The sequence below is a fragment of the Colwellia sp. MB3u-8 genome (assembly GCF_014076985.1).
Lineage (GTDB): Bacteria > Pseudomonadota > Gammaproteobacteria > Enterobacterales > Alteromonadaceae > Cognaticolwellia.
Genome location: NZ_JACGVA010000069.1, coordinates 115,343 through 160,353 on the forward strand (window position 1 = coordinate 115,343; position 45,011 = coordinate 160,353).

General features: G+C 39.2%; 34 protein-coding genes (1 of these 34 cut by a window edge). 16 read left to right on the forward strand and 18 right to left on the reverse strand.

All coding sequences use genetic code 11. The features are described 5' to 3' along the window. Positions 1-258, reverse strand: the 5' portion of a protein-coding gene (efp, locus tag H4J54_RS14950) for an elongation factor P (protein ID WP_146879317.1). The gene continues 315 nt to the left of window position 1, outside the view; 258 of the gene's 573 nt are visible here — the first part of the coding sequence; the start codon lies at positions 256-258; its stop codon lies off the left edge, out of view. Positions 259-304: 46 nt separating this feature from the next. Here efp and epmB point away from each other — a divergent pair, with 46 nt between their 5' ends. Both epmB and H4J54_RS14960 read left to right on the forward strand, forming a co-directional pair. After that, positions 305-1,333 (forward strand): EF-P beta-lysylation protein EpmB, encoded by a 1,029-nt coding sequence (gene epmB, locus H4J54_RS14955; protein ID WP_310650099.1) that lies wholly within the window; start codon positions 305-307, stop codon positions 1,331-1,333. Between the two features lie 135 nt (positions 1,334-1,468). Beyond that, a complete protein-coding gene (locus H4J54_RS14960) occupies positions 1,469-1,765 on the forward strand; it encodes a hypothetical protein (RefSeq protein WP_182191803.1) in 297 nt (98 codons plus the stop codon). Between the two features lie 194 nt (positions 1,766-1,959). Here H4J54_RS14960 and H4J54_RS14965 read toward each other — a convergent pair whose 3' ends face one another. Next, complete coding sequence (locus tag H4J54_RS14965) at positions 1,960-2,463, reverse strand: DUF3016 domain-containing protein (RefSeq protein ID WP_259366993.1); 504 nt, start codon at positions 2,461-2,463, stop codon at positions 1,960-1,962. 1,365 nt (positions 2,464-3,828) lie between these two features. Between H4J54_RS14965 and H4J54_RS14970 the strand changes: the two genes are divergently transcribed. The 3 genes from H4J54_RS14970 (at position 3,829) to H4J54_RS14980 (ending at position 9,549) form a co-directional block, all read left to right on the forward strand. Continuing rightward, positions 3,829-5,664: a diguanylate cyclase gene (locus H4J54_RS14970; RefSeq protein ID WP_182191804.1), complete on the forward strand. Its 1,836-nt coding sequence runs from the start codon at positions 3,829-3,831 to the stop codon at positions 5,662-5,664. Positions 5,665-7,111: 1,447 nt separating this feature from the next. Continuing rightward, positions 7,112-8,017 carry an ABC transporter ATP-binding protein gene (locus tag H4J54_RS14975; protein WP_182191805.1) on the forward strand — a complete coding sequence of 302 codons (906 nt, stop codon included), beginning with the start codon at positions 7,112-7,114 and terminating at the stop codon, positions 8,015-8,017. Next, on the forward strand, positions 8,017-9,549 hold the full coding sequence (locus tag H4J54_RS14980) for an ABC-2 transporter permease (RefSeq protein ID WP_182191806.1): 1,533 nt from the start codon (positions 8,017-8,019) through the stop codon (positions 9,547-9,549). Before H4J54_RS14975 ends, H4J54_RS14980 begins: the two co-directional genes overlap by 1 nt. Before the next feature lie 235 nt (positions 9,550-9,784). Here H4J54_RS14980 and groL read toward each other — a convergent pair whose 3' ends face one another. The 3 genes from groL to H4J54_RS14995 all read right to left on the reverse strand — a co-directional run bounded on the left by groL (position 9,785) and on the right by H4J54_RS14995 (position 12,442). Further along, entirely contained in the window at positions 9,785-11,434 is a 1,650-nt protein-coding gene (groL, locus tag H4J54_RS14985) for a chaperonin GroEL (RefSeq protein ID WP_182191807.1), read from the reverse strand. Between the two features lie 71 nt (positions 11,435-11,505). Further along, positions 11,506-11,796 (reverse strand): co-chaperone GroES, encoded by a 291-nt coding sequence (locus H4J54_RS14990; RefSeq protein WP_182138150.1) that lies wholly within the window; start codon positions 11,794-11,796, stop codon positions 11,506-11,508. Between the two features lie 118 nt (positions 11,797-11,914). After that, positions 11,915-12,442 (reverse strand): FxsA family protein, encoded by a 528-nt coding sequence (locus H4J54_RS14995; protein ID WP_182191808.1) that lies wholly within the window; start codon positions 12,440-12,442, stop codon positions 11,915-11,917. 446 nt (positions 12,443-12,888) lie between these two features. Between H4J54_RS14995 and cutA the strand changes: the two genes are divergently transcribed. From cutA to H4J54_RS15025, 6 genes are all read left to right on the forward strand, one after another. After that, positions 12,889-12,990, forward strand: a complete 102-nt coding sequence (gene cutA, locus H4J54_RS15000; protein WP_220464177.1) for a divalent cation tolerance protein CutA — start codon at positions 12,889-12,891, stop codon at positions 12,988-12,990. Next, on the forward strand, positions 12,987-14,876 hold the full coding sequence (locus H4J54_RS15005) for a protein-disulfide reductase DsbD (RefSeq protein WP_182191809.1): 1,890 nt from the start codon (positions 12,987-12,989) through the stop codon (positions 14,874-14,876). Before cutA ends, H4J54_RS15005 begins: the two co-directional genes overlap by 4 nt. 541 nt (positions 14,877-15,417) lie before the next feature. Continuing rightward, positions 15,418-15,873, forward strand: a complete 456-nt coding sequence (aroQ, locus tag H4J54_RS15010) for a type II 3-dehydroquinate dehydratase (RefSeq protein WP_182191810.1) — start codon at positions 15,418-15,420, stop codon at positions 15,871-15,873. 85 nt (positions 15,874-15,958) lie between these two features. After that, entirely contained in the window at positions 15,959-16,411 is a 453-nt protein-coding gene (gene accB / locus H4J54_RS15015) for an acetyl-CoA carboxylase biotin carboxyl carrier protein (protein ID WP_182191811.1), read from the forward strand. A gap of 23 nt (positions 16,412-16,434) precedes the next feature. Further along, on the forward strand, positions 16,435-17,781 hold the full coding sequence (gene accC, locus H4J54_RS15020; protein WP_182191812.1) for an acetyl-CoA carboxylase biotin carboxylase subunit: 1,347 nt from the start codon (positions 16,435-16,437) through the stop codon (positions 17,779-17,781). A gap of 123 nt (positions 17,782-17,904) precedes the next feature. Then, positions 17,905-18,096, forward strand: a complete 192-nt coding sequence (locus tag H4J54_RS15025) for an oxidoreductase-like domain-containing protein (RefSeq protein ID WP_182191813.1) — start codon at positions 17,905-17,907, stop codon at positions 18,094-18,096. Positions 18,097-18,161: 65 nt separating this feature from the next. Here the strand turns inward: H4J54_RS15025 and elbB are convergent, their stop codons facing one another. Genes elbB through H4J54_RS15040 form a run of 3 tightly spaced genes read right to left on the reverse strand, consistent with a single transcriptional unit; the run spans position 18,162 to position 21,475 of the window. Beyond that, the gene (gene elbB, locus H4J54_RS15030) at positions 18,162-18,818 is read right to left on the reverse strand and encodes an isoprenoid biosynthesis glyoxalase ElbB (protein WP_310650098.1); all 657 of its coding nucleotides are present in this window, start codon (positions 18,816-18,818) and stop codon (positions 18,162-18,164) included. Further along, on the reverse strand, positions 18,815-20,008 hold the full coding sequence (locus tag H4J54_RS15035) for a multidrug effflux MFS transporter (RefSeq protein ID WP_182191814.1): 1,194 nt from the start codon (positions 20,006-20,008) through the stop codon (positions 18,815-18,817). Before H4J54_RS15035 ends, elbB begins: the two co-directional genes overlap by 4 nt. Before the next feature lie 21 nt (positions 20,009-20,029). Then, positions 20,030-21,475, reverse strand: a complete 1,446-nt coding sequence (locus tag H4J54_RS15040) for a PLP-dependent aminotransferase family protein (protein ID WP_182191815.1) — start codon at positions 21,473-21,475, stop codon at positions 20,030-20,032. 387 nt (positions 21,476-21,862) lie between these two features. On the opposite strand from H4J54_RS15040, the gene H4J54_RS15045 reads away from it, so the two are divergent. Beyond that, positions 21,863-22,825 (forward strand): DMT family transporter, encoded by a 963-nt coding sequence (locus tag H4J54_RS15045; protein WP_182191816.1) that lies wholly within the window; start codon positions 21,863-21,865, stop codon positions 22,823-22,825. Positions 22,826-22,979: 154 nt separating this feature from the next. Here the strand turns inward: H4J54_RS15045 and speB are convergent, their stop codons facing one another. Continuing rightward, positions 22,980-23,795, reverse strand: coding sequence for an agmatinase (gene speB, locus H4J54_RS15050; protein WP_182191817.1), 816 nt, complete (start codon positions 23,793-23,795; stop codon positions 22,980-22,982). Between the two features lie 150 nt (positions 23,796-23,945). After that, positions 23,946-26,381 carry a zinc-dependent metalloprotease gene (locus tag H4J54_RS15055; RefSeq protein ID WP_182191818.1) on the reverse strand — a complete coding sequence of 812 codons (2,436 nt, stop codon included), beginning with the start codon at positions 26,379-26,381 and terminating at the stop codon, positions 23,946-23,948. 413 nt (positions 26,382-26,794) lie between these two features. Between H4J54_RS15055 and H4J54_RS15060 the strand changes: the two genes are divergently transcribed. Then, positions 26,795-27,763, forward strand: coding sequence for a class 1 fructose-bisphosphatase (locus H4J54_RS15060; protein ID WP_182191819.1), 969 nt, complete (start codon positions 26,795-26,797; stop codon positions 27,761-27,763). Positions 27,764-28,139: 376 nt separating this feature from the next. Continuing rightward, the gene (locus H4J54_RS15065; protein ID WP_182191820.1) at positions 28,140-29,066 is read left to right on the forward strand and encodes a manganese-dependent inorganic pyrophosphatase; all 927 of its coding nucleotides are present in this window, start codon (positions 28,140-28,142) and stop codon (positions 29,064-29,066) included. A gap of 150 nt (positions 29,067-29,216) precedes the next feature. Here H4J54_RS15065 and H4J54_RS15070 read toward each other — a convergent pair whose 3' ends face one another. Then, positions 29,217-31,403 carry a prolyl oligopeptidase family serine peptidase gene (locus tag H4J54_RS15070; RefSeq protein ID WP_182191821.1) on the reverse strand — a complete coding sequence of 729 codons (2,187 nt, stop codon included), beginning with the start codon at positions 31,401-31,403 and terminating at the stop codon, positions 29,217-29,219. Between the two features lie 149 nt (positions 31,404-31,552). On the opposite strand from H4J54_RS15070, the gene H4J54_RS15075 reads away from it, so the two are divergent. Continuing rightward, on the forward strand, positions 31,553-32,101 hold the full coding sequence (locus tag H4J54_RS15075; protein ID WP_182191822.1) for a GNAT family N-acetyltransferase: 549 nt from the start codon (positions 31,553-31,555) through the stop codon (positions 32,099-32,101). A gap of 175 nt (positions 32,102-32,276) precedes the next feature. Here the strand turns inward: H4J54_RS15075 and fadA are convergent, their stop codons facing one another. From fadA to H4J54_RS15095, 4 genes are all read right to left on the reverse strand, one after another. Next, positions 32,277-33,440: an acetyl-CoA C-acyltransferase FadA gene (fadA, locus tag H4J54_RS15080; protein WP_182138134.1), complete on the reverse strand. Its 1,164-nt coding sequence runs from the start codon at positions 33,438-33,440 to the stop codon at positions 32,277-32,279. 15 nt (positions 33,441-33,455) lie between these two features. Then, positions 33,456-35,633 (reverse strand): fatty acid oxidation complex subunit alpha FadB, encoded by a 2,178-nt coding sequence (gene fadB, locus H4J54_RS15085; protein WP_182191823.1) that lies wholly within the window; start codon positions 35,631-35,633, stop codon positions 33,456-33,458. Positions 35,634-35,840: 207 nt separating this feature from the next. Beyond that, positions 35,841-36,125: a MazG nucleotide pyrophosphohydrolase domain-containing protein gene (locus H4J54_RS15090; protein ID WP_182191824.1), complete on the reverse strand. Its 285-nt coding sequence runs from the start codon at positions 36,123-36,125 to the stop codon at positions 35,841-35,843. A 390-nt stretch (positions 36,126-36,515) separates the two neighbouring features. After that, positions 36,516-38,741 carry an EAL domain-containing protein gene (locus tag H4J54_RS15095; RefSeq protein ID WP_182191825.1) on the reverse strand — a complete coding sequence of 742 codons (2,226 nt, stop codon included), beginning with the start codon at positions 38,739-38,741 and terminating at the stop codon, positions 36,516-36,518. A 366-nt stretch (positions 38,742-39,107) separates the two neighbouring features. Between H4J54_RS15095 and H4J54_RS15100 the strand changes: the two genes are divergently transcribed. Then, entirely contained in the window at positions 39,108-40,019 is a 912-nt protein-coding gene (locus tag H4J54_RS15100; protein WP_182191826.1) for a TIGR03899 family protein, read from the forward strand. A 114-nt stretch (positions 40,020-40,133) separates the two neighbouring features. Here H4J54_RS15100 and H4J54_RS15105 read toward each other — a convergent pair whose 3' ends face one another. From H4J54_RS15105 to H4J54_RS15115, 3 genes are read right to left on the reverse strand one after another with little or no spacing between them, the layout of a single operon-like run. After that, entirely contained in the window at positions 40,134-40,895 is a 762-nt protein-coding gene (locus H4J54_RS15105) for a phosphoadenylyl-sulfate reductase (protein ID WP_182191827.1), read from the reverse strand. Continuing rightward, the gene (gene cysI, locus H4J54_RS15110; protein WP_182191828.1) at positions 40,888-42,630 is read right to left on the reverse strand and encodes an assimilatory sulfite reductase (NADPH) hemoprotein subunit; all 1,743 of its coding nucleotides are present in this window, start codon (positions 42,628-42,630) and stop codon (positions 40,888-40,890) included. The genes H4J54_RS15105 and cysI overlap by 8 nt, the downstream gene beginning before the upstream one ends. Further along, the gene (locus H4J54_RS15115; protein WP_182191829.1) at positions 42,630-44,441 is read right to left on the reverse strand and encodes an assimilatory sulfite reductase (NADPH) flavoprotein subunit; all 1,812 of its coding nucleotides are present in this window, start codon (positions 44,439-44,441) and stop codon (positions 42,630-42,632) included. The genes cysI and H4J54_RS15115 overlap by 1 nt, the downstream gene beginning before the upstream one ends. Positions 44,442-45,011 lie beyond the last annotated feature (570 nt).

The following is a 45,011-nucleotide window of genomic DNA, read 5'->3' on the forward strand; positions in this document are numbered from 1 at the left end:
ATCCATAAAATGCCAAAACTCACCATCAGCATATAAATAACCTAACTCTGAATCCATCACATCGGCGCCTTCAACACTTTCACCTGATTTATACGTTTTTTCTAATATTTTGCCAGATATTAACTTACGAATTTTAATACGGTTGAATGCTTGCCCTTTACCTGGCTTTACAATTTCATTATCGATAATGTTACAAGGTTCACCATCAATCATTAATTTAAGTCCAGCTTTGAACTGGTTAGTGCTAAAATTAGCCATAATTATTATGCTCGTTCGTTCACGCAGTACACGCAAAGGTTAAAAATTGAATATAGAAATGCCGCAAATAATAACCCAAATCAGCGATAAATTGCACACTTCTTGGCAAAAAGAATTGGCAAATGTTATTACTGACCCAAAAACCTTGTTAGACTTGGTCGAAATTTCACCAGAAAGCTATCAACAGCACTTTGCTGCACGTAAACTATTTCCTGTACGTGTGCCGCGCCCCTTAATGACTCGCATTAAAAAAGGCGATATCAACGACCCTATTCTAAAACAGGTTATGCCATTAGATCTAGAGTTCTCAATAACTGACGGTTATAGCGAAGATCCATTAGAAGAACATGACACCGTTGCCCCCGGATTGCTGCATAAATATAAACATCGCGTACTAATGATGGTGAAAACAGGCTGTGCGATTAACTGTCGCTACTGCTTTCGCCGCCACTTTCCTTATGCCGATAACAGCCCAAATAAGGCAAGATGGCAACAAGCACTTAGCTATATTGAGCAGCATTTAGAAATCAACGAAGTGATTTTTAGCGGTGGCGATCCCTTAATGGCCAGTGACGAGCACTTACAATGGTTAATTACCGAAATTGAAAAAATCCCCCACGTGACACGGTTACGTATTCACACCCGTTTGCCCATCGTTATTCCACAGCGTATAACGCCAGCTTTGGTTAAAACCTTAAGTTTAACAAGACTTAAACCTGTGATCGTTTTTCACGTCAATCATGCCAACGAAATCGACGCTAACGTTTCACAAGCGATTGAACCTTTGCTTGCGGCCAGAATTCCACTCTTTAATCAAAGCGTATTGTTAAAAGGCATTAATGACAACGCCAAAACGCTAGCAGCACTAAGTGAAGGCTTATTTGATGTTGGTATTCAACCTTACTACTTACATTTATTTGATAAAGTACAAGGCGTCGCTCATTTTGATGTCACAGAAGCAGAGGCAAAAAAAATAACTTTGCAGCTATTGGCGATTTTACCTGGCTATTTAATGCCAAAACTTGTCAGAGAAATTGCGGGAGAAGCGAACAAAACACCGATCAATTTAACCTGACCTAACCTTGGCCAAATAAATATCACCATAATTTAATGCTAAAACTTGTTAGAGAAATTATCTTAGAAGCTAACAAAATGCCATTCAATTTGGCATAATAGCGCCATTGAAGACACGAAACGAAGATGAGTTATTATGAGCGAAGCGGTACACAAACAATTAATCGATAATATTTCGATCATTTTAAAGAAATCACTGGCGGCAGACGCCACATTAACTACATTACGTGAAGCCAAACAAGCAGGCTTTGCGGCAATATTCACCCCAGACGCTGGCTTTAAATGTTCAGCAAATACTTTTCAGCCTTACGTTGAAGAAGTAGCCAATGATTTGGTTTTTTGGCAAAAAACCTCTGATCAGCAAACACTGATCGATATTGTAAAAAAAATAGAGCAGTTATTTATGGTGTTGGCAAAGCTTGAACAAAGCTAAATAGCTAACAGTTAAAACCAAAAAACGCAGCTTTACTGCGTTTTTTTATACCTGAAATTTTATCTTTTACTGATAAATTTTCACTTAAAGCTGACAACTCATAGATTTTCGCTGGCACAATGGTTACTGAAAGTGCTAATGAAAAACTCGGATTAGAACGCTCTGATTAGACCGCTCTAATTAGAAAAATCAGGCTATTTAATCATCTCATTTTCAAAGGTCTTTCTAAACCAATCATCAAGCATATCTTTTTCATAACTTAACGATTCATTACGATATCTAAAACTGTTATGCATTAAAAAACCCATATCTTTTAATGAAACCTCTGCGCTTTTAACCACAGTATTATCGGCATTTAATAATTGGTAACTAAACTCCATACGCGGAAAAAAGATATCTTTTATAATACGAATACGTTTCGTACCACCAAAATTAACATCGCCGGCTAAATCTAGATTCGTTATATCAAAAACTAATTTTTGTTGTTCTGGTAGCGCTTCAGCCATTTTAGCAAAATGCTCTTCAAAGGCTTTAAAGGTTCTGTCTTTAAAATGTTGACGATGTTCTTGACCCGCATCAATATCAGAATACTTGTCAGGATTTGTCCACTTAACTTCAACTTGCGCCGCTTGTGCTGTTGCCGCTGATATTAAAACGACAACAAGGCCTAATAAACCTGTCATAAATTTATTCATCATTTCATCCTCTTTATTGCTTTCAGTATAATAATAGACCGTAGAACCTAAGAAAAGTATCGATCTAATTGTTAATGATTGTGTTATACCATTTTAAGCGGGTTTATAACCCTGTACCCGCACCCTATCAATATCATAGGTACGTAGCTAATATTATTTACAGTATCAATAACATTTAGTCTGCAACGCTGACGTGATGACGTGACAGGCACTGTGCGCAACTTAACGATACAGTTAAAAGGCGGTTTAGTGCTTCTAAGTAGCGCTTACTCTTTTTCCAATCAAGTAAGAGTTTATCTAACTCTTTCGTACTCATCTTCAGCTATTTCATCTCTAACTCAGTCAAGTCTGCATTTATAAAATTAATACCTTCTACCTTGAATGCTTCTTTTTCGAGAGCATTAAGTTTAACTGGAGACTTAGCATCCAAGACTCTAATTGCCCAACTGCGAATAGCATTTTTTTCAGGAATATTCTCTTGTGCTTGTTTGCTTGTGTGTCTTGCAACATCCTTATTTAGAATGTTGATGGCTAATGTTACATATTTAGCGTCGACTTTTGTGTTTTCGATCTAAGTTGATATTAGCCAACTGGATATAATTAAGGCAATTGGAAAGCTAGACCTGTTAACCATTGGATTGTTTTTTCATTTTTTTCTAAAAAATTTTTCAAAATAGTTGGTTCCTTTTTAGTTAATGCGTTGTGTCGCGCTGCTATAATCTATGGTTTGCTAGGATTGAGTATGATCGCTCTAGATACACCATATGCTTTGCTTAATCCTAAGGCTAACTTAATACGTATTTCTGCTTGCTGATCTGAGGTGAATTTCAAGCCTGTTTTTTACGACGTTTAACATGGTTTAAGGTAATTTAAAGTAATAACAAAGTGAATAATCTATAGCGAATAAAAATGAAAAAAACCATTCAAAAAACTACCTAGTGAACTTTTTTATTGCGGTAATAAACGAAAAGGCGACAATCCTCTTTGCTTTGTAAACGGCTATTTTATAATTTTTATTTTCTACTGACTATTTTTTTACTTTGCATGTTTGAAAAAAAACGAAGACAAAGAAAGCAAAAAACGGTGTTTTTCAAGACAGTTGTCGCCTAAATTGTTAAACCGCTTCTTTGTTTTGCTCGAGAATAGCTATCAAGTGTCACCGCCCCTTTTTATTCATGGAATTCATATCATTGAAAAATTCAAGAACGATAAGCCCATTCACAACAAGGGATTAGCGTCGATTGAAAAGAATTAACTCCTTTGAATATAAGGATGATATATTTAAGAAATATTTTAATTAAAGTTCATCATTTATTGCAATAAGCTGGTTTATTTATCTTTTTTCATAAAATAAGGAATACTTGCCTGATGCCCTACTATCACAATCCTGCAAAACCAGCCTATCAAACAGTATCATCCCTATTTACACCTTTGCTGGTATTGTTATTTTCCTTGCTGTCTACTAACTTTTGTTTTGCAGAATCAACGGTTAACCTAAAGCAAGTGATGCAGGGAGAAAGCACTGCTTTAAGTATTTATTATTTAGAAGATCCAGAAAAAACGTATAACATTGAGCAATTACAATCCGCCGCCTTATTATCAAGATTTCAACCACTGCCTGATGGAAAAAGTGGTTTTGGTATCAGTTCCTCAGGCTACTGGCTTAAAATTATAGTTAGAAATACTGACGACACTGAGTTGTTATGGTTGCTAGAGGCAGTTCATCTGCAATGGGATCATGTCAAATTATATATTAACGGAGAAAAAAAATTTTACGCCGGAGATCATATCCCCTTTACACAACGTGCTTTTGCATCTGAAAGCAATGTCTTTGAAATAACGACCCCTGCAAAGGCAGAACAACAATTATTGATTCATTTATCTTATGATCAACCCGGCCTGGCTGAAACAAAGATTAGACTATGGACAGTAAAGGAATATAGTCAGTACTATGCAAACCGATATTTTATTATCGGTGCCATGTTCGGTTTAGGTATAATACTGTTTTTTTATAATCTATTTATTGGCTATTCCACTCGCTTGGGCGCATTTTTTTGGTATAGCGCATACCTTATCAGCGCACTGTTCGCTTTATTGACTAACACAGGATTTGGCTATCGCTACCTGTGGTCAACTTCAAACTGGTTTAGCGATTTTTCGCCTGTTTTGTTCATCGCCTTAGTAATGATAATGGCCACTCAGTTTACCCGCTCATTTTTACATACCGCGACTGATTCAGTAACTATCGACAGGCTCTTACAATTAATATTTGTTATAGCTGGACTATCCATTTTTTTCAGCTTGCTAGGGTATCGTCACTATGCCGTTATTTTAGCTCACCTTAGCATGTTGACTTCTATTTTTTTTCCCGTTATCGGTTGGATCATCTATTTAAAAGGCAAGTCATATGCTCGCTTTTATATTTTAGGATGGGGTATTTGGTCTCTGGGTATGACTTTAGCCTTATTACAGGATATCGACATGATTCCAATAACGCTATATTCTGATCTATCCACTGGATTGTGTTTTTCTATTGAAGCAGCTCTGCTTTCCTTTGCCCTTGCAGACCGGTTTAACCAACTCACGAAAGAAAAAGAAAAAATTGAATTAATTCATATTGAGCATCTAGAAAAAGATCAGCAACTACTCGAGCAACTTGTCACCGTACGTACCAAAGAACTGGAGCAAGCAAGAGATCACGCAGAGTTATTAGCACGAACCGATCCCCTAACTAACATGTTAAATCGTCGCGCCTTTTTTGAGTGTGGTTCTATAGAAGTTGAACGTAGTTTACGATATAAATCACCATTGGCTCTAATCATGATTGATCTGGATCACTTCAAGTCTATCAATGATAACTATGGTCATGCAGCAGGTGATAATACTTTGTTATCCGTTGCTAATACATTAAAATCGATCATACGCAATGTGGATATCATTGGACGGATAGGAGGAGAAGAGTTTGCGGTAATCGTACCCCATGCTGATCTGGAACTTGCAACTGAACTAGCACAACGCCTTAGACTAGGCATAGAAGATACAGAAATAATTATTGATGACATGTCGATAAATATCACTGCGTGTTTTGGCGTCACTAGTATCAATGTAAAAAACGAATCATTGGATGAAGCATTAAAACGAGCCGATGAGGCACTTTATATGGCAAAAGATAATGGCCGCAATCGGGTTGAACAAGTTATTTAATGAACCGGCTATGTTCCCATTAACCTTTGCTGAATAATAAACAAACTGTTTTCATTAAGCTTTTTTTGATTATCTAATAATCTGAACCCGCCAAGGTAGTGCTCTAGCTATTTACTCGCCACACCGTGAAAACTCGCAATACTTTACCCTCAATCATGCAAGCGAGATAGTTGAGCCACTTCCCTTTAAGCCGTAAATGAGCTAATGATGTGCCTGTTGTCGCTCTAAAGTTTTTTACAGTGATCGCAGTGGTAGCATTGCGTCACCTTCACCTCCGTGGCGCTTGATTAAACTGCTGTAACAGTGTAGAAATTCTGAATGAGACACAAGATGTTGTTCCAATTGTCTGATTAAAAAACGAATATAATCTTCGCTTTGAATTTGAAAAAAATAAAAGGGGTCGGTGACACTTGAAAATATATTTCATTTGATTTGCCTACTCACTCACTTATTAAATAAGAAATGCAAAAATCCAAATTAGTGCTCTTTACCTAGTAAAAAGTCTTAACTGCCTTGGTTATTTTTCTTAGCTGCCAATTATTATCTTAGCCCTCCGAAAATAGAGCTGCGACCGTCCGGCATGAGCTTAAAGCAGGCATTAGGTTTTACTGGAAAGTAGCTTTCGCTTTGTCCACAATTAACACATAACAAAAATGTTATTAGATATTAATAAACAACTAATAAAAAAGCCCGAACATTGTTATACGGGCTTTCGTTTAAATGAAGAGCTTATGTAATAAAAATCACATAATGCCACCCATACGTGATTTATCCATTTGTTTTTATTATAAATTAAATATGGGAATTTTATTGCCCCCCCCTTTATACCCCTACGAACCAAGTGCTTTAATTAACCATTTGAAATTTGATGAAATGATATTTTTATTTATAACTTCAAAATGTTTCACCTTTTTCCAAAACAGAGCCGCTATTAATACATATTCAATAGAACTAATCACTCATATTCCAAAGACCAATCACAGCCTCTCTTAGGTTACCTTTGTCAGTAGTTGCCACAAAACCGACCTAATTTAGGCATGAATTTATCTTCACAAATAGTCCGCTTTACCACTATTGCTACCGGTCAAAAAGTTACATTGTGATGGCCGTTCAGTAGGCTTTAGTTTGTTTCACCATATGCACTCCTCCAGAAAAAGGACATTTAAAACGGCAACAAAATGGCTAACTACATCGCCTTTACTCTTTTGCTTAAGGTAATAAATTTGAGCGGTTTAGCTAGATTTTAGTTAATTACGGACTTAATTGATTGCTATGAAAAATGAATGTTATTTTGTTCATAACTTTTTTGTTTCACCAATAGTTAGTTAAATTCACCATTTATTTATATTGCTTACGTTGTAGTATTTTTAATCTATTGAATTTAAATGAGTTATTTGTGGCGTTATTTTTGCTCAGTAATTGAATCTTGATTTATAAGGAAAGTACAATGTTATTTGATATTCAATCACTTAGCCATAAATACCAGAGTGGCAAAGATACTAAGTTTGCAATCAAATCACTGTCGCTACAAGTTGAGCCAGGGATTTTGGGATTGTTAGGCCCAAATGGCGCAGGAAAATCTAGCTTGATGCGAATTCTTGCAACGATTACTAAACCAAGCCAAGGAAATATTTTCTGGCAGGGGCAAGATATTATTAAGTCCCCTCAAATATTGAGGAAAGAGTTGGGTTACTTGCCACAATATTTTGGCGTATATGATCAGTTATCAGGCATCGAGTTTTTGCAATACATCGCTAGCTTAAAAGGATTAGATAAATCAATTGCAGATCACACAATTGAAGCTTTACTTCATAAACTCAACCTAACGCACGCTGCACATATGCCATTAAAGGGCTATTCTGGCGGTATGAAACAGCGTATTGGGATTGCACAGGCATTACTTAATGATCCTAAGTTGCTGATTATTGATGAACCAACCGTTGGCCTAGATCCACAAGAGCGTGCTAATTTTCGCCAATTATTATCCGAGTTGGCAGGTAAACGTTGTATTATTTTCTCTACGCATATAGTGGCAGATGTTGAATCAATTGCAGATCGCATTGCGATTATGCACTCAGGGCAATTAATTCAATCAGAATCACCCAGTACACTTCTCGATAAAGTCGCCAATAAATGTTGGCAACTAACGGCCAATTTAAGTGAACTTAAACCTATCCAGCATGAATTTATTGTAAGCCATAGTGTGCGTAAAGAATCTAAGGTTGAACTAAATATTGTTGCTGACTTCTGCCCTGATGCAAGAGCCATTTCAAGAGCACCGTCATTAGAAGATGCTTACCTTTATTTTACCAGCAACCGACAAGCTCAAACTGCCTATGCGAGGGCAAGTTAATGACTCAAGTATGGCAATGCATTACTGCTGATTTCAAACAACGAACCCGCCAACAAAGTTTTGTAGTAACACTTCTGGCGATGTCGGTACTAACATTACTTTTTTTCCCTTCCCCTGATGCCCATTATCAAACACTAGTGATTAATGGTTATCGTGGTATCTACAATAGCGCTTGGCTTGGTATATGCCTAGCGATGTTGAACGTATTGTTCTTACCTATTATCTGTTTTTATTTGGTAAAAAATGCGCTTGAATTAGACCGACAATCAATGACGGCAGAACTCATCGCAGCCACGCCTATTAGTAAATTGACTTTCTTGTTAGCTAAATGGTGCACGAGTGTATTAATTTTAGTTTCTATTGTGCTGGTTATGCTGTTGAGTAGTATTGTGATCCAGCTTTATTATGGAGAAAGTTATCACATAAATCTTTGGGCGTTAACATGGCCACAGATAGTTTTTGTATTGCCCATGCTATTAGCAATTGCCGCTATCGCAATAATGTTTGAGTCAATTAAGTGGCTTAAAGGCGGGTTGGGCAATGTCGTGTATTTTTTCTTATGGATTGGCTCCATTGTTCAAACCATTGAAAGCGTTTCTGGGATCGGCGCATTACTCGACCATTTAGAGGGAGAAGTTGCTGAGCGCTTTCCATTACAGCAAGGTGATACGAATATAGGGGTAAATATTAGTAATGAAGCAAATGAAATAAACACTTTTGTTTGGCAAGGAATAGAGCCGACAATAGCCCACCTATGGGCTGCCCTGCCTTTACTTTTTATTTGTCTTAGTTGTTTAGCATTAGCGTTTATATTTTTTGACCGTTTTAGCAAAAATTCAATACCTGAAAATAAACCGTCTTCATGGTTGAGTTTCACCTTGCAAACTCGAGTGGGAGGCCTACTTGATACTTTTTTTATTGCATTAACCAAGCACTTTGCCTTTACTCGCTTATTACGATTAGAGTTAAAATTAATACTCAAAGGTCATTCAGTGTATTGGTTTATTGGTTTACTGGTGTTAAATATCATTCAGTTGTTTATCAGTCAAAAATTGCTTATTAGCCTTGTTTTACCTATTTCGTGGTTATGGTGTGTTTTGGTGATTTCTCAACTAGGGCAATTAGAAAAACAATTTAATACGTTAGAGTTGGTCACCTACAGTAAACAATCATCTATTTTACAAAGCTTGGCCTGCTATTGTGCGGCATGGATATTATTAGCCTTAGTAAGTATGGGCAGCGTCGTCCGTTTTGCTGGAAGTGCTGAATGGTTATTACTCGTCCAATTGATTATCGCCATTTCATTTACTGTATCACTTGCCTATTTTTGTGGTGCACTCACTGGAACAAAACGTATGTTTGAAGTGCTTTATCCTGCACTTTGGTACATAGGACCCATTCAAACAGCATTATATGTCGATTTTTTTGGTGTTAATAGCCAAGCAAGTTGGCAGGCAGGCGTGCCTTATTATTTTGTAGCTACTTCAATAAGCTTACTAATGTTAACCATTAGGGCTAAAAGCACTCGTTAATCTATGTATATAGTAGGGTCAGTTGCAGATCTCTTTACTTGTATCAGATACGTTGAATTGACCGATTGAACTCACAACTTAAAGCAGGCATTAGGTTTGGCTGGAAAGTAGCTTTCGCTTTATCCACAATTAAGACATAACAAAAGTGTTATTAGATATTGATAAACAGCTAATAAAAAAGCCCGAACATTGCTATTCGGGCTTTCGTTTAAATGAAGAGCTTATGTAATAAAAATTACATCATACCGCCCATTCCACCCATACCACCGCCCATGCCGCCCATATCAGGTGCGCCAGCATCTTTAGTAGGTGCGTCGGTGATCATCGCTTCTGTTGTTAGCATTAAGCCAGCAACTGAGGCAGCGAACTGTAAGGCACTGCGCGTTACTTTAGTTGGGTCAAGAATACCCATTTCTAACATATCGCCGTAAGTACTATTGCTCGCATTGTAACCGTAGTTACCTGTGCCGCCAGTACGTACTTGGTTTAATACTACTGAGGCTTCGTCACCTGAGTTAGTGGCGATTTGACGTAAAGGAGCTGACATTGCACGGATAGCAACGTTGATACCATGAGTTTGGTCTTCATTGCTACCTTCTAAGTCTTTAATAGCATCGGCTGCACGAACTAAGGCAACACCACCACCAGCAACTACGCCTTCTTCTACCGCGGCACGTGTTGCATGTAATGCATCTTCAACACGGGCTTTTTTCTCTTTCATTTCCATTTCTGTTGCTGCACCAATTTTGATAACCGCAACACCGCCAGCTAGTTTAGCTAAACGTTCTTGTAATTTTTCTTTATCGTAGTCAGAAGAAGAATCTTCAATTTGACCGCGAATTTGCGCTACACGTGCTTTAATTTCAGCGTCTTCGCCAATACCATCGATAATAGTCGTATTGTCTTTAGAGATAACTACACGTTTAGCTTGACCTAAATCTTCTAATGTTGCTTTTTCAAGCTCCATACCGATTTCTTCAGAAATCACTGTAGCTTTCGTTAATGTCGCGATGTCTTGTAACATAGCTTTACGACGGTCGCCAAAACCTGGTGCTTTAACAGCAGCCACTTTTACGATACCACGCATATTGTTAACCACTAATGTAGCAAGTGCTTCGCCTTCAACATCTTCAGCAATAATAAGTAATGGCTTACCCGATTTAGCAACACCTTCAAGTGTGCCTAATAATTCACGGATATTAGATATTTTTTTATCAACTAATAAAATGAAAGGGTTTTCTAATTCAACACTGCCACTTTCTTGGTTATTGATAAAGTAAGGAGAAAGGTAACCACGGTCAAACTGCATGCCTTCAACAACGTCTAGTTCGTCAGTTAATGCCTGACCTTCTTCAACGGTAATAACACCTTCAGTGCCAACTTTGTCCATCGCTGTTGCAATGATTTTACCAACAGTTTCGTCAGAGTTAGCAGAAATAGTACCTACTTGCTCAATTGCTTTGTTGTCGCTACATTCTTGAGATAAACCTTTCAGTGCTTCAACGGCAGCAATAACGGCTTTGTCGATACCACGTTTAAGATCCATTGGATTCATGCCCGCTGCAATTGATTTTAAACCTTCGTTTACAATTGCTTGTGCTAAAACAGTGGCTGTAGTTGTTCCGTCGCCTGCTTCATCATTGGCTTTAGAAGCAACTTCTTTCACCATTTGTGCGCCCATGTTTTCGAATTTATCGTCTAATTCGATTTCTTTTGCTACCGATACACCATCTTTAGTGATCGTTGGGCCGCCAAATGATTTGTCTAAAACTACGTTACGACCTTTAGGGCCTAAAGTAACTTTTACTGCATCTGCAAGTACGTTAACGCCTTTAAGCATTTTTGCGCGTGCGTCGTTACCAAATAATATGTCTTTTGCTGCCATTTTCATGATTCCTTGTAAACTGTATTTGTACCAAACTTAATCAGTACAATATAATAGGTAAAAATTAATAATTATTCGACGATGGCTAAAATGTCAGTCTCTGACAATATAAGCACTTCTTCACCATCAATTTTTTCAGTTTTTGTTCCGTAGCCTTCACTGAAGATAACTTGGTCGCCAATTTTTACATCTAAGGCCCGCACGTCACCATTTTCTAGCATTCTGCCTTTGCCTACCGCAATGACTTCACCACGTGTTGACTTTTCGGCAGCACTACCCGTTAATACAATACCGCCAGCAGACTTTGATTCTACTTCTTTACGTTTGATAATCACACGATCGTGTAATGGACGAATACTCATTTTGTTCTCCAGAAAAGTTTTATTTTATAAAAATAATGGACTAAAATTTTGGTGCTATTTGCTTGTAGAAGTAAGATGGGGATTAAATAAAACTTCACAAGTCCCTCTCGATCTTTTTTTAATCTTTGCGCTCAAATTCACCATCCAAAGTTTGACCTTCATGTGGTGGCTGAAGGTTTTCTTGAAACGGGCTTTCGGGTTGTTTGGAAAAATCATCTTGGTTTTGACTCTGGTTTTGGTTCTGGCCATGGCTGTGACTATGAAACTGAAAACCTTGCTGGCTGGTGTTATTACTGGAGATATGCGACATAACGCTACCGGCAATGGTATGACGAACCGCAGGGATCAATAAACTCAAACCCAGAAAGTCAGTCACAAAACCCGGGGTTACCAACAATACGCCCGCTACCAACAGCATTAAAGCCGTAACAATTTCATCTGACGGCATTTGCCCTTGCGCCATTTTTGTTTGTACCGAATTTAAGGTTGAAATGCCTTGTTGTCGGACATATTTTGCCCCCAACCACGCGGTGAATATTACCATGCCAATGGTTGGCCAAACGCCTAAAACAGCGCCAACCTGCATCAAAACAAAAATTTCAATAATCGGAATAATAATAAAAAGTACAAATAAAAGCCGAAACATAGCAGTGCCTAATAATCTTTAATGAAACTAATATGGGGGTTAACAGGTCTTTTTCAAGCGAGCTATCTTTTTAGCTATGCTCAATATCATTAAGTTTTATACAAACCTAGGCTTGATACTTACTGATTGAAAAAGATCAGCGTAAACTGCCCCCTACACTTGTTATTGACTAATGTAGCAAACATGAGTTTTCTGACCGTTTTTTTTCAAGAATTTAGCTTTACTTTTAGCTTCAATATAACAAATATCATGATGTCTATGCATGGTTATAGCGTTAAGGCATTACTGAAACTTGATGGGTAAATATATCGCCGGTTGGCCCAATGTTTAGCGAATATTATATCGCTTTTTCGCCGGTAAGAAAGTGTACATAGTAGAGCAGAAGTGGCACTATTTAACAAAATAAGTGAGCAGGTTTTGATTGACTTAATGAGATAATTAAGCCATTGCACCTATACGAGACTCCTGAAGTTATCGCCTTGAACATCCAGCAAGGTGATCATCAATATTTAAACTGGATCAACGAGTTTTTAAAATATCGGTTATGAAAAAAATTGTTACTGTTTTTTGGTTAATACTTACCAGCTTATGTTTTGCTACAACACCCTTAGCAAATGCCCAAGAGTCAATTTTTAATACGTCTGCATCACTCTTTAGTAATGACAATGAGTTTTTAAAAGTTGATGACGCTTTCATTTTTGACTTTCACCAACAAAAAAACAAATTAGAAGTCAGTTTTAATATTGCTGATGGTTATTATTTGTATCGTCACCAGTTTAAATTTACCAGTGAAAACGCCACTATTGTGCCCGTCAACTTACCTCAAGGTGAGCGCCATAAAGATGAGTTTTTTGGTGTTCAACAAATTTTTACTGGCCAACTCGCTTTTACCATAGATATTACACAAGCTCAAAGTGATGCCAATGTCACTATTCGCTATCAAGGCTGCGCCAAAAAAGGCTTATGTTATCCACCGACCAAGCAAACGGTTGAGGTAAGTGAAGTTAAACAAATAGCAACGTCTACCAACAACGCTAAAAATATTTTGTCTGCACTGGGGTCTAATAGCGAAGATGAAATTAATACACCATCAGCTAGCTCTACAAGCAATACCAATAGTCAAAGTAACCAAATTCAAAGTAATAATGCCAATAGCAGCGAGCAGCACCAATTAGCTGACATGCTAAAAAGTGATAGTGTGTGGTTAACACTCGTGGCATTTTTTGTTGGTGGCTTACTCTTGTCTTTTACACCTTGTGTTTTCCCTATGTACCCAATTTTAACAGGTATTATTGTCGGTCAAGGTGATAAATTATCAACTAAAAGAGCCTTTGCCTTATCTTTTGCTTATGTACAAGGGATGGCGGTTACTTATACTTTACTTGGGATTGTGGTAGCGATTGCCGGTGCACAATTTCAAGCAATGTTTCAGCACCCTATCGTACTTGTTGCCTTAAGTTTATTATTTATTTTCTTAGCACTTTCTATGTTTGGTACCTTTAATCTAGCCCTACCCAGTAGTTGGCAAAACAAGCTAAATCAGCTAAGTAGTAATCAAAAAGGTGGCTCTTATTTTGGTGTGCTCGTGATGGGCGCCATTTCCGGTTTAGTTGCCTCTCCTTGCACCACTGCCCCCTTAACTGGTGCACTGTTATATATTTCCCAATCAGGTGACATATTACTCGGTGCGTCAGCACTTTATGCGCTCAGTTTAGGTATGGGTTTACCCTTACTGGTATTAGGCAGCTCGGGTGGTAAGTTACTACCTAAAGCGGGCAACTGGATGAACGTAATTAAGAATATTTTTGGCTTATTGCTGCTAGCCGTGCCAATATTTTTGCTTGAGCGCTTCTTACCACTGATAGTGATAGATATACTTTGGGTGCTGCTTATTTTAGCCACTGCTGGTTACTTTTATACTGTCAATCAAGCCTCTGCTAAAACCTTTGGTTTTGGTTTACGTAGTATCTTAATCTTTTTAGTTTTCTTTATCGGCGCCAATAAAGCCTACCAACTGGTTTATCCTGTCACCAACAATGTTTTGGTCTCACCACAAACCGAACACCGTGGCTTTGAGCATGTAAAGAATTTAACAGAAATGAATCAAGCGATTGCAACCGCTAATGCACAAGGAAAAACCGTAATGGTTGATCTTTATGCTGACTGGTGTGTCGCATGTAAAGAATTTGAAGAGTACACTTTCTTTGAAGCCAAGGTGCAAAAAGCGCTTGCAGACACAGTATTACTACAAATAGATTTGACCGACACAGGTTCAAAAGACAGTGTTGAGTTAATGTCCAAGTTTGAAATCTTTGGTTTACCATCAATTTTATTCTTTGATTTAACAGGTAATGAATTATCACAACGCAGAGTTACCGGCTTTATGGAAGCTGATGAATTTTCAGCACATGTCGATAAAACATTCAGACCCTAACTTATAAAGATAGCAACAAAAAAGCGCTCCAAGGCGCTTTTTTTTATTGTTGCAATACGAATTTTGCTAATAAACCTGCCATGTAGGAAAATAGCCCACAGCGGGTTAACAAATAACGACCTTGTATCTGCCGTTATATTTAAAATAATATTAATGACTGCTGCTGATGAACTAAAAAACAAAATTACGGTAGCCATTTAAAAAAATAAGCCGTTAATCATTTCATCCTGGTATTTAACAGCAGACCAAAAAACAACAGCTAACTGCTGAATTAATTTTTAAATAAACTTGATAAATCAATAGATTAATTAAAAATAGCACCCTATTTAGTGTGCTGGTTTTATGATAACTGACCTAAAATCAATCATTTAATAGCCACCCCAAGTGATAAGACCAGTATTTTGCTGCTATATTCTGCGAAAACACTATAATAATCGTCAAATGAGATTAATTTACCATTTAAGCCAAATTTAATTTAATCACATAGTTAAATATGACATGATGTTACTATTATATAATAATCAGGGTGTTTTTACCGAAGATGACTACAAAGTTTAACATTTTAGTCCTAAATGGTCCTAACTTAAATATGTTAGGCAAACGTGAGCCTACTATTTATGGTTCGTTATCGTTAACTGATATTATGGCCAATTTAGCTCACATCGCCATTAAGGCTAATGTGCAGTTAAGTCATAAACAGTCAAATGCTGAACATATTTTGCTTGACGAAATTCATGCCAGTTTCGAAAAAATAGACTTTATTATTATAAACCCAGCAGCCTTCACGCATACCAGCGTTGCGCTTAGAGATGCCTTATTATCGGTTAGTATACCTTTTATTGAAGTCCATTTATCAAACGTACATGCGCGTGAGCCGTTCAGACAACATTCCTATTTATCAGATATTGCTATCGGCGTTATTAGCGGTTTAGGCGCTAATGGCTATGAATATGCTTTAGCTGCTGCAACAGATTGGTTAGAAAAAAACAAAAAATAAGCACTTAATAAATAAGCACTTAAATGATGATATTCATTTAAGTTTTACACACATAAATTTAATAATGATATAAAAAGGTATTCCAATGGATATTCGTAAAATTAAAAAATTAATTGAATTGGTTGAAGAGTCAGGTATCAACGAATTAGAAATTTCTGAAGGCGAAGAATCAGTGCGCATTAGCCGTGGTGCCACCATTATGCAAGCAGCTCCTATGATGCATGCAGCGCCAGCTCAAGCACCACTTGCAGCACCTGCACCTGCTCCGGCTGTTGCAGCGGAAGCGGCTGCTCCAGTAATAACCGGACATATTGTGCGCTCTCCAATGGTCGGTACTTTCTATTCAGCAGCTTCGCCTGATGCACCTGCATTCGCTGCTGTTGGTCAGCATGTTAATTCTGGCGATACACTATGCATCCTTGAAGCGATGAAAATGATGAACCAAATTGAAGCTGATAAATCAGGTGTCATCAAACAAATTTTAGCGGTAAACGAAGACGCTATTGAATTTGATCAACCGCTATTCATCATTGAATAAGCCCAACCTTTAAGGGGATTTTCATGTTAGATAAAGTTGTTATCGCCAATCGCGGCGAAATTGCCTTAAGAATATTACGCGCTTGTAAAGAGCTTGGCATTAAAACGGTTGCTGTGCACTCAACGGCCGATAAAAGCCTTAAGCATGTATTGTTAGCGGACGAAACCATTTGTATTGGCAAACCTGCGGCAATGGATAGTTATTTAAATATTCCAGCCATTATTACGGCCGCAGAGGTTACTGACGCTGTAGCGATTCACCCTGGCTATGGTTTCCTTGCTGAAAATGCTGATTTTGCTGAACAAGTAGAAAAATCAGGTTTTGCCTTTATTGGACCTAAGGCGGAAAGTATCCGTTTAATGGGCGATAAAGTTTCAGCCATTAAAGCGATGAAAGCGGCTGGCGTACCTTGTGTACCTGGCTCTGATGGTCCATTGACTGCAGATGTTGAAGCAAATTTAGCGCACGGTAGACGTATTGGCTATCCGGTTATCATCAAAGCCTCTGGTGGTGGTGGTGGTCGCGGTATGCGTGTTGTTCGCCGTGAAGAAGATTTAATTGAGTTTATTCAACTGACTAAATCAGAAGCACGAGCTACCTTCAATAATGACGTAGTTTACATGGAGAAATTCCTAGAAAACCCACGTCATGTTGAAATTCAAATTATGGCTGATGGTCAAGGTGCTGCCATTCATTTAGGTGAGCGTGACTGTTCAATGCAACGTCGTCACCAAAAAGTGGTTGAAGAAGCGCCTGCGCCAGGTATTTCAGCTGAACTTCGGGCAAAAATTGGCCAACGCTGCTGTAATGCCTGTATCGAAATAAACTATCGTGGTGCTGGTACCTTTGAATTCTTATACGAAAACGGCGAATTCTATTTCATTGAAATGAATACCCGTATTCAAGTTGAGCATCCGGTAACTGAAATGGTCACGGGTGTTGATTTGATCAAAGAGCAGCTTCGTGTTGCCGCAGGTCAACCACTATCTTATACGCAAGACGACATTAAAATATCCGGCCATTCAATTGAATGTCGAATTAATGCGGAAGATCCACGCACCTTCGTGCCATCACCAGGAAAGATCACTCGTTTTCATTCTCCAGGTGGCTTAGGTGTACGTTGGGATTCTCATATTTATGCTGATTATTCAGTGCCACCGAATTATGACTCAATGATCGGTAAGTTGATCACTTGGGGTGATAGTCGTGAGGTTGCTATAGCGCGTATGCGTAACGCATTAAGTGAATTAATTATTGATGGTATTAAAACCAATATCGCCTTGCATCAAGACATTCTAAGTGACCAAGGTTTTATTGATGGTGGTGCTAATATTCACTATCTTGAAAAGAAACTGGCTGCATTAGAATAATAGCCAATGACATAATAGATAATACTTAGCGCTATATTTATAGCTTGGTCTAAAAAAGCTCTGCATGCAGAGCTTTTTTTATTTATAATGATTTTTTATTAATAGCAAAAAGAGGTAACCGTTATGACTGAATTACTCGCAAAACCTTTACCCCCCGCTGACGATGACTGCTGTGGCGGTGGTGCATGTAACCCTTGTGTATGGGATTATTACTACGCTGAACGAAAAAAATGGCGTTTACAACAAGTCGTATTAAAAGAACAAGTCGCATTAAAAGCTGCTGAAGCGCATAAAATCCCATCAAATGAAGATTAGCGACTAAAGATACAACCCTCGTTCTACTTAGGCTTTCAATGCAAACACTCGCTTTTCAATGGGCTTTAATCCATCAACTTGATCACTTTTGCCACCAGCTTATTAATACCACTAGCCGCTTCAGTTAACGTTGTTGCCAACATATAGGCCGGTGTAGAAACCAGCTTACGACTAGTATCGACAACGATATCATCAACCGCACAATCTCGGTGCGCTAAGCCCACATCGATTAAGGCTTTTGCAATGCCAACATCATGACCTATGGTTGCTTGAGCATTTTCACCATAAATGAGTGGGATCATCACCGGCGCTATACACATATAGCCTGCTGGCTTATTGGCCTTTACAAATGCTTGGCATACGGCCATTACTTGTTCATTCACTTTAAAGGCTTCAGCGTTAATAGCAAAGTCAGATAAATTTTTTGCCGCGCCAAAACCACCGGGTACGATTAAGGCATCAAACTCATCGATATAAAATTCGGTTAAGTCTTCAACATCACCGCGAGCAATACGCGCAGACTCTACCAGTACATTGCGTTGCTCTTTCGCCATCACTTCACCGGTTAAATGATTAATCACATGATGTTGATTAATATTTGGCGCAAAGCAGCGATATTTAGCGCCCGCTTGTTCAATGGCCAGCAGAGTTAACACTGCCTCATGAATTTCAGAACCGTCGTAGACCCCACAACCTGATAACATTATGGCTATATTTTTCACATTTCCTCCGTAGCTACATTGAGCTTACTTTGTATTAATTGACAGATCACCACGAGATAGACTGCCCCCGCCATTAAAAGGGCAAAGGGTAAGGTACTGCCATTATAAAATATCGCTAAAATAGGACCCGCTAGGGCGCCAATACCAAAACGCAAAGTACCATTTACCGCGGTTGCTGTACCAGCGTGTTCAGCAAACTCTTGTAAAATTAAGGCGTCAGCATTAACCGAAATCATCGATAAACTCCCCATTAACGGCAAAATAGCCACAACATAATAATATAGCGATAAAGAAAATATACTGGCCAGCAATAAACTTGTTACCGCCACAACGGCCAGTACAACACCAAAAAGTAACATTTTTCTAGATCCAAACTTACCCACCAGTCGTGTGTTCATAAAGTGCGCGGTCATTAAAGCAAAAATATTCAACGCAAATAGCAAACTAAACTCAATTTCAGAGACCTTAAATACGGTCAAATAAACAAATGAAATGGCGGTTATATAACTGAAGAAGGCCAGTGATGCCATCATAACGGTCAATAAATCAAAACGAGCGGCACGGTTACTAAAAACAATTTTATAACGCTCAACGGCACTATAGGTGATGGCCGATTTAACCGTTTTAACATCGGGTAAATAATAAAAACTGCAAACAAAAACAATAAAAGCATAACCCGCCAAAACATAAAAAATCATTTGCCAACTGTGCAGTAGTAATACGCTGCCAATACTGGGTGCTATCATGGGCGCCAACATCATGATCATACTGACATAAGACAGTCCTTTCGCGGTGTCTTTACCATAAAGCTGTCGAATAATACCGGGCACAACTACTGTGGCTGCTGCACTCATAAATGCTTGAAAGAAACGTAAGGCTATAAATTGTTCAATATTTTGTGCAAATGTTAATGCCACTGTGGTTAATAAAAAACCCAATAAACCTATCATGACTAATCTGCGACGAGCATGCTTATCCGCCATCGGACCAAACACTAACAGGCCAACCGAATAACCCAATAAATAAATACTTAAGCTATTTTGCACCAAGGGCATTTTTGTTGAAAAATATTGAGTAAGCTCAGGCATGCCAGGAAGATACATATCAATGGCCAAAGGAGATACCGCGATAATAGCAGCTAATAAGGGTAATATTAATCTTAATGATATTTTTGTGCGGTACTCTGTCACTGCGCTTATTTCCTTGTGTTTTTAAGATTCAGGGTAGTCATACACTAATTGACCCAGCACTTGAATTGCTTGGTCAATTTTTTCGCTCCATTGTACGCCATAGCTAATACGCATATAGTTTTTATACTTTCCAGAGGGTGAAAAAACCTCTCCGGGCGCAAAATTTACGCCTTGTGCAATCGCTTGTTTAAAAAACTGGCTGGTATCAACATGTGAACGACAACGTACCCATAAAACGCTGCCACCCTTGGGTTTTGAAATACACACTTGCTCAGGAAAATGCTCGGCAATTAGCGCCCGCATGCGCTCACAGTTATAACGCAGAGTTTTTCTCAGTACCTGCAGGTGCCGGTCATACTCACCACTCATTAAGTAATCGCTTAATGTCCATTGTTGCAACATTGACGTAGAGCATGATTGGGCCCTTTTAATACGCTTAGCTTTTTCTTCAAACTTACCGGCTAACAGCCAACCGACTCGATAACCTGGAGCCGCTGTTTTTGAAAAAGATGAACAGGTTAATACTAAGCCTTTTTCTGAGTATAACTGTGCAGACACCGGCCGGTGCTCAGTAAAATACAAATCGCTGTAGACTTCGTCCTCAATTAAGACGATGTCGTTTTTTTCCAGTAACTTGACCATAGCTTGTCGTTGCTTATCGGTCATCATTGACCCTAGCGGGTTACTAATGGCGCTTGAAAACAAGCAGGCTTTCACTGAATGTTGTTTAATAACCTTGGCTAATTCTACAACACAAACACCGTCTTCAGTGCAGGTGTAAACCTCTAAAGCCTTCATACCCAAACTTTCAATAAGTTCGATAAGCCCAAAGTAGCAAGGTGATTCAACCGCGATAATATCACCGCGTTCAGCCACACATTGCAGGGCAATAGACAAGGCTTCTTGTGCGCCATTGGTAATAATTAAGTCTTCGTGATTAACCGAAACACCCTGCTCTTGATAACGAAAGGCTAAATTCAAACGTAGTTTAGGATCGCCATTAATCGGCCCATAACTCACCGTTTTTTCAGACACTCGACTCAGCACTGATCGCATCAACCTCGCTAGGGTTTTATCTGGCGGATGCGCATTAACAGGATTAGAAATGCCTAATGCCACTGAGTCAGGCATATGCACAGCGTCATAAACTTGCTCAATTAAACTCCGGCATGATATTTCTGCCGGCTCACAACTCGCCCATATTGCCCGCATGGGTAATAAAGTACGTGCTTGTTTAGCTTTTAAATAGTAGCCCGACTGTGGCCGAGCAGAAATACTACCTTGGCGTTCAAGTTCAAGGTATGCCTGCTTGACAGTGGGTACGCTGATCTCAAACTGTCGACTTAATTTACGTAAACTTGGTAATTTATCACCTGGGCGTATTGCGCCACTTTGTTGCTGAAATTCAACAAAGTCGATCACTTGTTGATATAAAAAGTAGGGGGATGATTTGTCAACTAATCGCATAACTGTATAGGTTACATTTTCATTTTTTTGTATATGTTATTAAAACAAAAAATCGGTAAAATGTCTATCCGTCACTAACAAACCCTTTGCTTAACATAAGCCCTGTTCATGTTAGCGATGAGGTTGAAAATTAAAGTGACTAAAAGTACTCACAAAGCCGTTCAACATGGCATATCGGGTAAACAGTATCGAATAAGACAGTATTGAATAATGCCTTAGCACTTTGTTGTATTGAGCTTTTACTACTTAGCGACAAAACAATAAGCACAAAGAACAAAAATAATGTCGAGCACTACACAGTGCCTCAGTTATCACTAACCGTATGGCGCTGAGTAATTTAAATTTTTATCGCGAGTGCTTTACTTGCAAACAGACTAAGGGATTTTAATGAACAACACATTTTTATACTTAATTACCGTGTTGATATGGGGCTCGACCTGGATAGCGATTAATTACCAATTAGGCCATGTTGCCCCAGAAGCGTCTATCGTCTATCGCTTTGGTTTGGCTGCTATTATTTTATTTACCTACTGTAAAATTAAAGGTTTGCGGTTAAGATTTTCCTTGCGCCACCATCTTCAATTCTTTCTTTTTGGCGTCACTTTATTTAGCTTTAACTATTATTTACTCTATAGCGCACAGCAACACATCAACTCAGCATTAACCTGCATTGCCTTTTCAATGATCATGTTTTTTAATGTCTTCAATGCTCGCATTTGGTACGGCACTCATATCACTAAACAAGTCTACTTAGGGGGTAGCTTAGGATTATTGGGCATAGTGACACTATTTTGGCCACAAATAAGTGACACACAATTAGGCGCTGAAACGCTATTAGGCTTAGGATTTTGCATTCTGGGCACTTTAGTCGCGTCTACTGGCAATATGCTGTCAATGAGAAATCAAAAACTAAAGCTGCCGCTAATACCGGCGATGACATGGGGCATGACATACGGTGCTATTTTCATGGCGATAATCGCTATAGCTCAGGGGGAAAACTTCAGCTTTGACTATACATTTTCTTATATCAGTTCATTACTTTATTTGAGCATTTTTGGCTCTGTTATTGCCTTTGCTAGCTACCTAACATTACTCAACCGCATTGGTGCACATAAGGCTTCTTATGCTTCAGTGATGTTTCCAGCGGTGGCGGTGATCATTTCAACTCTGGTTGAAGGATTTGCGTGGACCAGCTATACCTTCGTGGGCTTATTATTTATTTTGGCCGGCAACCTTGTGGTACTCATGCGATCTAAAAAGCAGTTATCGGATGACAGTTGTACAGAAAAACAGACAAATAGCGCAGAAAAAGCAGATATCAAGCAAACAAAACTGAAGACACAGAGCTGATAATCTGGTCTAATACTTTCCAAATGGTCAACTTTTTGTGCACAGTTCACTTACCCCTAAGTACGATTGCACCGCGGCGCTAAACACCTTCCGGTTTAGCGCCGTTTTTTCTTACCCTGTTCTACCTTCTGCTAGTGTAAATTCCTAGGTCAAATTAAAGACCCATGAGCATTTTACCTGCAACCTCTTTCACTAACTTTGCCGCTAACTGAGCGGTCATATTATCAATATCTTTATTGGGATTAAACTCGACTATATCAGCGCCCACCAGCGGTGTGTTAATTTGATGGATAAGGTGGATCACTTCACGACTTGTTAAGCCACCCGGCTCTCGGTGTGAAACGCCCGGTGCAAAGGCGGGGTCAATACCATCAATATCAAGTGATAGGTAAACTGGGTGCTGAAATACTAACGGCTGGGCCAAAGGCCAATGGCGCATTTCTAATGACTCAACCTTAAACTTTTCTATTTGTTCATTTTGATGCAAATTTAATGTCCGTATACCTACCTGCACTAAACGCTCACATAAACCGTCTTCCATCACGCGGGCAAAAGGACAAGCGTTTGAGTAGCGATTGCCTTTGAAAGAGTCATACAAGTCAGAATGGGCATCAATGTGTAATATGGTGATTTTATCAAAAAATTTTCGGTAACTTTTGAGGATGGGATAACTAATACTGTGATCGCCACCTAAGGTTAATAAACGGGTGTTTTGTGCGAGTAACTGGTCACAACCTTGTTCAATTTTATCGATAAAGTTATCTGACGATTTTATGTCGACATCACCGGCATCAAGCCATTGCTTTGACTCGCGCAAGTTCACGCCTAATTCTGTAGCACCATTTAATGAACCATGATTTAACACTTCGCGAATTTTATTTGGCGCCAAGGCAGCACCGCGCTCGAAGGAAGAGTTGTCATCAAATGGTACGCCTAACAATGCGACTTTACCTACTGGGTTTTCTGCCATTTTATTGCCTTTTATGAAATTTTTGTGAGGTTTTTATAAGCTTTTTGTGAACAGCCTTTTATGATGAACCATGTTCAGTTATCTACTGAACATGGTTCATCTATACTCTTTTAAATTACCAATGCAGTTTGGCCGTTAAGCTAAGGGTATTTAATAGCTACCAATCGGTGAACCGGGTGGTAATGTTATCTTGGATGCCGGTGTCGATGACTTATCATGCGCTAAGCTGTAATTAATTTGCTGAGCTAATAACTGAAAGTGCGCTCGAAAGCCTGGGTACTTTCGTGTGCTGCGCTTATCGGTTAACCATAGGGCTAAATCCGTTAATGTTACATACACTTCAGCTCTGACTTCTGGCACAACATTTTGGCTATGCCAAAGCACAATTAAATGCTCAATTAATTGCTGATTTACCCTTTGTTGCACTAACATGGCTGTTGAGGTTTTTGGCGCTGATTTTACTGTGCCTTTGACCAGTTTATTGAGTAAGAATTCGACTGACGGAATATCGTTATCAAGCATGGATTGTTGCTGCAATCTTGCTAGTCGCTCGGCATTAAGTAATAGTGACAATGTGTGTTTTGCACTTGCCTCTGCGGCACTGATGGGGTCAAAAGTCACCCCTGTTTGGCTATTAAAACTTTCTCTATCGCGACTATAACCATAAGCCTTAGGCGGTATTAAGGCGGTGATTTTAGCGGGCAGTGTTAAGGTTTCTACGCTTAGTGTTGCTAGTAAGGCGTCAAGTGCTGCTTGTTGAGATTTGCCTGCAACCCTGGTTTTCTGGTTACTAAATTGTTCACTGCGCAGTTGATAGCCGTAGTTAACACCAGCAATTAATTTTGCTGCGGCTTGTACCTGAAAGCGATGAAAATTGTAAATGGGCACTAATATTTTTTCGAGTTCAGACATCGGCGTACCAACCGGTATGCTGTTCAAACCAAAGTTTTCTAATGCTAATGCTCTAACAGCTAAAACACGGTTTAACTCTGTAGCCGCATCTTTACCATTGTCCCACAAATGCCCTATAGCATGAGCGCTTGATTGCGATCTTGCATCGGGGTCAGAAACATACTTCAGCCCCTTTTGCTGGGTTGCTGCTACTAATTCAGTCAAAAACTGGGCTTCTTGCGCTTTTTCTACCTCAGCATAACCATAAGCAACCACATATTTGTCCCATTCGCCGATATCTTCAGCATAAGCATTAGCTAAGCTTACCTGGCCATTTTCAATGGTAATTAACGGATGGGGATAATCCATCACTGACGCTCGATTATTGACACTGGCGGCAAAGTTATGCGCTATGCCTAAAGTGTGGCCAACCTCATGTGCCGCTAATTGACGAATGCGCGCTAAAGCCATGGCTTTCATAGCGCTAGTGTCAGTATGGGCATCTTTAAACGGTGAGGTTAAGCCTAAAGCAATTAAATAGTCTTGGCGAACACGTAAAGAGCCTAAGGTGACATGGCCTTTAATAATTTCGCCGGTACGCGGGTCAATCACTGATGAGCCGTAAGACCAACCGCGTGTAGCGCGATGTACCCATTGAATAACGTTGTAACGAACATCCATGGGGTCAGCGTCACTTGGCAGCAGCTTAACTTGAAAGGCATTTTTATAACCAATAGCAGAAAAGGCTTGATCCCACCAACGCGCGCCATCTAGCAAGGCACTTTTAATCGGCTCAGGAACTCCAGCATCTAAGTAATAAATAATTGGCTCTACCGCTGCACTTATTTTAGCTGCTGGGTTTTGCTTAACTAAACGATGGCGAGGAATATTGCGCTTAATCAATGACTCATCAATGGCGCTGGCATAATCTGCATAGGCGTGCTGCCAAAAGCCACTAAAGGGATGAAACTTTCGTATTTGATAACGGTTATCAGGCAGCTTAATGAGCGAGTGGTGCAAGTTAACCGTAACCGCTGAGGCATCAGGCGTCACTGAGCGCAAGTGAGCTCCAGCGTCTGTGCCTTTATAAGTCACAGTGGCCTCTAATTCGGTATTGTTTGGAAAAGCTTTTGTACGCTTTTTATAAACACCACTGCGCGTGGCATCAATCTTAAAAATGCCTTGTTTAGTGCGCTTTAATTGTGCCGACAAGTTATGAATATCTGAGAGTAAAAATGGCGTGTAATCAATTAAGGTTTTACTGTTATCTGCTGAGCTATGACTCACCTTAAAGCCCCAAATAATCGAGCTAGCAAAGGCTTCATCTATCGCTTGCTGTTCAAGGATGTTATCGCTATTAGCACGATAATAAGTGTTCAGTTGGCGAAGAAAAACTTTATCACCCACTCTTTCAAAACGCACTAACCTAGTATCACCCAGTTGGCCACGGTCTAAACCAATATCATTTGAACCAACACCCTGTGGCAAGCCACTTTGAAATAAAAATTCTTGCTCAAAGTTCTCTACTTCTAAAAAAACTTTTCCTGTTTTATCATCAAGATAAAAAGAAAAGTAACCTTGATGGTTTTGCTTGTCTTTAATAAATTCAGTATAGCTTTTTTCTGTTTTTGCCTGCACTTGCGTTGACAAGCCACAGTAAAAAAATAACACCATTAGCCTAATAAAAAACCTCATTGCATATCCTTGTAGTCTGTAAAGCTAAATAAATTACCTGTTTAGCTAAAATTAAAATCATTAGAAGTGCTGAAAATACGCTTATTCTTGTTATAATCAGTTTAAAATTAACTTTTGATGTTTTGATAATACCCATTGAATTAAGTCAGTGAGCAATAATAAGTAATAATAAGTAATATTCGAGCACACATGTTTATTGCTGCAGACTAAATATCAGTACCTAGATCCATCTAGCCAAGGCTTGATTAAACCATAGCTGGCCTATGTGATTAAAAGTAACGTAGATATTGGATATTTAGGACACTTTAATGTTCGATTATTTATTCTAATTGGTATACTACATCATAACATCGAAAATAAAATACGATATGCTCTGTCATAAGAGTATGACTCTAAAGTAATTAGGTAACCCTATGCAACGACTAGCTCCCGCTTTACGTGAAGACAATGTTCCGTTAGATTTAATTTCATTAATAGAAACTATTTTAGCTGCCACCAAAGAAATTTCCTTTCGAGTTAGCCAAGGGCACTTAAGTGACTCAATGGGCTCGACCTTGGATGAAAATATTCAAGGTGAAGTGCAAAAGAAACTCGATGTTGTTGCCAACGAGTTATTTAAAGATATTTTGTTAGAATCAGGTTTTGTCAAAGCCGTGTCTTCTGAAGAAGAAGACACGTCAGTGGCAGGTGACGAAGAGGGTAAATATATCGTTTCATTTGACCCCTTAGATGGCAGCTCAAATATCGATATTAACTCGTTAATTGGTACTATTTTCTCCATTCACCAAGCACCAACAGATATGGCTGCTAGCAATCCTGATATGTTTAAACAATCAGGTAATCACCAAGTTTGCGCGGGTTATGTACTTTATGGCCCATCAACGACCTTAGTGATGACCACAGGCAGCGGTACGCACTTTTATGTTTTAGACCGCACTCATGGCGGTTATTTATTAGTTGAGCGCAATTTACAAGTGCCAGAAGATACGCAAGAGTTTGCTATTAATATGTCAAACCAACGTTTCTGGCAACAACCTATGCAAAGCTACATTAGTGATTTACTTGCCGGTGATACTGGCCCACGTGGTAAAAATTTCAATATGCGTTGGATTGCCGCTATGGTAGGTGATATTCATCGCGTTCTCACTCGTGGTGGTATATTTACCTATCCGGCTGATAATAGAAATCCAGAAAAACCCTACAAGTTACGTTTAATGTATGAAGCTAACCCAATGAGCTTTTTAATTGAACAAGCCGGTGGTTTAGCCATGACTAGCCAAGGGCGTATCATGGATATTGAGCCAACAGATATTCATCAACGTGTTGAAGTGATCATGGGTTCTAAAAATGAAGTTGAAGCCTGTTTAGCTTATTACAAGTAAGCTTAAAAGTTATTCGATATAACAATGTATATATAAGCATTAAAACACCTGAATATTTCAGGTGTTTTTATTTGTGCTAACCGAGGTGATTTATGGTTATTAAACACTGTTATAGACTCCGCCACAACAGGTGAACAAGGCAGGACTTCTGTGTTTTCGGTAAAGTAATAACCTTGGCAAGAGCACTTAGAGCGCTGCCATAAAAATTCAACTGTTGGCGACGAATGACCAAGTTCAATGACTAAAGTCGTATCAAAGAGTATAAATAGTGACTAGGCTAATGCTTAGAATTTTTGCTAGAATATACGCCATATTATAGAAAATACTTATACAGTAGCGCCGTTATTATCTTAACGGCGCTTGGAGAGCACAATTTATGCCAGCTTATGCCGTAGGACACAAAGTTCCTGATTCAGATTCAATTTGTTCAGCCATTGCCCTTTCATATTTAAAAACCCATATTGGTGAAGATGTACAGCCTGCACGCTTGGGTGAACTTTCGCCAGAAACACTCTTCATTTTAGATAAATTTGGCTTAGAACAGCCTGAGCTTAAATTGAGTTTCGCTGATACTGACGGCATTTATGTTGTTGATCACTCAGACCGAATTCAAGGCCCTGATGATATTGATGACAGCACAGTTTTAGGTATTATTGATCATCACAAACTGGGTGATATTACTACGTCTACCCCTTTAGAAATTTGGGTTCGCCCTGTAGGTTGTACCAATACCATTATTAAAATGATGTTCGATTTTCACGGTATTGAAATTCCTAAAAATATTGCTGGCGCCATGATGTGTGCCATTTTGTCAGACACAGTAATATTTAAATCACCAACCTGTACAACCGCTGATATGAAATGTGTTGAAGCCTTGGCTGAAATTGCCGGTATTGAAGATTACAAAGGCCTGGGCATGGAAATGTTCACCGTAAAGTCATCAGTCGCCGGTACGCCTGTTCGTGAACTTGTTTTACGTGATTTTAAAGACTTCAACATGAAGAATAATATTGTGGGTATTGGCCAATTAGAAGTGATCGACTTAGCTTTATTTGACGAGATGAAAGCTGATTTATATGCTGATTTACAAGCCGTTAAAGAAGAAGGTAATCGTCATACTGTGATGTTGTTATTAACTGACATCATGCAAGAAGGCTCTGAGTTGTTAGTGGTAAGTGATGATATCAGCCTTATTGAAAAAGCTTATGATATTACCTTGGTTGACGGTAAGACTTGGTTACCGGGTGTGATGAGCCGTAAAAAGCAAGTTGTGCCGCCATTGCAAGATACTTTTGCTAAGTAGTTAGCCGCACTATAAGTGTAAAGTTATACCTGTAAAACTATAACTTAAAACTATAACTTAAAACTATATTAAAAAGCCCAGCAATTGCTGGGCTTTTTGTTAGCGATTGCTTTTACAATCACAAATTACCAACGAATTATAGCCAAGCGCTTAAATATCTGTCACACCCATATTAAATAATGTGAAACCATAAATATCGGCATATTGCTCAATGGTTTTACTAATTGGCGTACCGGCACCATGACCCGCATCCGTTTCAATACGAATTAAAATGGGGTTAGCGCCCGCTTGTTTTGCTTGTAACTCAGCAGCAAACTTAAATGAATGCGCCGGCACGACGCGATCATCATGATCACCGGTTGTGATTAATGTCGCAGGGTAATGTGTACCGGCTTTAACATTGTGTAATGGCGAGTAAGCGAACAGGTAATTAAACATTTGTGCATTGTCGTTTGATTTACCATAGTCGTAAGCCCAACCAGCACCTGAAGTAAAGGTATGGTAGCGCAGCATATCAAGTACCCCTACCGCGGGTAATGCGACTTTAAATAACTCAGGACGTTGTGTCATCACAGCACCCACTAACAAACCACCGTTTGAGCCACCCATAACCGCAAGTTTATCTGAAGAAGTCACTTGCGCTTCAATCAGGTATTCAGCCGCAGCAATAAAGTCATCAAATACATTCTGTTTTTTCAACTGCGTACCAGCATCATGCCATTTTTTACCGTATTCGCCACCCCCACGTAAATTAGCTACGGCATAGACACCGCCGAGTTCTAACCAAGCAGCGCGAGTTGAGCTAAATTCTGGTTGTAGACTGATATTGAAACCACCGTAACCATATAAAATCGTTGGGTTACTGCCATCAAGCACTAAGCCTTTTTTATGGGTAATGATCATCGGCACTTTAGTACCGTCTTTAGAGCTATAAAAAACCTGCTTTGATTCAAAGTTATCGCTATTGAATTTTACTTTCGACTTCATATGTACAACAGACTCACCGGTTGCAAGGTCTAAGCTAAAAATGGTTGATGGGGTTTTCTGGTTACTAAATGAATAGTAAAGCTGACTTTGCGACGCTTTACCACTAAAGCCACTAGCTGTGCCCACTTCAGGTAAGGCAATATCGCGAATTTTCTTACCGGTTAAATCATACTGCTCAATAAAAGACGCCGCATGTTTCATATAGTTAGCAAACAAGTAATGTCCGCCAGTAGACACGGATAAAACATGCTCAGTTTCAGGAATAATATCAAGCCAATTTTCAGCACTGGGTTGCAGTGCATTAACTTGAACTACACGGTTATTAGGTGCTGCCATATTGGTGACAAATAGCAAGTTGTCACCCTCACTGCTGACCATATAGGTGTCTGACTCAGTATTATCAACCACGCTAACCAGTGGCGAATCTGTACGGGTTAAGTCTTTAATAAAGAGCTTATTGCCCGAAGTGGATACCGCTGCTGATACCACTAAATAGTGCCCATCTTTAGTGACTTCACCACTAACATAACGGTGTTTTTGTGCTTCGCTGCCACCAAAAACTAAGCTATCTTGCGACTGTGCAGTACCTAGCTTATGGTAATACAATTTATGTTGATCCGTTTTGGCTGAAAGCTCACTCCCTTTAGGTTTGTCGTAACTTGAGTAATAAAAGCCTTCGTTAGCCACCCAAGATAAGCCACTAAACTTTATATCAACAAGTTCAGCTTCAAGTACAGCATTATTTTCAGTTGCTATAATACGCGCTTTACGCCAATCACTTCCGCCTTCAGAAATTAAGTAAACCGCTAATGAACCGTCTTCACTAAATTCAATATTGGCTAACGAAACGGTACCATCTTCACTAAACGTATTAGGGTCAAGAAATACTTCCGCCGATGCATCGCCTTTTTGACGATATAGAACAGCTTGGTTTTGTAAACCATCGTTTTTATAAAAATAACTATAGTCACCTTCAAGGAACGGCATGCCAACTTTTTCATAATCTAACAAAGCCGCAAGACGAGATTTAATTTTCTCGCGATAAGGGATTTTAGCTAAATAATCGTAGGTGGTTTTATTTTGTGCCTTTACCCAATCCGCTGTTTCAGCGCTCATGTCATCTTCTAACCATCGATAAGCATCGGTAACTTTAGTACCAAAATAATCATCAACAACGGCTACTTTTTTTGTTATTGGATAAGTTAACATTTTACTTCCATCGCCAATACTCACTACTTTTTCAATTTCAGGGGCTGTGTCAGCCGCTATCGGTGCGTCTTTACTACAGGCTGTTAAACCGCAAAAGGCGATTAGCACAGCAGAATTTAACATTACTTTTTTAGCATTCATAATTGACCAAATAAACCATATTGTTATCATGTTGCTAGCAATCATAAGGTAGTCAATAATTGATGTCTAGCGCATGGCCTTAGTTAACAGAAAATTTAATCACTTATTATGATGATTAACCTATTGAAAATTATAAAAATGGTATAAATATGAATATTGATAATTCAGCTCGACTTAACTATCAGCTGATCAACAAAACAGACAGCGAGTTCTTATTCCAACTCGATCAAAACCCAGAAGTTATGCGTTATATCAATGGCGGTAATATGCCCACTCGCAAAGATATTAGCGAGGTATTTATCCCACGCCATAACGCCTATAAAAATATAGAAAAAGGCTGGGGCTTATGGAAAGTTACCGTGATAGCAACTCAAGCCGAAATTGGCTGGATTTTAGTGCGCCCGATGGACTTTTTCTCCAACCAGCCTATTTGGCATGACATTGAATTAGGCTGGCGTTTTTTACAGTCCACTTGGGGTAAAGGTTATGCCAGTGAAGCAGCGATTCATCTTCAACAGGTACTGGCTAAGCAACCAGAAAATAAAAGCTTTAGTGCCATTGCCGTAAAAGATAATCTTGGCTCAATTGCGATAATGAAAAAGCTGGGTATGGAATATATCAAAGATTATAGTCATACCGACTCACCGCTAGATGATGTAGATGTCGTACTGTATCGTATTGAAAATAATGAAGCGTGAAAAAAGTAAGTAAGTTACTTAATAATGCTGGAGTCATCATAAAGAGGCTCTCAGACATTGAAAAATAAGATATCTAAGAGCAGTATGAACACATAAAAGCCCAACAAATGTTGGGCTTTTATTCATCAGGTTAGCGTAGAGCGTTAACTCAAAAGTTCACGCTAAAAAGTGAAAACTACACTCTTTCAAATACCGTTGCGATACCTTGACCTAAACCAATACACATAGTTGCTAAACCAATGTTAGCATCTTGTGCTTCCATCAAGTTAATTAAGGTCCCTGAAATACGCGTACCTGAACAACCTAGTGGGTGACCTAAAGCGATTGCGCCACCGTTAAGGTTAATCATGTCATCCATTTTATCTTCTAAACCTAATGAACGTACACATGACAGTGCTTGTGCAGCAAAGGCTTCGTTAAACTCAGCTAGTTCAATATCAGCTAATGTTAAGCCCGCACGTTGTAATGCTTTCTTGGTGGCTGGCACTGGACCAAAGCCCATGGTTGATGGATCACAACCTGCGATAGCCATACCACGAATTTTAACCCGTGGTGTTAAGCCCATCGCTTTGGCTCTTTCTGCTGACATCACTAACATCGCAGAAGCGCCGTCAGAAAGTGCAGAAGAAGTACCCGCGGTTACTGTGCCATTAACGGGATCAAATACCGGACGCAATGCTGATAAGCTTTCAATGGTCGTTTCAGGACGAATAACTTCATCATGTTCGATAAGCGTTAAAGCGCCCATAGCGTCATGACCTAAGGTGGGTACGATTTCATTAGCCCAACGACCTTCAAGCATGGCTTTATGCGCAAGCTGATGAGAGCGAGCACCAAAGGCATCTTGCTCAGCACGCGTAATGCCGTGTTGCATACCTAGCAACTCAGCGGTTAAGCCCATGTTGCCAGCCGCACGAGAAATATGCTTGCTCAATGCGGGATCAAAATCAACATCGTACATCATAGGTACATGCCCCATGTGCTCAACGCCACCCACTAAAAACACATCACCTTGACCGGCCATAATGTTAGTGGTTGCATCATGTAGCGCTTGCATTGATGAACCACATAAGCGATTCACAGTAACAGCACCGGTAGACTTTGGAATATCCGTTAACAGTTGCGCATTACGAGCAATATTGAAACCTTGCTCTTTAGTTTGCTTAACGTTACCCCAAATAATATCTTCAATTAATGCAGGATCTAGATTTGGATTTCTAATTAACAATTGTTGCATTAAGTGTGCTGATAATGTTTCAGCACGAACATTACGAAAAACACCCGCTCTTGAGCGCCCCATTGGGGTACGGATGCAATCGACAATAACGACTTCTTTCATGATTTTCTCCTTCGCCTAAGCTGTTTTAACGCTGTTAGTTTTAACATCGGTTGTAAAATATGATTGACCAGATCTTGCCATTTCGCGCATACCATCAGTAACTTGGTAAATTTCGCCTAAATGCGCATATTTATCTGCCATAGCGATAAAGTTATCTAAGCCTAATGTTTCTAGATAGCGAATTGGACCGCCTCTAAATGGTGGAAAACCTAAACCGTAAATTAAGCCCATATCAGCTTCAGCTGCAGTATCAACCACACCTTCTTCTAAACAGCGCACCACTTCATTCACCATAGGGATCATCAAGCGAGCAATAGTTTCTTCTTGGGTAAAGTCTTTTTTCTCTACACCTGAAAACAAGTCATAAGCCACTTGTGCTGCAACTTTGGTTGGACGACCGCGTTTGTCTTTACCGTAATCGTAGAAGCCTTTGCCATTTTTCTGGCCAAGACGGTCTTTATTATATAAAGCACTTACTGGGTCATTATCAATTTTTGACATACGAGTTGGGAAACCCGATGACATAACACCCGTACAATGATCAGCGGTATCAATACCAACCACATCAAGAAGGTATGCCGGGCCCATTGGCCAGCCAAATTGTTTTTCCATGACTTTATCAACGGCAACGAAATCAGCACCTTCAAGCACTAATTGGCTAAAGCCAGCAAAGTATGGGAATAAAACACGGTTAATGTAAAAACCAGGACAGTCGTTTACCACGATGGGTGATTTACCCATTTTAGCTGCGTAAGCAACAACAGCAGCCACGGTTTCATCAGAGGTAGCTTTACCACGAATAACTTCAACTAATGGCATTTTGTTTACCGGGTTGAAGAAATGCATGCCACAAAACTTATCTTTGCGTTTAAGGCCTTCGGCTAGTAAATCAATTGAAATTGTTGAGGTATTTGAAGTCACAATAGTGTCTTCATCAACATGGTTTTCAACTTCTGCCAACACCATAGCTTTTACTTTCGGATTTTCAACTACAGCTTCAACAACAATATCAACACCTTTAAGACTGTCATAACTTAGTGACGGTGTGATGCTATTGAGTACGCCAGCCATTTTCTTGACGTTCATGCGGCCACGTTCAACTTGTTTAGTTAAAATACCCGCAGCCGTAGTAAGACCTAAATCAAGTGCTTGGTCATTAATATCTTTCATGATAATTGGCGTGCCTTTATAAGCAGACTGGTATGCAATACCACCGCCCATAATACCTGCACCCAAAACAGCCGCTTTATTGACTGCCTTCGTCGCTTGTTTACCGGCTTTTTTCGCTTTACCTTTAACCACTTGATCAGCCATAAATAGGCCAATTTGTGCAGTAGCAGCATCAGTTTTCGCTAATTTTGCAAACCCTGCGTTTTCTAATGCCATTGCGCCTGCACGGTCTAAACCTGCTGCCGCTTCGATCGTTTTAACCATCACCATAGGTGCAGGATAATGTTTACCGGCCTTAGCCGCGATCATACCTTTACAGGTATTGAAGGTCATCATAGTTTCTACTGGAGAAAGCTTTAATGCTTCAAGTTTAGGTTGACGTTTTGCGCGCCAATCTAGTTTGCCCGCAATCGCTTGGTTTAACATTTTCAGTGCCGCTTCGCGCAAATGTTCTGGTGCAACTACAGCGTCAAGTAAACCTACCGCCATCGCTTGCTCAGCTTTAAAAGCTCGGCCTGTCGACATCCACTCAATGGCATTATCAGCGCCAATGACACGTGGTAAACGCACGGTACCACCAAAGCCAGGTATTAAACCTAAGCTCACTTCTGGTAAACCGATTGAACATGAGGTGTCTGCAATACGATAATCACAAGCCAAGGTCATTTCACAACCGCCACCTAAAGCGAAGCCGTTAATAGCAGCAATCGTAGGTAGATTAATATCTTCAAATGAATCAAAAATATCAGAGGCATTTTTTACCCAAGGTAGTAATTCATCTTCCGGTTTTTTAAATACTGCTAAAAACTCGGTGATATCAGCACCAACAATAAAAGAAGACTTACCAGAAGTAACGAGTACCCCTTTAGCTTCACTGCAATTATTAATCGCATCGACTACTGCGATATATTCTTTAAACGTTGCCTGATCAAACTTGTTAACTGAACCTTGCGCATCGAATTTAAATTCGACAATGCCGTCATCTAACAATTGGGCAGAAAGGCTTTTGCCTTGAAATAACATGCCTACTCTCCTGACTTTTTGTGGGTCGATTGACTGGTAATGCGTAATCATAGATTACTACCAAGCGTGTGAATATTTAGCTTACTCATTAGGTATAACCAATAAGTAAAAGAAATAAAGTGATACTGAGTTTGCCTTGAAAGGAAAGGGAAAGCAAATATTTTTAAACAAGCGTTTTAATTAAGTGTATTAATTTTATTTAGGCCTTCATTTAATGCGACCGCGGGTGCCTCTTTGCTCATTTTTTTTCATTTTATCTAGCAACGCTTGCTCCATATTTATACCTTGCCAATGCGCAATGTCTAAAACTCTCAGCACAATATCGGCTAACTCTTCTTTAAAATTGTCAGTCGGCTTTGCACCGCGACATTCATTTATCGCTTCACCGACCTCTGAGGCGACTAAAGCTAATGCTTCCAACGTGGTCTTATTGTGCCAACCCATGCGTTCAACCCAATCATAATTTTGCTCCGCTATTTTATTAATATCCATACATACCTCAGCTGTAGTTTTATCTATCGTTATTGCTCTTGATGACTAGCTTAGAGTGAAAAAACTTAAGCTAGCACTCATAACTTTACTGTATTTATCGTATGTTTTACAAACAATTAACTTACAACGCCTAAACAGAATACATCGCTGAGAATGCTAAAACCTGCTTTTCCCTTCATCCTATTACCGCCATGGATATTGCAGTTTTACTTGGAAGTGTTTGAATAGTTGATATTTTGTCGGGGTTTTATATCTGTGAAGGCTTGGCTTGTTGGGCTTTATGCTTAACTTTTTTTGTATTTTAAACACTAAGGCTAACTGTAGAGATTGACACAAAAAAAAGCACTTGTAGATCAAGTGCTTTAAACCGAATATTGCCAATAATATACTCTATCGATTTATTCTCTCTAAACAAGTGAAGAACTCGTCAGCTGGCATTGGCTTAGCATAATAAAAACCTTGTACTTCATCACAGCCCAAAGCTCTTAGTTCTGATTCTTGTTCGCTGTTTTCAATGCCCTCAGCAATGACTTTTAAGTTCATTTGCTTGCCTAAGTTGATAATGGTATCGGCTATAATTGCACCACCTGGCTCGGCAATAGCACTGACAAAAGAGCGATCAACTTTTAATCTGTCCAAAGGTAGTTTTTGTAAATAGCTTAACGATGAAAAACCTGTACCAAAATCATCAAGTGCAATACTAATGCCCTGCGCTTTTAATCTCACTAGCGCATCGATAATCACCTGAGGTTCATCCATTAAAACATTTTCGGTGATTTCTAATTCCAATTTACTGGGATCAACTTTATGCGACTTCGCTATCTCAATAACCGTGTCGACAAAATTATCGCGTTTAAACTGAGGAATCGACACATTAACCGAAATACTGACCTCGATAAATTTGCTCGCTGCCAGTCTATTTAACAGCTGGCATGCTTGATCGACAACCCAGTTGCCAATCTCAATGATCAAACCAGAATACTCTGCCAATGGAATAAATATAGCGGGTGAAATAAACTTGCCTTCGGCTGTTTTCCAACGCAGCAGGGCTTCAGCACCAATAATTTTGCCCGTGATTAAACTTAACTGTGGTTGATACCAAAGCTCTAAACGATGTTCAGCAAAATCAGTGCGTAATTGCCTAATCATACTTAAGCGCCAAAGTGTTTTATCTTCCATTTCTTGATGATAATAAACATAAGGTTCATGCAAAGATTTTTTGGCCAAATTAAGGGCAATATTAATTTGATTCAGTACTTTGACACCACGCGAGCCTGCTGAGCCTTTAGAACAAAAACCAAAACAGGCGCTAATAAGTAGATTTTGTTCACCAACAGTAAAGGGCTCACTAAACAGCGCGGTTAATATTTCAGGATTAACCCATTTCTTTGCACCAATAATACCAAATACATCAGCACCAATCCTTGCCACATGATTATTTGCACTTAATGCTTGAATACGTCTAGATACTGCCATTAAAAGCTGGTTACCAATATCTTGACCTAAGCCATCATTGATATCACTAAAATGATTAAGATCAACCAGTGCAGTGACCAACTTGTCATCAACACTTTGACAGAAGTCATCCAATAAATTGACAAAGTCTAATCTATTGGGCAGTTCAGTTAACCAATCTTTGTAAGCCGCATTACGCAGTTTTTGAAATAGATGAACGTTTTCATAGCCAGTGGCAATATTGGTGAGAAAAACTTCGATATGTTGGATTTCAATACTCGTTAAGGCTCGAGTAAGCTCTAAATGAATGACGGCTCTAAAGCCACCACTAGCGAAATAAAATGAGGTAGAGTCGACAGTGAAAAAGTGCTGTTTTTGTTGAAAACAACTATTAATTTGACTAGCGGTATCTTGATTTTCCAATGCCGTTAATTTTTGATTTACTTTCGCTTCAACTAAACCGATTTGGCCAATAACATACAAACTTAAATCATCAGCCCCCTCTACAATCCCTTGTCCGCGAGCGCAAAAAATAGCACTACTAGTATCCACTAGCGTTATAAGCTCAGCTAACACGCCACTAGCATAATCATGAATCGTACGCAGTTCTAACAAGTTGGCAGCAGCGCCAATGATTTTTTCTAAACCCTTTCTATACTGAGTTACAGAGTCAATTTGCTGATATGAGCGAACAGCGGCATAAACGGTTGTCACTAATTTACGACGAGTTAATTCAGTTTTTGTTTTGTAGTCATTTATATCGTAATCTTTAATAACACTTTCTTCTGGTGCATAGCCCGGCTGGCCGGTGCGTAACACAATACGAATGTCATCACGTTTTAATACTTCGCGTATGTGCTTGACGACAACAAGACCAGCGTCGTCACTTTCCATTACCACATCGAGCAAAACTAAAACGATATCTTCATGCTCTTCAATAAGTTTGCAGGCATCGTGACCTGAATAAGCATGCAGGTATTCTAAATGTCGACCTAAAACAACCAAGTCGGATAAGGCCAACTTGGTTACTGAATGAATTTCAGGATCATCATCAACAATTAAGACTTTCCAAGTATCCCTTATAGCTGAATCAAATATTTCATCTTCATCACTATCGTCGATAAACAGAAAGTCATCGTTAGTATTGTCAAAAACTTGCATATCATCCTCAAAGCACTAGCAAAAAGTTACTAGTAGAGTTTTATTGAATATTCATTTTGTTAAAAAATGTCTTCATATAGTAGCTACATAATAAAAGTCGGAATAAAATTATTCAACATTTCGTTTTAATAATATTATCATTTTAAAGTACTGTTAGTCATAAATCATTTGTATGTACAAAAAACATACTGACGTAAACTTAAACACGAATACATTCAAGTTAATATTTTACTCTTTGTTAAAAAAAAGTTAAAAACATAAGGACATGAGTAAAATTTATATTTACGCTATAATAATTTTTTGGCGATATTATGTTGGAATTTCCAGCATTTTCCCAATTTGTGATAGTTTTAAGGGATACAACTGATGTCGAATTCGATTGATCAAAATAAAATAATTGAGCATCCTGTAGAGCAAAGTAAACCCGCTATTGTCGAACATGATGAACAAACCTTCACACCTAAAAATAATGCTCATGCAAACGTCAACGCTTCCTCACAAAAACAATTATTAGTACTGGCAAAAAAGTTTTCACTTAGCGCTGCATTTTCACCAGAAACCAAACAAGTCCCTTTGGAAGAAAGAGCCAACCGACGAAAGAAACTCGACCAGTTAAGAAAACAACAAAATATGGAAGCTATCATTGTACGCGCTGTTCAGTATTGCTCGGATGAGACAATTACCGACAGAGCTGATCAAGACTGGTTTAGCTCTTTTTTAACACTTGCTGAAAGTATTAGTAATAAAAATATGCAAGACTTATGGGCGAAAATTTTAGCCGGTGAAGTATCTCAACCTGGCTCTTTTTCACTAAAAACATTACAAGCATTTAGAACCATGAGTATCACTGAAGCAAAGCTGTTGGCAAAAGCTTGCAGTGTCGCGATGACTGATGCACGTAAAAAAAATATTCGTGTCATTAGTGGCGCTTATCAAATCCCCAAATTATTCAATTTGTTTAATAAACAGCGACAACAACGGCTCGATCTTAACCAGATGGGATTGAGCTACGCTGACATCTTAACCCTAGCCGATAACCACTTAATGTTTGAACAAGAAACAGAAAGCCACTCCTTTGCCAAAGGAGAAAAAATTCAATTTAATTATCATGGTAAACAACTTAACTTTGTCGCAAAAAAAGCTGATTGCATACTCACTTTTTATAAGTTCACTCCCATTGGCACAGAACTCGCTCACTTAGTTACTGATGATGAAAACGAGCATTATTTAACCCTAATTAAAACGCAATTGTCAGAAAATTTTGCTATAGAAAGCTAGGAAGTTTATGGCTTAAGAACAGGGATAAGATTTTTGTTATCGACAGATTAATTAAATGAATAAGTTAGACAATAAATAGAATGCGGCTTGCGCATTCTATTTATTGTAATGACCTTAAATGCCATCACCGTCAGTGTGTAAACCACACTCTCTTTGCATACCAGAGAAACGTGTGTCGCTCTCATCCATACCAACAGTTAATGGTCGCGTACTATGTACATCGCCCACTGAAACATAACCTTCTTCCCACAACGGGTGATAAGGTAAATTATTTGCCGTTAAGTATTCATGCACGTCTTTATTGCTCCAATCAATAATCGGGTGCACTTTAAAGCGCCCTCGTAAAATACTGACTACCGATAAACCTTCACGGTGACTAGATTGCTGGCGACGAACGCCAGAAAACCAAGTACCCGCTTGCAACTCACTTAAGCCACGTTCTAATGGCTCAACTTTGTTACGGCGATTATAAGCTTTTAACGAGTCTTCATCGCCATCCCACTCTTGACCAAACTTAGCTTGTTGCCATGCCGCACTTTCTTTCGCACTAAACACTTGTAAGTTTAACTTTAAGCGCTTTGTTAATTGCTCAATAAACTGATAGGTTTCAGGAAACAAATGCCCAGTATCAGTTATTAATACCGGTATATTAGGTTCAATTTGGGTCAGCATATGTAGCATTACCGCAGATTGAATACCGAAACTCGACGATAAAACAAATTGCGCGGGTAAATTTTCCATTGCCCATTCTACGCGTTGGCTTGCCGACTGCTTTTCTAATAATTCGTTCCACTGCTTTAACCAAGGTTCTGGTAATGACGCTGGAAATTTATTACTGATCAGCGGAGCTGTACTCGCTGTAATAATCTTAGTCATGAAAATCCCACTTGCTAACTTTAACTTCATCAACAATACTGACTCGAATCACAAAATCACCAAAAGCCTCGGCTGAGTTACGCTCAGCCACCCAGCGTGCCACTAGACTGTCAATCTCTTGTAAAATATTTTCTTCACTAAGGTTTTCTTTATACATTTTAGGTATGCGCGTACCGGCAACATTACCACCTAAATGCATATTGTATTTGCCAGGACCTTTACCGACTAACCCAATTTCGGCCAACATGGCGCGTCCACAGCCATTCGGGCAGCCTGTTACTCGTAAAATAATACTTTCATCAGCGACATTGTGCTTCGCTAATATAGCTTCGACATCAGTCACCAAACCAGGTAAATACCTTTCCGCTTCAGCCATTGCTAACGGGCAAGTAGGAAAAGATACGCAGGCCATTGAACTTTTACGCTGCACAGAAACACTGTCAGCCATTAAGCCATGTGCGCGTGCTAAGCGTTCAATGTCAGCTTTGTCTTCGCTTGCCACACCCGCAACAATTAAATTTTGGTTGGCGGTCATACGAAAATCGCCTTTGTGGATTTTCGCAATTTCAGCCACACCCGTTTTTAATGGCAAATTGGGCTTATCAAGCAGACGTCCATTCTCAATAAATAATGCTAAATGATGCTTACCATCAAAGCCTTCAGTCCAACCAATACGATCGCCTCGACTGGTGAATTCATAAGGACGACTTTCTGCAAAAGTGATACCGGCACGTTGCTCAACTTCAGCCTTAAAGACCTCGACACCCACACGATCTAGGGTGTATTTTGTTTTCGCATTCTTACGATTAACACGGTTACCCCAATCTCGTTGAGTAGTAACTACTGCACTAGCAACATCTAAGGTTTTAGCTAACTCAACATAACCAAAATCATCCGCCTTACGTGGGTAAGTAGATTTATCGCCATGGGTCATCGCTAAACCACCACCGACCAACACATTAAAGCCAACCAGTTTGCCGTCTTTAGCGATAGCAATAAAGTTTAGATCATTAGCATGTACGTCAACATCGTTATGTGGTGGAATAACTACCGTAGTTTTAAATTTACGTGGCAAATAGTTCGGACCTAAAATCGGCTCTACTTCACCGGTTTCTGTACCCCCTTCAATTTTCTCACCATCTAACCAAATTTCCGCATAAGCGCGTGTTTTAGGTAACAAATGTTCACTAATTTTTTTAGCCCATTCATACGCTTCTTGATGTAGCTCTGACTCAACTGGATTCGTCGTACAAAGCACATTACGGTTTACATCACCTGCCGTAGCAATAGAGTCGATACCATAATGATTCAGTGTTTGGTGCATTAACTTAATATTTGGCTTCAACACACCGTGAAACTGAAACGTTTGACGGGTAGTGATACGAATACTGCCGTAACTAGTTTTTTCACGAGCAAATTGATCAATACCTAACCATTGTGTTGGCGTGATAATGCCACCAGGCATACGAGCACGCAGCATGACATTGTGTAGTGGTTCAAGTTTTTGCTTAGTACGCTCATTACGAATATCACGATCATCTTGCTGATACATACCGTGTGTTCTAATCAACTGAAAGTTATCAGCGGTAAACCCACCAGTAACATGGTCTTTTAAATCATCGACAATGGTGCCACGTAAGTAATTACTTTCCGCTTTTAACCTTTCATTATCGGCATGTTTTCCTTCGACAATTAAAGGGCCCTTTGCTTGATCTTTTTTAGTTAAATCAGTCATTAGTATACATCCTTCTGGTAACGCTTAGCGTTACGTAAATCTTTTAAGTAATCATTTGCCTGTTCTGCTGATAATTGGCCTTTATTGGCAATAATAGTTAATAAAGCCGCCTCAACATCTTTTGCCATTCGGCTCATATCTCCACAAACGTAAATATGTGCACCTCGCTCTAACCATGAAAAAACTTCATCCGCATTTTCTAATAATCTATCTTGCACATAAATTTTTTCCGCTTGATCACGAGAAAAGGCTAAATCTATTTTGGTTAACAAGCCTGACTTAAGGTAGCCTTGCCATTCAACTTGATAAAGAAAGTCTTGAGTAAACGTTTGGTCACCAAAAAACAACCAATTATCGCCTATGGCTTCCGTGGCTTCACGTTCTTGCATAAAGGCCCTAAATGGCGCAACACCAGTACCTGGACCGATCATAATCACGGGTGTTTCATTATTTGCTGGTAAACGAAAGTTGTCATTGTGCTCAACAAACACCTTAACTTCACCACCTTCTTCAACACCATTGGCTAAAAATCCAGACGCACCACCCTGACGGTTGGCCTCTTCAGTCTGATACTGAACAAGCCCAACGGTTAAATGTACTTCTTCTTCCGCTTCGCTTTGAGAGGACGCGATAGAATAAAGTCTTGGCGTTATTTTTCGTAACGCGTCTATAAATTCTTGAGCATTTAACTTAACTTCATTCGGTAATGGCGCAGATTTAACCACGTCAATGACTTGATGATTAGCGGCATACTCTCGCATAGCACTCTTATCATCTAATATATCAAGCAAATTAATCGCTTGTGATTTTTCTGCCCAGAAATTAACAAATTGAATTGAGGTTTGAGTTATTTCAAACTTTGTCTTTAATGCTTCACCAAGTGCTATGCTTTCATCACCTGCAGAGACTTTCTCTTGATCATCAAACCCTAGTTCCGTAATAAGCTCATCTACTAGTGCAACAGAGTTCTCAAACCAAATACCTAAGGCATCACCGGCTTGATAAGTTAACCCTGAGTCACCTAAATCTATTTCAACATGTCGTACATCTTTAGCTGAATCACGACCGGTAATTTTCTGGCTAAGCAATAGTTCAGCAGTATATGGCTTTTGCTTGGTATAAAGTTCTTCTGTGCTGTTTACGCTGGCTAATGCCACTACATTGCTAGCGCTAGCCTCACTACTAAGCAGGGTTTTAACCTGAGTAATGACAGTAGCTGACCAAGTATTAGCGGCCTCATCATAGTCAACATCACAATCCAATCGAGGTGCAATTCTTTTTGCGCCTAATTTTTCTAAATTCAGATCGAAATCTTTACCTGTTTGGCAGAAAAGCTCATAACTGGTATCACCCAGTGCCAAAACACTATAATTCAAATGATCAAGTTTAGGCGCTTTCTTTGAAGACAAAAATTCATGTAATGCAATAGCATCGTCTGGTGCTTCACCTTCACCATTGGTACTCGCTACTATCAGTAAGTGAGTAATGTTTTTAATTGCCTTGGGCTTAATCTCTCCCATACTTTTCAATTCAACATTCAAACCTTGAGCACTGGCTTGAGCCGCTAAACTCTTAGCAACACCTTTAGCATTGCCTGTTTGCGAGCCATACAAAATAGTTAAAGTTGTTGGAGCAGCACTTGCAATGGCCGCGGGAACTGTAGCATTAGTAACATTTTCGGCTTTAGCGGCCAAATAGCCACTAGCCCACGCTAATTGAAGTGGAGAAAGATTGTTGATGCTTTGTTGAAAAGATGCCAACTGGTTGGTATCTAGCATTGTTTGGTTTAATTTTTGTGGTTCTGGCGACATCTGGCAATACACCTATTACTAATCAATGATGTCATAATAAACTGATTTATGGTGAAGTAAAAAGAATAAAAACGGCTTTTTTATACAAAAATAGAATATAGAGAAATGAACTTATAACATAACACTCATAGCAGCTACTGACGCTAATTATATGTCAAAAATTTAATGACTGTGACAGTGTTTTTTGGAGGGTATTTTTGATTTAAACAACAGAACAAGGTCAATTTAGACGAAGACCTTTAACTAGCAGTAATATTAACTATTGATCAAAAACTGATGTTATAGCAATTATATTTAATTGCTATTAACCATGAAAAATTAAAACTCAAAAAAGTAGCTTTAACTAAAGATCTCTAAAGTGTAAATATGTGAATTGCCGTGATGTATAACGAAGTTTAAACCACTATAACGCTTTGTAGCCTTTGAGATTGCAGCAAGCTAACTCGCTTTATTTATCAAATCCCAGAAAGCAAAAAACCCGTAGCGTCAGCTACGGGTTTCTCTAAATAGAAGCCTAGCAATGTCCTACTCTCACATGGGAACTCCCACACTACCATCGGCGCTAACACG

Coding starts and splice junctions, on each gene's coding strand:
- H4J54_RS14960 (WP_182191803.1), top strand. CDS start 1,469: ATGAGCGAAGCGGTACACAAACAATTAATCGATAATATTTCGATCATT.
- H4J54_RS14965 (WP_259366993.1), bottom strand. CDS start 2,463: ATGATGAATAAATTTATGACAGGTTTATTAGGCCTTGTTGTCGTTTTA.
- H4J54_RS14970 (WP_182191804.1), top strand. CDS start 3,829: ATGCCCTACTATCACAATCCTGCAAAACCAGCCTATCAAACAGTATCA.
- H4J54_RS14975 (WP_182191805.1), top strand. CDS start 7,112: ATGTTATTTGATATTCAATCACTTAGCCATAAATACCAGAGTGGCAAA.
- H4J54_RS14980 (WP_182191806.1), top strand. CDS start 8,017: ATGACTCAAGTATGGCAATGCATTACTGCTGATTTCAAACAACGAACC.
- groL (WP_182191807.1), bottom strand. CDS start 11,434: ATGGCAGCAAAAGACATATTATTTGGTAACGACGCACGCGCAAAAATG.
- H4J54_RS14990 (WP_182138150.1), bottom strand. CDS start 11,796: ATGAGTATTCGTCCATTACACGATCGTGTGATTATCAAACGTAAAGAA.
- H4J54_RS14995 (WP_182191808.1), bottom strand. CDS start 12,442: ATGTTTCGGCTTTTATTTGTACTTTTTATTATTATTCCGATTATTGAA.
- H4J54_RS15005 (WP_182191809.1), top strand. CDS start 12,987: ATGAAAAAAATTGTTACTGTTTTTTGGTTAATACTTACCAGCTTATGT.
- aroQ (WP_182191810.1), top strand. CDS start 15,418: ATGACTACAAAGTTTAACATTTTAGTCCTAAATGGTCCTAACTTAAAT.
- accB (WP_182191811.1), top strand. CDS start 15,959: ATGGATATTCGTAAAATTAAAAAATTAATTGAATTGGTTGAAGAGTCA.
- accC (WP_182191812.1), top strand. CDS start 16,435: ATGTTAGATAAAGTTGTTATCGCCAATCGCGGCGAAATTGCCTTAAGA.
- H4J54_RS15025 (WP_182191813.1), top strand. CDS start 17,905: ATGACTGAATTACTCGCAAAACCTTTACCCCCCGCTGACGATGACTGC.
- H4J54_RS15040 (WP_182191815.1), bottom strand. CDS start 21,475: ATGCGATTAGTTGACAAATCATCCCCCTACTTTTTATATCAACAAGTG.
- H4J54_RS15045 (WP_182191816.1), top strand. CDS start 21,863: ATGAACAACACATTTTTATACTTAATTACCGTGTTGATATGGGGCTCG.
- speB (WP_182191817.1), bottom strand. CDS start 23,795: ATGGCAGAAAACCCAGTAGGTAAAGTCGCATTGTTAGGCGTACCATTT.
- H4J54_RS15055 (WP_182191818.1), bottom strand. CDS start 26,381: ATGAGGTTTTTTATTAGGCTAATGGTGTTATTTTTTTACTGTGGCTTG.
- H4J54_RS15060 (WP_182191819.1), top strand. CDS start 26,795: ATGCAACGACTAGCTCCCGCTTTACGTGAAGACAATGTTCCGTTAGAT.
- H4J54_RS15065 (WP_182191820.1), top strand. CDS start 28,140: ATGCCAGCTTATGCCGTAGGACACAAAGTTCCTGATTCAGATTCAATT.
- H4J54_RS15070 (WP_182191821.1), bottom strand. CDS start 31,403: ATGAATGCTAAAAAAGTAATGTTAAATTCTGCTGTGCTAATCGCCTTT.
- H4J54_RS15075 (WP_182191822.1), top strand. CDS start 31,553: ATGAATATTGATAATTCAGCTCGACTTAACTATCAGCTGATCAACAAA.
- fadA (WP_182138134.1), bottom strand. CDS start 33,440: ATGAAAGAAGTCGTTATTGTCGATTGCATCCGTACCCCAATGGGGCGC.
- fadB (WP_182191823.1), bottom strand. CDS start 35,633: ATGTTATTTCAAGGCAAAAGCCTTTCTGCCCAATTGTTAGATGACGGC.
- H4J54_RS15090 (WP_182191824.1), bottom strand. CDS start 36,125: ATGGATATTAATAAAATAGCGGAGCAAAATTATGATTGGGTTGAACGC.
- H4J54_RS15095 (WP_182191825.1), bottom strand. CDS start 38,741: ATGCAAGTTTTTGACAATACTAACGATGACTTTCTGTTTATCGACGAT.
- H4J54_RS15100 (WP_182191826.1), top strand. CDS start 39,108: ATGTCGAATTCGATTGATCAAAATAAAATAATTGAGCATCCTGTAGAG.
- H4J54_RS15105 (WP_182191827.1), bottom strand. CDS start 40,895: ATGACTAAGATTATTACAGCGAGTACAGCTCCGCTGATCAGTAATAAA.
- cysI (WP_182191828.1), bottom strand. CDS start 42,630: ATGACTGATTTAACTAAAAAAGATCAAGCAAAGGGCCCTTTAATTGTC.
- H4J54_RS15115 (WP_182191829.1), bottom strand. CDS start 44,441: ATGTCGCCAGAACCACAAAAATTAAACCAAACAATGCTAGATACCAAC.